This is a genomic window from Aureimonas sp. OT7 (assembly GCF_014844055.1).
Lineage (GTDB): Bacteria > Pseudomonadota > Alphaproteobacteria > Rhizobiales > Rhizobiaceae > Aureimonas > Aureimonas altamirensis_A.
The window spans coordinates 3,307,909-3,365,434 of record NZ_CP062167.1; the positions used below are offsets into that span (position 1 = coordinate 3,307,909).

At 64.4% G+C, this 57,526-nt stretch carries 50 protein-coding genes and 1 tRNA gene (1 of these 51 cut by a window edge); 23 read left to right on the plus strand and 28 right to left on the minus strand.

Translation table 11 applies throughout. The features are described from left to right. Positions 1-719 carry the 3' portion of a hypothetical protein gene (locus IGS74_RS15875; protein ID WP_192387384.1) on the plus strand. The gene continues 67 nt to the left of window position 1, outside the view, so the window shows 719 of its 786 coding nt (coding positions 68-786); the start codon falls outside the window, past its left edge; the stop codon is at positions 717-719. Here the strand turns inward: IGS74_RS15875 and IGS74_RS15880 are convergent. The 3 genes from IGS74_RS15880 to IGS74_RS15890 are packed head-to-tail and all read right to left on the minus strand — an operon-like array spanning position 697 to position 3,162. Next, a complete protein-coding gene (locus IGS74_RS15880) occupies positions 697-1,032 on the minus strand; it encodes a DUF1491 family protein (protein WP_039192112.1) in 336 nt (111 codons plus the stop codon). The genes IGS74_RS15875 and IGS74_RS15880 overlap by 23 nt on opposite strands. After that, positions 1,032-1,766, minus strand: coding sequence for a peptidoglycan-binding protein (locus IGS74_RS15885; protein WP_039192108.1), 735 nt, complete (start codon positions 1,764-1,766; stop codon positions 1,032-1,034). Before IGS74_RS15885 ends, IGS74_RS15880 begins: the two co-directional genes overlap by 1 nt. Positions 1,767-1,788: 22 nt before the next feature. Next, positions 1,789-3,162 carry a HAMP domain-containing sensor histidine kinase gene (locus tag IGS74_RS15890; protein ID WP_192387386.1) on the minus strand — a complete coding sequence of 458 codons (1,374 nt, stop codon included), beginning with the start codon at positions 3,160-3,162 and terminating at the stop codon, positions 1,789-1,791. A gap of 344 nt (positions 3,163-3,506) precedes the next feature. Here IGS74_RS15890 and IGS74_RS15895 point away from each other — a divergent pair, with 344 nt between their 5' ends. Together IGS74_RS15895 and IGS74_RS15900 are read left to right on the plus strand one after the other, a co-directional pair. After that, positions 3,507-3,884: a DUF5330 domain-containing protein gene (locus IGS74_RS15895; RefSeq protein ID WP_192387388.1), complete on the plus strand. Its 378-nt coding sequence runs from the start codon at positions 3,507-3,509 to the stop codon at positions 3,882-3,884. Positions 3,885-3,968: 84 nt separating this feature from the next. Then, complete coding sequence (locus tag IGS74_RS15900; RefSeq protein ID WP_192387390.1) at positions 3,969-4,394, plus strand: SufE family protein; 426 nt, start codon at positions 3,969-3,971, stop codon at positions 4,392-4,394. Here the strand turns inward: IGS74_RS15900 and IGS74_RS15905 are convergent. From IGS74_RS15905 to IGS74_RS15915, 3 genes are all read right to left on the minus strand, one after another. Next, on the minus strand, positions 4,354-4,869 hold the full coding sequence (locus tag IGS74_RS15905; protein WP_192387392.1) for a DUF6456 domain-containing protein: 516 nt from the start codon (positions 4,867-4,869) through the stop codon (positions 4,354-4,356). The genes IGS74_RS15900 and IGS74_RS15905 overlap by 41 nt on opposite strands. Continuing rightward, positions 4,866-5,207: a helix-turn-helix domain-containing protein gene (locus IGS74_RS15910; RefSeq protein WP_192387394.1), complete on the minus strand. Its 342-nt coding sequence runs from the start codon at positions 5,205-5,207 to the stop codon at positions 4,866-4,868. The genes IGS74_RS15905 and IGS74_RS15910 overlap by 4 nt, the downstream gene beginning before the upstream one ends. Positions 5,208-5,810: 603 nt before the next feature. After that, entirely contained in the window at positions 5,811-6,443 is a 633-nt protein-coding gene (locus IGS74_RS15915) for a TetR family transcriptional regulator (protein ID WP_192387396.1), read from the minus strand. 108 nt (positions 6,444-6,551) lie between these two features. Here IGS74_RS15915 and IGS74_RS20490 point away from each other — a divergent pair, with 108 nt between their 5' ends. Both IGS74_RS20490 and IGS74_RS15925 read left to right on the plus strand, forming a co-directional pair. Further along, a complete protein-coding gene (locus tag IGS74_RS20490; protein WP_348641876.1) occupies positions 6,552-6,758 on the plus strand; it encodes a hypothetical protein in 207 nt (68 codons plus the stop codon). 165 nt (positions 6,759-6,923) lie between these two features. After that, positions 6,924-7,700 (plus strand): carbohydrate kinase family protein, encoded by a 777-nt coding sequence (locus IGS74_RS15925; protein ID WP_192387398.1) that lies wholly within the window; start codon positions 6,924-6,926, stop codon positions 7,698-7,700. Here IGS74_RS15925 and IGS74_RS15930 read toward each other — a convergent pair. The 4 genes from IGS74_RS15930 to IGS74_RS15945 all read right to left on the minus strand — a co-directional run bounded on the left by IGS74_RS15930 (position 7,646) and on the right by IGS74_RS15945 (position 12,575). Continuing rightward, entirely contained in the window at positions 7,646-9,883 is a 2,238-nt protein-coding gene (locus tag IGS74_RS15930; RefSeq protein ID WP_192387400.1) for a xanthine dehydrogenase family protein molybdopterin-binding subunit, read from the minus strand. The genes IGS74_RS15925 and IGS74_RS15930 overlap by 55 nt on opposite strands. After that, on the minus strand, positions 9,880-10,869 hold the full coding sequence (locus IGS74_RS15935; protein WP_192387402.1) for a xanthine dehydrogenase family protein subunit M: 990 nt from the start codon (positions 10,867-10,869) through the stop codon (positions 9,880-9,882). The genes IGS74_RS15930 and IGS74_RS15935 overlap by 4 nt, the downstream gene beginning before the upstream one ends. Beyond that, on the minus strand, positions 10,866-11,369 hold the full coding sequence (locus IGS74_RS15940) for a 2Fe-2S iron-sulfur cluster-binding protein (protein WP_192387404.1): 504 nt from the start codon (positions 11,367-11,369) through the stop codon (positions 10,866-10,868). Before IGS74_RS15940 ends, IGS74_RS15935 begins: the two co-directional genes overlap by 4 nt. Before the next feature lie 87 nt (positions 11,370-11,456). After that, the gene (locus IGS74_RS15945; RefSeq protein ID WP_192387406.1) at positions 11,457-12,575 is read right to left on the minus strand and encodes an anhydro-N-acetylmuramic acid kinase; all 1,119 of its coding nucleotides are present in this window, start codon (positions 12,573-12,575) and stop codon (positions 11,457-11,459) included. A gap of 120 nt (positions 12,576-12,695) precedes the next feature. Here IGS74_RS15945 and IGS74_RS15950 point away from each other — a divergent pair, with 120 nt between their 5' ends. After that, positions 12,696-14,093: an MATE family efflux transporter gene (locus IGS74_RS15950; RefSeq protein WP_192387408.1), complete on the plus strand. Its 1,398-nt coding sequence runs from the start codon at positions 12,696-12,698 to the stop codon at positions 14,091-14,093. Between the two features lie 2 nt (positions 14,094-14,095). On the opposite strand, the gene IGS74_RS15955 is transcribed toward IGS74_RS15950, so the two are convergent. Both IGS74_RS15955 and IGS74_RS15960 read right to left on the minus strand, forming a co-directional pair. Continuing rightward, entirely contained in the window at positions 14,096-15,565 is a 1,470-nt protein-coding gene (locus IGS74_RS15955) for a mannitol dehydrogenase family protein (RefSeq protein ID WP_192387410.1), read from the minus strand. Between the two features lie 41 nt (positions 15,566-15,606). Continuing rightward, positions 15,607-16,647, minus strand: a complete 1,041-nt coding sequence (locus IGS74_RS15960) for an L-idonate 5-dehydrogenase (RefSeq protein ID WP_192387412.1) — start codon at positions 16,645-16,647, stop codon at positions 15,607-15,609. Between the two features lie 183 nt (positions 16,648-16,830). Here IGS74_RS15960 and IGS74_RS15965 point away from each other — a divergent pair, with 183 nt between their 5' ends. From IGS74_RS15965 to IGS74_RS15975, 3 genes are all read left to right on the plus strand, one after another. Next, the gene (locus IGS74_RS15965; protein WP_039192066.1) at positions 16,831-17,067 is read left to right on the plus strand and encodes a DUF3297 family protein; all 237 of its coding nucleotides are present in this window, start codon (positions 16,831-16,833) and stop codon (positions 17,065-17,067) included. Positions 17,068-17,171: 104 nt separating this feature from the next. Beyond that, positions 17,172-17,248: transfer RNA gene (locus tag IGS74_RS15970), tRNA-Met, on the plus strand. 197 nt (positions 17,249-17,445) lie between these two features. Continuing rightward, positions 17,446-19,137: a choline dehydrogenase gene (locus IGS74_RS15975; protein ID WP_192387414.1), complete on the plus strand. Its 1,692-nt coding sequence runs from the start codon at positions 17,446-17,448 to the stop codon at positions 19,135-19,137. Here IGS74_RS15975 and IGS74_RS15980 read toward each other — a convergent pair. The 5 genes from IGS74_RS15980 to IGS74_RS16000 form a co-directional block, all read right to left on the minus strand. Further along, positions 19,079-20,749, minus strand: a complete 1,671-nt coding sequence (locus IGS74_RS15980; RefSeq protein ID WP_192387416.1) for an ABC transporter ATP-binding protein — start codon at positions 20,747-20,749, stop codon at positions 19,079-19,081. The genes IGS74_RS15975 and IGS74_RS15980 overlap by 59 nt on opposite strands. A gap of 4 nt (positions 20,750-20,753) precedes the next feature. Further along, a complete protein-coding gene (locus tag IGS74_RS15985) occupies positions 20,754-21,632 on the minus strand; it encodes an ABC transporter permease (protein WP_192387418.1) in 879 nt (292 codons plus the stop codon). An 8-nt stretch (positions 21,633-21,640) separates the two neighbouring features. Beyond that, positions 21,641-22,606: an ABC transporter permease gene (locus IGS74_RS15990; protein ID WP_192387420.1), complete on the minus strand. Its 966-nt coding sequence runs from the start codon at positions 22,604-22,606 to the stop codon at positions 21,641-21,643. Positions 22,607-22,675: 69 nt separating this feature from the next. After that, on the minus strand, positions 22,676-24,280 hold the full coding sequence (locus IGS74_RS15995; protein WP_192387422.1) for an ABC transporter substrate-binding protein: 1,605 nt from the start codon (positions 24,278-24,280) through the stop codon (positions 22,676-22,678). Between the two features lie 46 nt (positions 24,281-24,326). After that, the gene (locus IGS74_RS16000) at positions 24,327-25,928 is read right to left on the minus strand and encodes an ABC transporter substrate-binding protein (protein WP_192387424.1); all 1,602 of its coding nucleotides are present in this window, start codon (positions 25,926-25,928) and stop codon (positions 24,327-24,329) included. 193 nt (positions 25,929-26,121) lie between these two features. Between IGS74_RS16000 and IGS74_RS16005 the strand changes: the two genes are divergently transcribed. Together IGS74_RS16005 and IGS74_RS16010 are read left to right on the plus strand one after the other, a co-directional pair. Next, on the plus strand, positions 26,122-27,561 hold the full coding sequence (locus IGS74_RS16005; RefSeq protein WP_192387426.1) for an amidase family protein: 1,440 nt from the start codon (positions 26,122-26,124) through the stop codon (positions 27,559-27,561). Between the two features lie 2 nt (positions 27,562-27,563). Then, on the plus strand, positions 27,564-28,619 hold the full coding sequence (locus IGS74_RS16010; RefSeq protein ID WP_192387428.1) for a histone deacetylase family protein: 1,056 nt from the start codon (positions 27,564-27,566) through the stop codon (positions 28,617-28,619). On the opposite strand, the gene IGS74_RS16015 is transcribed toward IGS74_RS16010, so the two are convergent. The 6 genes from IGS74_RS16015 to IGS74_RS16040 all read right to left on the minus strand — a co-directional run bounded on the left by IGS74_RS16015 (position 28,616) and on the right by IGS74_RS16040 (position 36,437). Next, positions 28,616-29,308 (minus strand): TetR family transcriptional regulator C-terminal domain-containing protein, encoded by a 693-nt coding sequence (locus tag IGS74_RS16015; RefSeq protein WP_206688177.1) that lies wholly within the window; start codon positions 29,306-29,308, stop codon positions 28,616-28,618. The genes IGS74_RS16010 and IGS74_RS16015 overlap by 4 nt on opposite strands. Positions 29,309-29,347: 39 nt before the next feature. Further along, positions 29,348-30,205, minus strand: coding sequence for an amidohydrolase family protein (locus tag IGS74_RS16020; protein WP_192387430.1), 858 nt, complete (start codon positions 30,203-30,205; stop codon positions 29,348-29,350). A 4-nt stretch (positions 30,206-30,209) separates the two neighbouring features. After that, complete coding sequence (locus tag IGS74_RS16025) at positions 30,210-31,805, minus strand: NAD(P)/FAD-dependent oxidoreductase (protein ID WP_192387432.1); 1,596 nt, start codon at positions 31,803-31,805, stop codon at positions 30,210-30,212. Continuing rightward, positions 31,802-33,460 (minus strand): class I adenylate-forming enzyme family protein, encoded by a 1,659-nt coding sequence (locus IGS74_RS16030; protein WP_192387434.1) that lies wholly within the window; start codon positions 33,458-33,460, stop codon positions 31,802-31,804. The genes IGS74_RS16025 and IGS74_RS16030 overlap by 4 nt, the downstream gene beginning before the upstream one ends. 63 nt (positions 33,461-33,523) lie before the next feature. Next, a complete protein-coding gene (locus tag IGS74_RS16035; RefSeq protein ID WP_192387436.1) occupies positions 33,524-35,011 on the minus strand; it encodes an aldehyde dehydrogenase in 1,488 nt (495 codons plus the stop codon). Between the two features lie 34 nt (positions 35,012-35,045). Further along, complete coding sequence (locus tag IGS74_RS16040; RefSeq protein ID WP_192387438.1) at positions 35,046-36,437, minus strand: aminotransferase; 1,392 nt, start codon at positions 36,435-36,437, stop codon at positions 35,046-35,048. 245 nt (positions 36,438-36,682) lie between these two features. Here IGS74_RS16040 and pcaF point away from each other — a divergent pair, with 245 nt between their 5' ends. The 4 genes from pcaF (at position 36,683) to IGS74_RS16060 (ending at position 41,753) form a co-directional block, all read left to right on the plus strand. Next, positions 36,683-37,897 (plus strand): 3-oxoadipyl-CoA thiolase, encoded by a 1,215-nt coding sequence (pcaF, locus tag IGS74_RS16045; RefSeq protein WP_206688178.1) that lies wholly within the window; start codon positions 36,683-36,685, stop codon positions 37,895-37,897. Further along, positions 37,894-39,852: a 3-hydroxyacyl-CoA dehydrogenase NAD-binding domain-containing protein gene (locus IGS74_RS16050; protein ID WP_192387440.1), complete on the plus strand. Its 1,959-nt coding sequence runs from the start codon at positions 37,894-37,896 to the stop codon at positions 39,850-39,852. The genes pcaF and IGS74_RS16050 overlap by 4 nt, the downstream gene beginning before the upstream one ends. A 262-nt stretch (positions 39,853-40,114) precedes the next feature. Continuing rightward, entirely contained in the window at positions 40,115-40,822 is a 708-nt protein-coding gene (locus IGS74_RS16055; RefSeq protein ID WP_192387442.1) for a GntR family transcriptional regulator, read from the plus strand. Next, positions 40,815-41,753, plus strand: coding sequence for an aminotransferase class IV (locus IGS74_RS16060; RefSeq protein ID WP_192387444.1), 939 nt, complete (start codon positions 40,815-40,817; stop codon positions 41,751-41,753). The genes IGS74_RS16055 and IGS74_RS16060 overlap by 8 nt, the downstream gene beginning before the upstream one ends. On the opposite strand, the gene IGS74_RS16065 is transcribed toward IGS74_RS16060, so the two are convergent. The 4 genes from IGS74_RS16065 to IGS74_RS16080 are packed head-to-tail and all read right to left on the minus strand — an operon-like array spanning position 41,722 to position 48,299. Then, a complete protein-coding gene (locus IGS74_RS16065) occupies positions 41,722-42,606 on the minus strand; it encodes a DMT family transporter (protein WP_192387446.1) in 885 nt (294 codons plus the stop codon). The two genes, IGS74_RS16060 and IGS74_RS16065, sit on opposite strands and share 32 nt — an antisense overlap. A 9-nt stretch (positions 42,607-42,615) precedes the next feature. Further along, positions 42,616-44,427: a hydantoinase B/oxoprolinase family protein gene (locus IGS74_RS16070; RefSeq protein WP_246722595.1), complete on the minus strand. Its 1,812-nt coding sequence runs from the start codon at positions 44,425-44,427 to the stop codon at positions 42,616-42,618. Further along, positions 44,424-46,235 (minus strand): hydantoinase B/oxoprolinase family protein, encoded by a 1,812-nt coding sequence (locus IGS74_RS16075; protein ID WP_246722598.1) that lies wholly within the window; start codon positions 46,233-46,235, stop codon positions 44,424-44,426. Before IGS74_RS16075 ends, IGS74_RS16070 begins: the two co-directional genes overlap by 4 nt. A gap of 6 nt (positions 46,236-46,241) precedes the next feature. Next, positions 46,242-48,299, minus strand: a complete 2,058-nt coding sequence (locus IGS74_RS16080; protein WP_192387448.1) for a hydantoinase/oxoprolinase family protein — start codon at positions 48,297-48,299, stop codon at positions 46,242-46,244. Between the two features lie 123 nt (positions 48,300-48,422). Here IGS74_RS16080 and groEL point away from each other — a divergent pair, with 123 nt between their 5' ends. From groEL to IGS74_RS16120, 8 genes are all read left to right on the plus strand, one after another. Next, positions 48,423-49,997: a chaperonin GroEL gene (gene groEL / locus IGS74_RS16085; RefSeq protein WP_192387450.1), complete on the plus strand. Its 1,575-nt coding sequence runs from the start codon at positions 48,423-48,425 to the stop codon at positions 49,995-49,997. Positions 49,998-50,216: 219 nt separating this feature from the next. After that, positions 50,217-51,332: an ABC transporter ATP-binding protein gene (locus IGS74_RS16090; protein ID WP_192387452.1), complete on the plus strand. Its 1,116-nt coding sequence runs from the start codon at positions 50,217-50,219 to the stop codon at positions 51,330-51,332. A 73-nt stretch (positions 51,333-51,405) separates the two neighbouring features. After that, positions 51,406-52,608, plus strand: coding sequence for a PotD/PotF family extracellular solute-binding protein (locus IGS74_RS16095; RefSeq protein WP_192387454.1), 1,203 nt, complete (start codon positions 51,406-51,408; stop codon positions 52,606-52,608). 67 nt (positions 52,609-52,675) lie between these two features. Continuing rightward, positions 52,676-53,614, plus strand: a complete 939-nt coding sequence (locus IGS74_RS16100; RefSeq protein WP_192387456.1) for an ABC transporter permease — start codon at positions 52,676-52,678, stop codon at positions 53,612-53,614. Positions 53,615-53,632: 18 nt separating this feature from the next. Beyond that, positions 53,633-54,502, plus strand: coding sequence for an ABC transporter permease subunit (locus IGS74_RS16105; protein WP_192387458.1), 870 nt, complete (start codon positions 53,633-53,635; stop codon positions 54,500-54,502). Between the two features lie 23 nt (positions 54,503-54,525). Further along, positions 54,526-55,956, plus strand: coding sequence for an aminotransferase (locus IGS74_RS16110; protein ID WP_206688179.1), 1,431 nt, complete (start codon positions 54,526-54,528; stop codon positions 55,954-55,956). Positions 55,957-55,987: 31 nt separating this feature from the next. Next, positions 55,988-56,440 (plus strand): DMT family transporter, encoded by a 453-nt coding sequence (locus IGS74_RS16115; RefSeq protein WP_192387459.1) that lies wholly within the window; start codon positions 55,988-55,990, stop codon positions 56,438-56,440. 11 nt (positions 56,441-56,451) lie between these two features. After that, positions 56,452-57,153, plus strand: coding sequence for a GntR family transcriptional regulator (locus IGS74_RS16120; RefSeq protein WP_246723159.1), 702 nt, complete (start codon positions 56,452-56,454; stop codon positions 57,151-57,153). Positions 57,154-57,222: 69 nt separating this feature from the next. Here the strand turns inward: IGS74_RS16120 and IGS74_RS20435 are convergent, their stop codons facing one another. After that, positions 57,223-57,354: a hypothetical protein gene (locus IGS74_RS20435; RefSeq protein ID WP_281413010.1), complete on the minus strand. Its 132-nt coding sequence runs from the start codon at positions 57,352-57,354 to the stop codon at positions 57,223-57,225. Positions 57,355-57,526: the final 172 nt, after the last annotated feature.

Genomic DNA, 57,526 nt, shown 5'->3' on the forward strand with positions numbered 1-57,526 from the left:
CGGTGGCGCTTGCCGCAATTTCCGCCTTCTCGGCCATAGAGCGGCCCAGCCGACGCCAGGCAGAGGATCTGACACGCCTTGTCCTGTCCAGCTGGCCGCGCCTGTCGGACCCTGCCAGGCGCGAGGTCGCCAGTGTGCTTTCGGGCCTGGATAACAGCCCGGTCAGCGTCGAGGCCCTGGCGGCAGAGCTTCCGGCGCGGCCGGAGGCCGCATCCGCACCGCTGCTCGGGCTCGTTCGCCGCACCCAACTGCGGTTGGCCGATACCGGCGCAGAGGCTTGCCCGACGGCCTCTCCCGCGGTCCAGGCTGTCGCCGAAGCCGCGCTGAAGGGTCAGTTGGACAAGGCTTTCGACCGTCTGGCGGATGCCTACGGTCTGCAACGCGGGCGACGCCCGGATTTTACCGGCGACACCGGCGGACACATGATCGCCATGGCGTTGAAGGGCCTGAAGGCCAGCCCGGGCGATGCCCTGGCGATCCTTATGATGCTACGGCCGGAGTTTTCCAGCGACATCCAGGCGTTGGACGGCTTCGCGGCGGATTACCGCAAACTCGATCCGGACGAATGCCGACGCAGGCTCAGGGCGGAATATGGACACTCCCGTGGGGAAACCTTCGGCCGCCTGCGCGAACCTTCGGCCGATGCCCCGGCCCGCAGCCATTTCGGCAAGCGGCGACAGCGGCCCGAGTGTCCGGTCACCCAGCCTCGGCAAGCATGAGGTAGCGGGAGACGTCATCCGTCTCCAGTTCGACGACCCAGAAATCGGGGTCGAAACGCGCCTCCCGCTCGAAGCGCTTCGCCAGCGCCTCCGGGTCCTTTTGGGGCTCGGTCATGAAGCGGCGCTCGCCATCCTCGTCGGCCAGGGCCTGAACCGCCGGCGCGTACAACTGCACGCTGCCGTCTCGGTGTCGCACGACTACGAAGATCGCTCCCGCCGCCTCCGCGCCCCGGCGCTCGACGGCGGCGAAGCCGCCATCGGCAAAGACCCGCCGGATCAGCTGCGCGACGAACAGGTCGGCGGTGATCCGCATCAGTGTACCGCGCCGACGTCCGTCAGCTTCTTGAGCACGTCGCCATCCGGCTCGCCCGTCACGTCCATGCCGTGGAGGGCCTGGAACGTGCGGATGGCCGCACGCGTCTGCTCTCCGGCGATGCCGTCCGCCCGCAGCTCTGCGACATTGGCCCGCGTCAGCGCGGACTGGATCTGGCGCACCAGCTCGCGGTCGTTGCCGGAAGCGGCATTCAACTCCGCGACGCGCTCTTCGAGGCTGCGGTCGTCTCCCCCGGGGGTCGGGTTGACCTGCCCGTACTGGCGCACCTGCGTCAGCAGCAGCGGCGTGATCATGCCGTCCACCTGAAGACCCTGGCTCTCCTGGAACTGCCGGACCGCAAGATCGGTCGCCTGGCCGGGCCTGCCGTCGATCTCGCTCTTGTAGAAGCCGTGCAACTGCAGCACCTGCTGCACCTCGCGCACCAGCGGCACCGACATGATGCGGGGGTCGTTGACGGGGCGCCATTCCTCGATGGCGGCCACCACCTTTTCCTGCGGGATCGCGCCCGTGATGTCGGCCGGCTCCGAGGAAACATGGACCCCGCCGCGCGTCGCCAGGATGGGACTGACGATTCCCGCCTCCTGCCGAAAGGCGTTGGCGCCGACGACGGAGCCGAGCGTCAGGAAGGCCGCCGTGCCGAGATACAGGAGCGGCCGTCTGGAGACGAGGCGATACAAACCGAGCGCGCCGGCCGAGGCCAGCGTCGCGATCAAGCGCGTCGCGCCGCCTATACGGTCAGGCTGAGCGGCGGTTCGGCGCTTGCGGGATGTTTGGGGCGAGGTCCGGGGCTTTTTTACGGGCATCTGTCAGGCTTACGATATTTTCCATTGGAGTTGCAGATCGTGCGGCGATGCGCGCTTGGCAATCGGCCGGAATGAAGCAGTCTACCACGGTGCCGATACCGGCGCGGCTGCAGGTCTGCAGCCTTCCGAGATGCATGTCGCACAGGCTGCGCGCCATCAGCAGCGCGCAATTGAGCGCCGGCTGTGCGTCGGAGCCGGCAAGGCCATCGCCGCCATCGGTCACGGTCAGGCGCAGGCCGCTTTCGTCGGTGGCCACGCGGATATCGATCTCGCCGCGCGGCGTGGCGGCAACGGCATTGGCGAAGACGATGCCGAACAGCAGCCGAAGCGCCTCGACGTCGGCGACGCACGCGCCATTGTCGGCCGTGGTCACGGCAAGCCGCAGGCCTTTGCCCGCGGCCTCCGCGCGGGCGGTCACAAGGGTGCTCTCCACAAGCGGCGCGATCGGCAGGCTCGTCGGCTCCAACCGGCAGGCGCCGCCATCGATGCGGGACAGGTAGCATAGGGCGCTGGCCAGAAGGTCGACGGGCAAGGAGCCGGCGCCATGGCCCGCAACGGCGAGCTCGTGCCCGAGAGCCGTCAACAGGCTCGTCTTGCCGGCGCTGGCGCGTACGGCACTGTGCAGCGCCGACTCGACCGACCCCGCGTCAATCGGGCGGACCTCGTCATTCGGTTCGCCGACCGCCAGCACGGCCCCGGCCGCGTCGGCCCCGTCCATCGCCACCAGCTTGAGGCGCATGCCGCTTGTGCCGATCCCATCGGCGGCGCGAAGCTGCAGATCGGCGCGGGCGCCCCCGTCCCTCAGGGAGGCCAGGGCGGAAAGAACGGCGATGCGGTCGCGAAGATGGACGAGGTCGGCCAGGCCGCCCCCCGGCTCGGGCCCGCGTACGGACTGCAGGATGCGCCCCTGCCGGTCGAGAATCAGGATCAGCGAAATCGTCTCATCGGCCAGGAGGGCCTTTGCAAAAGCCGGCAGCACGGCGCAGGGCGTCCGTGCCGCTGCGGCGGACACGCGCCAGGACACGGTCACCGCCGCGCCCGCCATGCACGCGATCGAGGCAAGCAGCAATTCGCGGCTGACGGCGCCCATGGCGACACCTGCCCACACCGCCAGCATCGCGCACCCCATGCCGACCGCCAGAAGCACCAGCAGCACGCGCAGTCGCGCCACCCGCGCCCGCCCCTCGAACTGGGCCGGCAGAAGCCCGTCCAGACCATCGCGCAGCCAGCCGCCAAGGCGGGCGCCGCGCCGGCCGGCGTGCCCTTCCTTCTGGTGCGCGGTGTTTGCGGGAGTCTCTTTCGCCATCGAATATGTGTGTCGCAGCCTCTGTCCAATCGGCGGGATCGTGCCCGCCAACCCTTTAATGAAGCCATAAGTCAGCCTGCCCGCAGGGCCGCGGGGCATGCCGAATGGCGCCTTTCACCATGGATTCGGAAGGGCATCGCTCAACATGGTTAATCGTCGGCATCCAAGCGTAAATCATGATTTTACAAGGAGTTGAGCGCATCCTCCATCGTATTGCGACGGGTCGGGAGCACCGCGCCCGACGGATTTCAAGGAAGCGGAAACCCTGATGCGATACAGGAGAGCAACCGAAACGCCAGGGATGGGCCCGCCGTTTGATCCGCTTCGTCATCAGGATGGCATTCTTGCTGGGGCTGATCGCCTTTTTCCTGCCGGGCGCCGACCGCGCCCGCGAGGGAGAGGACATCAATTACTTTCTTGCCTTTGCGGGCTTCCAACAAGCGGTCAGTGACCTCGGGGGCTTCTGCGAACGGGCGCCCGCCGCCTGCGGGGCCGGCTCGCAGATTGCCGGCTTCGTGCTCAATCGCATCGGCGACGGGCTCGAATATGGATATGCGCTTGTGCGCGGAGGAACGGCGGCGACAGGCCCGGCAGCGCAGCCGGCCGCGCAGGCGGCGGCCACACAGCCCGCACAGGCCCTTGTCGGTCCGGTCCGGCCCGAGGCCGCCGGCAATCCGGTCGGCAAGCCGGTGCCGCATCCCCAGCCACGCCCGGCAGGGTGACGGCCGGGGTTTAACCTTGCCCCTTGCATGCCCTATATCGTGCGCACACGCTAAAATTCGCGCGGCCCAACGAAACGAGACATCATGCGCAAGATCGAGGATATCCTCTCCGACTTCGAGTTTCTGGACGATTGGGAAGACAAGTACCGCTACGTCATCGAGCTTGGGCGGGAACTGCCCCCCATGGCGCCGGAAGACATGAACGAGGCGACCAAGGTGCGCGGCTGCGTCAGTCAGGTCTGGTTGAAACAGACCCTTGAGGACGGCGCGGTGCCGCGCCTTCATTATGCGGGGGAATCCGACGCGCATATCGTGCGCGGTCTCGTCGCCATCACGCTTGCCCTGTATTCCGGCCGCACCGCACCGGAGATCCTGGACGCCGACGCCGAAGCCATATTCGAACGGCTCGGCCTGAAGGAACACCTTACGCCCCAGCGATCCAACGGGCTCCGCTCCATGGTCGCTCGCATCAAGGACGATGCCCGGCGGGTGGTGCAGCCGGCCGGATAGAAGGCCGGGCACCCTCGGCCATCCAGCCGCGCGTCCGTGCACCCGGCTGCGTCGGGCCGATGGCGGCTTCGCTATAGCCGTAATGGCGTGCAAGCGCCCCCAGCGCCAGCTTGAAGACCAGCTTTCCGGAGCGCACCGGCCAGCCACGCTGCCGCTCCACCTCTTCGAGGCCGATCTGCAGGCCGCATATATCCATCACGATGCCCGAAAGTTCCGGTCCAACCGCGGCGAGGGCCTTGCCCACGCGCGTTCGCGCGTCGATCGCGGTATCGGCGCCCCTGTCGTCCGGGCCGCCGCGCTGCCCTTTCGGCGTCGGGTCGTAGCTCTGGCTCGTCGAAGGCTGGAGACCCGCAAACTCGAAGTCGCGCGAGAACCTCTCTCCCGCGTCCCGCTCGGCCCCGCTCAGGAAAGCCTTGCCGCCGCGCTCGGCCCTGCCGAGCCGTACAAGCACATCCTCCGTCCGGGCGCGCTTCACCGGGCAACCTCCCACGGCGATGCCATCATATCCCGACAACTTTCGGCAAAGCGTTCCATCCGCGCCAGGAACGTATCGAAGGCCGGATCGTCGCGGCGGTCCTCCACGCGGCGAAGGGCATACCCGATGCTTGTGCGGTCGCGGCGGAAGGCGTCCGCGATCTGGCGGGCCGGGCACTGGAATACGACATGGGCAAGATACATGGCGATATGGCGGGCGTCGCATACGGACGCGGCGGATCGTGTCGGCGCAGCGATCTCGCTTTCCTGCTGGTTGCAGAAGACGGCGGCTATCGCGATCGCCATGCCGCATGGGCCGGATACGCGTCCGGCGGCCATCGGGGCTGGCGCCCGCTGATACGCCGACGGCACGGAATGCATAGTCATCATAACTCAACCCCGGAACTACCTCGACGCGCCGATTGAACGACATCGGCGGGACATGTGAATAAATTCACACACATTCGAACCGGCGGCCCGGGCCAAAGCCTTCGATAGCGGCGTTTTCCACCGCAATTCACGATATTAATCTAGAGTATTTATCCCCACCCTAAGGCGTAGCCTCACTTTTCTCCTCCTGGCATTGCGAAAGGAAGAGAGCATGAAAGAGGCATCGGATATGGAAATGGCGCTGGCGCGCGCTGCACGCGCCTTCGTTGCACACGCCGCCCACGCCCGGACGAAGGCGGAAGCCAATCTGGAACTTATGGGAGTTCTGCTGCATCTCGGCTACACCAGGAGCGAGGTGCAGGTGTTGGAGGCGCCCGACGGGCGATTGCCGCGCACGCTTGCGGCCGCAGCCTTGCAACTGCTTCAAACCCGCATCGAGTACCTGTCCCGGCAGGCGCGCAGCGGCAGGCCGGGCTATGACGTATCGCGGCATATGCTGCTGCATCGGACGCGCAAGCGGCTCCTGGCGATGGAGTGTCCCGAGGCCGACCCTCAGCCCTGTGCAGCCGAAGGGCAGGTCGCCATGCTGCCGAAGAGGCTGTCCATGGTCAGGCGGCCGACACGCCCCAGGTCGAACTCACAACTGTTCTTAAGCCATTCGCCGAACAGGCCGACGAGCATGCATAGGTAAGCGTTGGTGGCCGCCTCGGGCGTCCAGGCCGGGCCGAGCTGGCCGGAGGCCGCCGCCCGCTCGAAGATCGCCTCCACATTGGCACGCATGACCTCCCGGCCCTGCCTGTGGTCCCATAGCGCCTCTTCCATCTCGCCGACATACTCGCAGCGCAGGAGGATGATAGTGAAAACCCGCTTGGCCCGCTCATCTTCCTGGAAGCGCTTGAACGTCTCGACGGTAAAGTCCCGAAGGTGCGTCAATGGCGAGGGAGACTCCATCAATGCCTGTGCCCGGAAGAATTCCTCCTGCGGCAGATGGGCGCGGTCGCACATCGCGCGAAACAGATCGGATTTGTTCGAGAAATGCCAGTAGATCGCACCCCGCGTAACACCGGCGGCGGCCGCGATCTGGTTGAGGCTCGTCTGGCTGACGCCCCTCTTGAAGAATACCGCTTCCGCGGCGTCGAGGATCGTCTCGCGGGTTTCCGCCGCTTCCTGTTTGGTACGTCTCATCCGGGCTCCAATAATTACATTCATATATGAATGTAAAAATGGTGCATTGCAAGAGATTTCGTGCCCTTGGCGCCTCTCGATCACCCTGTCGTGCATCGCATGCCAGCCATGCGCGATGCTGCATTGCAGCAAGAGCCTGTGGCCCATACCTTCCATCGACAGCATAAGGAGAAAGCCATGAAATTGCGTCATCATCTGCGCCGCCTGGTCGTGCGTACCGGCGACATCGAAGAAAGCTACCTGAACGAAGCGACGTCCCTTGCCGACCTGGAGATTCGCCAGCGCGAGATCGACCGCGGCCGTTTCCGGCGCTGATCCGGCGCCAATCCGTCGATAGTTTCCTTGCGACATAAACAACGCAACTTAAAATTATTGTAACCGAAGTCGTCTCAATGCGTTCTCCGAACTTGACGGATCGCGGTTAACGGCAATTCTCCTCCAAAAGGGCTGCTGTTCAATCAGCCTGTTGAGTGAGGGAACATGCTGATCTTTTTCGGAACTGCGGGCGATGTCGAAGGCCTGGGTGCCGGCATGTCGGGAAGCGCGGTCAGCGAGCAGATCAGGGCCGCGGCCGGTGGGGGCAACCGCGTGCGGCTGGTCGTCCTGGATGAATCGCGCGCCAGGCCGACCGTCGATGGCCTCCCCGCATCCATCGAGCTTCTGTCCGCCCATCCGGCCGAAGACGGCGACCTCGGGCTCGAATGCGGTGCCATTGTCGTCCTGAACGTCGAAATCCCCTTTGCGCATCTCATGAAGGTGGCACGGGCGGCGCGCGACGCCGGCGCCCATGTCGTCTTCAATCTGTCCTGCATGCCGGCCATCTTCGCGATGCCCGAACTGCATGCGGTGCTGGGCAGAACCGATATCCTGATCCTCCGGCAGGTCGAGCTGCAGAAGGCGGTCGGCCTTCTCGGGCAGGAGATGCTGGGCGATTGCCAGACGACGACGGAGATGGTCGGCGCGCTTGCCTATTGGGCGTCGTTTGCGGTGGTTGCAACGGACGGCCGCGAAGGCGCGCTCTATGCGGAAGGCGAATCGCCCGCGCAGCGCTTTCTGTCTCCCCGTGGCGAAGACATGAACGAGCGCTCCGTGAGCAACAATTTTGTCGGCGCCCTGACGGCGGCCCTGTCCGTTCGCAAATCGATGCCCGAGGCGATCGAGGCCGCCTTGTCGAAGGCCACCGCGCCTCAGGCCGAGACCCCTTATGAAGCAAGGGCCGGCAGCCCTTTCAAGACTTTGTCCAATGTCATTGGATAGTCCCGAACACGTATGCCGCATGCATTGTATATGGCGTTCGTCACGGCGGCTCCGACACCGCTGATCGCCAGTTCGCCGATGCCTTTGGACGCCAGCGGGCTGGCATACCGATCGAGCTCCGGCAGCAGGACGACCTCCAATTGCGGCACGTCTGCATTCACGGGGACATGGTATTCAGCTAGATCGTGGTTGACCATGAGCCCGCTGCGCGGATCGATGACGAGCTCTTCCGTGAGCGCCGTGCCGATACCGAAAATCTGGCCGCCGAAACACTGGGAGCGCGCCGTTTTTTCATTGAGGATCCGGCCGGCTGCGCCCACCGTCAGCAGGCGGCGGACGCGAGTTTCACCGGTGATCGCATTCACCGCGACTTCGCAGAAATGCGCACCGTAACTGGCCTGATGCGTTGATTTGAAAGCCTTGCCGGGCTTGAAGGTCGCTTCCACGATAAGATCCTCCAGCCCGACCAGGGCCGACAATTTCACCTGCCTGTTGGCGGCGATGGCACTGCCGTCGGCCAGTGTAATGTCTCCTGGCGCAACGCCCATGCGCTCTGCAAGCGCCGCAATCACGGCCTCGCAGGCCGTATAGACGGCGGACCCGGACGAACTTGCCCCCCATGAGCCACCCGAGCCTGGCCCCTGCGGCAGACTGGAATCGCCCAGTACGACGGTGACGTCCGACAAATCCACTCCCAGCATGTCGGCGGCAATCTGCGACAGGATCGTATAGGTGCCGGTGCCGATATCCGTCATGTCGGTTTCGATACGCACCCTGCCGTCCGTGGTCAGCGTCAACCGCGCGCTTGCGGGCATGAGCAGGTTCTTGCGCGAGGCTGCCGCCATGCCGATGCCCACGAGCCAGTCGCCCTCGCGCCGGCTGCCGGGTGTCTTCGGGCGTGCGTCCCATCCGAACAGGCGGGCGCCCTCGTCCATGCAATCCACCAGCCGCCGCGACGAGAAGGGCAGCCCATCCTGCGGATCGATCTCCGGTTCGTTGCGCTTGCGAAATTCGATCGGATCGAGGCCGAGCTTCTCGGCCATTTCGTCCATGGCGTTTTCCAGCGCCAACATGCCGACGGCTTCTCCTGGCGCCCGCATGGATGAGGCCAGTAGAACGTTTACATTCACCTTGCGATGGGTGATGCGGCGGTTTTCGCCACTGTACAGGAACACCGTCGATATGCCGGCCGGTTCGAAGAAGGAATCGCCCTCGGTATTGCCGGAGACGGTATCGTGCCCGATCGCCGTGATCCGACCGTCCCGCGTGGCGCCGATACGCATACGCTGGACCGTATCGGTGCGTCGGCTCGTCGTCTGGAAAACCTGCTGCCGCGTCAGCGCGATCTTGACCGGCCGCCCGACTTCCCTGGCGGCAAGTGCCGCGAAAACGGCTTCCGGCCCGATTCCGAGCTTGCCGCCGAATCCGCCGCCGATAAAGGGCGCTATCAAACGCACCTTGTCCTTGCCGATTCCGAGAGCCGCGGCCAACTGGCCGACATTCGTGGATACGAGCTGGTAGCATCCATGAACGGTAAGGCTGTCGCCATCCCATTCGGCGATGGCCGCGTGGGGCTCCATGGCGGCATGGCTCTGGGCGGGGGTGGTATAGGTTTCGTCCAGCGTTACCTCGGCCTGGGCGAAGGCGGCCTCGAAGTCGCCTTTCTCCACAGTTGACGGCATGGCCCCGTCGCCCGGGTCGAATGCCTCGGAGAGCCCTTCCAGAAGATCGTAGCGACCGGCTGTCGGCTCATAGTCAACCCGCACCAGTTTCGCGGCGTCCCGCGCCGCTTCGAAGGTTTCAGCCACGACGAGGCAGATGGGCTGCCCATAATAGGCCACCTTGCCGGCGATCAGCGCAGGCTTCTTGTCGTTCGGGTCGGCAGCGGCCCGGACGCCGCGCGGGTCTGTCACGACATGCAACACGTCCGGCGCAGCCATCGCCGCGTCGACATCCAAGCGCGCGATATTGCCGACGCCCCGTGTCGACAGCACGAGGAAGCCGTAGGCGAAGTCGGACGACCTGTCCTTCATCTGCTCGTAAGCGTAAGGCGCCTGACCGCTGACCTTGAGTTGGCCTTCGTATCTGTCGACCGGCTTGCCGATCACCGACACCGCGCCTTTGTCCAGCCGCGTCTCGTCTGCCGGCTCATCCATCCTGTAGCTTGTCTTGATGGCACTCATGCGGGCTTGCCCCCTGTCGTCTCCTCCAGCACGGCAACCAGTGTGCGGCGCGCCAGATCGATCTTGAAATCATTGTCGCCGTGGCCCACCGCATCCCGCAGCAGGATATCTGCGGCCGTCAGGAACAGGGCTCGCTCCGGACGCTCTCCGGCCAATGCCTCTTCCACGGCGCGGGATCGCCACGGCACCGTGCCGATGCCGCCGAATGCAAGGCGCGCAGACGTGATCCGCCCATCCTCCACGGCAACGATGGCAGCCACGGAGACGAGGGCGAAAGCGTAGGAAGCACGGTCGCGTACCTTGCGATACACGTGTCGGCCGGACGGGGGCGGCGGCAGCACGACGGCGGTAATCAGTTCGCCGGGCTCGAGGGTCGTCTCGATATGCGGCGTATCTCCGGGCTGACGATGGAACGCATGCAGCGGGATACGCCGTGTGCCGCCTTGCGCGTCCAGTGTCTCCACTTCGGCATCCAGGGCGCGCATCGCGACGGCCATATCGGACGGGTTGGCAGCGATACACCGATCCGAAGCGCCCAGAACCGCCATCATGCGGTTGAAGCCCTGCATGGCATCGCAGCCGCTGCCGGGCTCGCGCTTGTTGCAGGCGGCGCTCGTCTCGTAGAAATATCCGCACCGGGTGCGCTGCAGCAGGTTGCCCCCGGTCGTTGCCTTGTTACGCAGCTGCCCGGACGCGCCGGCCAGAAGCGCGCGCGACAAAACAGGGAAGTCGCGGCGGATCGCCGGGTGGGCGGCAAGATCGCTGTTTGGGACCAGCGCCCCGATGCGTAATCCGCCGTCCGCATCCGGCTCGATGTCCTTCAGCGGCAGGCGCGAAATGTCGACGAGCGTCTCCGGCGTCTCGACCTGAAGCTTCATCAGGTCCAGAAGATTGGTGCCCCCGGCGATGAACCGCGCGCCGGCCACAGAGGCTGCCAGCGCGGCGGCGACGGGTTCGGTTTCCCGGATGTAGTCGAAGCGCCTCATGACTCCACCTTCGCCGCTGCATCACGGATCGCATCGACGATGTTGGGGTAGCAGGAGCAGCGGCAGATATTGCCGCTCATCCGCTCGGAAATCTCGGCGTCGCTCAGTTCCGCCCCGCCGTCGAGAAACTCCGTCGCGTGGCTCGGCCAGCCATCCTTGACCTCGCCCAGCATGCCGACGGCGGAGATGATCTGGCCAGGCGTGCAGTAGCCGCACTGGAAGCCGTCATGCTTCAGGAAGCTTTCCTGCATCGGATGGAGGTCGCCGGGCATCCCCAGCCCCTCGATCGTGACGATCTCGTCGTCCTCGTGCATGACGGCGAGCGTCAGGCAGGAATTGATGCGGCGGCCGTTGACCAGCACCGTACAGGCGCCGCACTGCCCATGGTCGCACCCCTTCTTCGTACCTGTCAGCGCAAGGTGATCCCGCAGCGCATCGAGAAGAGACGTCCGTATGTCGACGTCCAGCGCATAGTCGCTGCCATTGACCGTCAGTTTCATGGCCGATGTCGTCCTTCCCTGTAACCGTTCCAGACTTTGAACGCGGAACGGGCGGGAAGGATGCCATCCAGGCCGAAAGACACTCCATCAGGGGCGGGACAGGACGCCCCCTGTCATCGGATGCGGAACACCGGTCGTGCCGGGAAAACTCAACGGAAGGCCGCGCAGGCTGCGGACGGCCAGCAGCGCGAAGCACTCCGCCTCCACGGCATCGCCGCGCAGGCCGACCGCGTCGGCATCGACTGCTTCGACGCCGCATCGCGATGCGATCTCACGCATGATGACGGGGTTCTTCCGGCCGCCGCCGGAGACGACGATCCTCTCCACCCGCCCGGGCAGGAGCTTCAGCGCGGCGGCAACGCATGCGGCGGGGAATGCCGATAGCAGGGCGGCGCCATCCGCGAGCGACAGCCCTTCCGCGAGCGCCGATGTAAAATCGTTCCTGTCGAGAGACTTCGGATAGGGCGCGGACAGATAGGGGTGGGCGGCAAGCCGCGCCAGGCGCCTTTCGTCGACGATGCCGGCGGCGGCGATGGCGCCATCCCGGTCCATCGTCTGGCCGGTATGGCCCGATATCCAGTCGTCCAGCGGGGCATTGGCCGGCCCGGTATCGAAAGCATGCAACGTCCCTTCCGGCGCACACCAGGTGATGTTGCCGACGCCTCCGAGGTTGAGCAGCGCGCTGCCCGAACCCGCCCCGATATGGCGCAGCAGCGCACGGTGGTACACCGGTGCCAGAGGGGCCCCCTGCCCGCCAGCCGCAATATCCGCGCCCCGGAAATCGTTGACGGTCGCTATGCCGGTCAACCGGGCCATCAGCATGCCATCGCCCAACTGCCGGCTCGCCCCGATCCGGGCGGACGTTGCGGCGCGATGCAGCACCGTCTGCCCGTGAAAGCCGATCACCGAGACCTTTGCCGGATCGATGCTTTCGCGCCCGAGAACGGCCATCACCGCCGCCGCCTGGGCTCGTGTCAGCGCCTCTTCCGCCTCGCGGAAGATGGCGGGCTCCGGCCCCGTGAAGTTCCAGGCCGCGGCCTCTGCCATCGCCTGTCGCAAAAGTCGGGTGACCTCGGCGGGATAAGGCTCCAGCGCCTGCGCCCCGAGCGCCAGGATGTCGTCCCCATCGGTTTTCAGAAGGGCCACGTCAACGTTGCCGTCAAGTGCCGTCCCGGTCATCAGGCCGACGGCCCACCTCTCATCCATGGTTGTTCCTTCCGACGCCTGTCGATCTTGCGAAAGGCTTGCGCAAGCCGAATCCAATGCGCTAACCACCACAGTAAAACCGCCATAATGCGGTAAAGAAAATCTGAGGAAACGCCCATCATGTCCGCCGATGCCCCGGATGCGAGCCGCACGAATGGCGGCCCGTGGGCCTTTCACCTGAAATCGACGCTTGCACTCGGCCTGCCGCTGATCGGCGCGCAGCTCGCGCAGGTCGGCATGAACGTCACCAACACGGTGATGCTCGGCTGGCTCGGCCCGCTGGAACTGGCCGCGGCCGTGCTGGGCTGGCAGATGTTTTTCGTGGTCTGGATGTTCGGCTCGGGCCTCGCCTACGCGGTGATGCCGCTGGCAGCCAACGCGGCCGGCGCGAGCGATACGCGAGGCATCCGCCGGTCTGTACGCATGGGGCTGTGGGCCATACTGGCCTATTCCGCCGTGTTCATGGTTCCCCTGTGGTTCGCCGAGCCGGTCCTGAAGGCACTCGGGCAGCAGCCCGACATCGCCGCTCTGGCCGGCCAGTACATGCGCGTGCTGCAGTGGTCGCTCGTCCTGCAACTGTTCGTCATGGTGCTGCGCTCGTTTCTCAGCGCGATCGAGCGTCCGCGCATCGTGCTCGTTGCGCTCGTTATCGGCGTCGTCGTCAACGCCATACTCAACTACGTCCTGATTTTCGGCCATTTGGGCCTGCCCGCCATGGGCATGGCCGGGTCTGGGCTTGCCACGCTGATCGCCGTCGGCGCCGTTGCGCTTTTCCTGTCGCTGTATTGCGCGCGCCATCCGCTGCTGCGCGGCTACGAGCTCTTCGTCCGGTTCCTGCGGCCGGATTGGCCGGCGTTCCGCGAGGTGCTCCGGCTTGGCTGGCCCATCGGCGCCACCATCGTTGCGGAAGTCGGCCTTTTCACCGCCACGTCGATCATGATGGGCTGGTTCGGACCGCTGCAACTGGCGGCGCACGGCATTGCACTGCAACTTGCCAGCATCGCCTTCATGGTGCCGCTGGGCCTTGCCGGCGCCGCCACCGTACGCGTGGGTCGGGCCTATGGCCGGCGCGACGCGGCCGGAATCTCCCGCGCGGCGCGCACCGCGGTCGGCGTCGGTGTGGCGGCGGCATCCCTTGCAGCCCTGACCTTCTGGACGCTGCCCTATGCTCTGATCGGGCTCTATCTCAACGAGGGGGACCCGCGCTCCGCCGAGGTGCTTGCCTATGCGGTGCCCTTCGTGGCCGTGGCAGCGGCCTTCCAGCTCGTCGATACGGTCCAGGTCTTGTCCAGCGGCGCCTTGCGCGGGCTGCGCGACACGCGGGTGCCGATGCTCATCGCCATCTTCAGCTATTGGGGCATCGGCATGCCGACGGCTTATACGCTGGCCTTCGCAGCCGGCTGGGGCGGCATCGGCATCTGGTGGGGCCTGGCCATCGGCCTGGCCGCTTCCGCCGCCTTGATGACGGGGCGCTTCCTGCGGCGCGAGCGCCGCGGCGCTCTGCTCCTGGGTACGTGAGATCAGCCGAAGCCTGCCGCCACCCTTGCCGCGCCCTCGCCCATCAGCCGCTTCAGCTGCGCGGTCAGGCTATCCACGAAACCGCTGTCCGCAGGCAGGTCGTCGCCGAAGATGCCCAGGCCGAAAAGGGCTTTTGCCACTTCGTCGGCCGACGACTTTCCGGCAAGCCCGGCCTTGATGCGCTCTGCCATCGGATCGCGGACGTCGATGGGGCGTCCCTCTTCGTCGGTGCCCGTTACGTAGCGCATCCAGGCAGCCACGCCGAGCGACAGGCGCTCATGGCCAAGGCCTGACGCACGGCAGGCGCGGATCGTGTTCAGCAGCCGCTGCGGGATCTTCTGCGATCCGTCCATCGCGATCTGCCAGGTTCGATGTTTCAGGGCCGGATTGCGGAACCGGTCGCGCAGTTCGCCGCCATAGGCGCGCATGTCGAATCCGGCGATCGGGGGAAGCGTCGGGATCGCCTCTTCCTCCATCAGTCCGCGCACCAGCGCGTCGAAACCGGGCGCCATCATCGTGGCGTGCACGGTCTCGTGCCCGGCGAGGTAGCCAAGGTAGGCAAGGGTGGAGTGACTGCCGTTCAGAAGCCGCAGCTTCATCAGTTCGAAGGGCTCGACGTCGTCGACGAAGGTCACGCCGGCGTCTTCCCAGGCCGGCCGGCCGCTGGCGAAGCGATCTTCCACGACCCATTGGCTGAACGGCTCGGTGGCGATCGGCCACGCATCCACCAGTCCGAGCGCGTCGGCCACGGTCTGGCGGTCGGCGTCGGTGGTGGCCGGAACGATCCTGTCGACCATGGTCGACGGAAATGTCACCGCCCCGCCGATATAGGCGGCCAGGTCCGGGTCGCGCATCTCGGCGAAACGCGTTACGACACGGCGCACCGTCTCGCCGTTGGACGGGAGATTGTCGCAAGACAGCACAGTGAAGGGCGCCAGCCCGGCAGCGCGCCGGCGGGCGATCGCCTCGACCAGGTAGCCGATGGCGCTTTTCGGCGTTGCGGGCGCGGCCAGGTCATGCACGATATCGGCATTGGCCTCGTCGAGTTCGCCGGTCGCCGGTTTGTGGCAGTATCCCTTTTCGGTCACCGTCAGGCTGACGATCCTTGTATCGGGCGCCGTCAGGGCGTCGAGGACGGCGGCGGGCGACTCGGGAGCGACCAGGAGCGACGTGATCGCCCCCACGACCTGCAGGCTCTCGCCGGTGGCGTCGCGCACGGCCACGGTATACAGGCCGTCCTGCGGTGTCAGCGCGTCGCGCGTATCGGGCGAGCGCAGGGATACACCGACGATGCCCCATCCGGTATCGCCGGAGTTCAGCACGGCTTCCGTATAGACGGCCTGGTGCGCGCGGTGGAACGCCCCGACGCCGAGATGCACGATCCCGTGCCGCAGCGAGCCGCGGTCGTAGGCAGGGCGCGCGATCCCCGGTTCGAGGGCCGCAAGAGTGGCGTCGGAGAGGCGTTCGGTCATGCGGGGTCGATCATCCTGTGTCGGCTGTGGGCTGCGCTGCGTCAGGCGGCGGTCAGGATCACCTTGACGCTCTGCGAGCGATCCAGTGCCAGGCGGAATGCCTCCACGACATCGGGCAAGGGGCGACGTGCCGTAATCAGCGTGGTCACGTCGATGGTACCGGAAGCGATCAGCTCGACGGCTTCCTCGAACACGTTGCCGAAGCGGAAAGACCCGAGAAGGTCGATTTCCTTGGACATGACGGAATTGGCCAGAACGGGCAGCTCGCCGGCGGCGAGGTTGCCGATCTGCACGATCGTACCGCCCCGTCGCACGGCCTTGATTGCCGCATTCAGGCCGGCCGGCGAGCCAGTCGCCTCGAATACCACGTCCGGCGGTGTGCCCAATCCCTCGGCCAGATCCTGCTTCGATACATCCACGACGGGGGAAAACCCGAGCTTCTGGCCGAAAGCCAGCGGCCCGGCGGCGATGTCAGCCATGGCCACCTGCGAAGCGCCCTTGTGCCGGGCCACCATGGCGGTCAGCAGTCCGATGGGGCCGGCGCCCATGACCAGGGCATACCGGCCGGTCATGTCGCCTGCGCGCGACACGGCATGCAGACAGACGGACAGCGGCTCGGCAAGGGCGGCCGCCTCCATGGGCAGGCTGTCCGGTATCTTCACGCATTGCGCCGGAATGGCGTCGAACTCGGTTGCAAATCCGCCCGCCATATGGGGCGTCTTGGAAGCCGAGCCCATGAAGTAGATGTTCTCGCACAGGTTCTCCCGGCCCTCGCGGCAGGGCTTGCAATGGCCGCACCAGCGCGATGGGTTCACGGCCACGCGGTCGCCGACGGCGAGGCCGGAAACCCCCTCCCCGAGCGCCGAGATCGTGCCCGCCACTTCGTGGCCGAGGGTCAACGGAGACGTCACCACGAAATCGCCCGTGCGGGCATGGCGAAAGTAGTGCATGTCGGAACCGCAGATGCCGCCGGCTCCGAAGGCAACGCGCACCATGCCGGGCGCGACAGGCTGCAACGTCTCGTCTACGAAACGCAGGTCTTCCGGTGCAAAGATCTTGGCGGCGCGTGCGGCGGTGCTCATGCTTTCCATCCCATGGCGATGTCAGACAATTGGCCTGACCAATAGCATCCCGGCTGTGTGCCGTACGGGTGGGGCTAAGTCAATGGCGGCCCGCCGCCGCACGGGTTGTGGCTCGGCGGTTTCGCAGGAGCGCCAAATGGTCTATTGGCGCGATATGCAACCGACGGAACGAAGGATTTTTCAATGTCCGATATGCCGGATCGCCTGTCCGTGGATCCCGACAGCCCCTACTACGATGAGGAGCTGCTTCAGAAGGGCATAGGGATTCGCTTCAAGGGAGAAGAGAAGACCAATGTGGAAGAGTATTGCGTCAGCGAGGGCTGGGTGCGCGTCAGCCTCGGCAAGTCGGTCGACCGGCGTGGAAAGCCGCTGACGATGAAGTTGACGGGCCCGGTCGAGCCCTATCTTCGTTCCGAGTGATATTCGCGCCGCGAACCGCTTGACAGGATCGCGGCGCTTTTCCTATATCGCGCCACCGTCGACGCAAGCGTCCGGCGGTTTGCTACGGGCCTTTGGCCCTGCGTGGCGGAGTAGCTCAGTTGGTTAGAGCAGCGGAATCATAATCCGCGTGTCGGGGGTTCAAGTCCCTCCTCCGCTACCACTTCCTGCCTTTCAATGTGGGGCTTTGGCGCAGCCAGATGCCGACCCTGCGGCGGTCAGCCAAGGCAAGCTGCGGCCGGCGTTTATTTTTGACTGTTCAATCAGTCAGTACGGATCTATGATCGATGATCTCGATTTCGCGGCCCGATGCGTCCTGATCAGAGCGCATCCACCCGCTGGAGCGCGGAAGGTTTGCTCATGCGTGCTCGAACCGAGAAGCTCGTCGGCCGCTTCGACTACATCATTGTCGGGGGTGGATCGGCCGGGTGCGTGCTGGCCGCCCGACTTACCGAGAACCTCGATACGACGGTGTTGTTGTTGGAAGCCGGACCGCCGGATAGTGGCTTGATGATGAAAATTCCGGCTGGGGTCTACAGGGTCTATCACAATCCCAAATGGACCTGGCGCTTCGAAAGCGAGCCGCAGGCCGAACTGAATCATCGAAGGATTCCCGTGCCCCGCGGTCGGACCCTTGGCGGATCGTCATCGGTCAACTCGCTGGTCTACCTGCGCGGTCATCCGGCGGATTACGATGGCTGGGCTGCAGAGGGGCTGACGGAGTGGGGCTATGCAAACTGCCTGCCGTACTTTCGCAAGTCGGAAACCAGCGACAGGGGGCCGTCACTGCATCGCGGTGGCAATGGGCCCCTCCACGTCCAGCAGGGCCGCTTGCAATCAACGATCTTCGATCGTTTCCAGGAAGCCGCGGCTTCGGCCGGCCACCGCATCGTCGACGACCTGAACGGACCGGATGCAGTCGGCTTCGGCCGCATGGATGCGACGAAGATTGGCGGACGTCGCTGCAGTGCCGCCGTCGCATATCTGCACCCGGCCATGAGCCGCGCCAACCTGACGGTCCGTACGAATTCGCTCACACACAAGGTGAACGTCGTTTCCGGTCAGGCGGTCGGCGTGACCTACCAGCGAGGCGGAGAACTGGTCACCGTCCATGCCGATCGCGAGGTGATCCTGTGCGGGGGCGCCATCCATTCCCCGCAGCTGCTGATGCTTTCCGGCATCGGCCCGGCGCAGGACCTGCGCCGCCACCGCATACCCGTCGTGGCCGACAGTCCCTTCGTGGGCCGGAACCTGCAGGACCATCTCAATCTGGGATTGTCGTTCCAGTGCACCGAAAACGTATCCCATGCCTGGATGGGAACGCCGGCCGGCAAACTTCGCGTCGGCCTGCAATGGCTGATCGATCAAAGCGGCCCGGCCGCATCGAACATCTGGGAGGTTGGCGGTTTCGCTTGCGTTACGCCGGGCGCACGGCTTCCGGGCGTTCACTATCATCTTGGACCGATGAAGATCGATACGCGCCCGGATGGACGCTTCTCCCTGTCGAACGGTTTTTCGCTGCATATGTCCCAGACACGCCAGCATAGCACCGGCAGTGTCACACTACGCAGCGGCTCGGTACAGGACGCGCCCGTCATCGACTTCAACTTCCTGTCCGACCCTCGCGACCTGATCGCGCTGCGCAATGGGGTGCGCATCACGCGCGAGATCGTAAACCAGCCCGCCATGCAGCGGCTGGGAACACAGGAAGACCTGCCCGGCGCCGGACTGTCCAGCGATCAGCAGATCGACGATGCCCTGCGGGCGCATCTTGCGACGGAATTCCACCCGAGTTGCACCTGCAGGATGGGCACTGGCGAGCAAGCCGTCGTGGATCCGGAATTACGGGTCATCGGCGTCGGCGGGCTACGCATTGTAGACGCGTCGGTCATGCCGAATATCGTCGGCGCCAACCTTAACGCTACGGTTATCATGATTGCCGAAAAGGCGGCCGACATGATCAGGGGCGTACGTCCGCTTCAGCCCGACCCGATCAGTCCGCAATCGGCCGTGGTTCTGGCCGAGCTGCGCGGTTCAACCGCGCTTGAATAAGGGAATCCAGCCAGCCGACCGACATATCCGGTACCGATGCCAGCAGTTTTTCCGTGTAGGGCGCCTGCGGCGGCGTGAATACCGCGCCCGTGGGCCCCTGCTGTACGATACGCCCTTCCTGCATCACGACGACGCGATCGGCAATCGCGCGTACCACTTCGATATCATGCGTGATGAACAGATAGGAAACGCCGAGCTTGCGCTGCAGGTCCACCAGCATCCGCAGGACATCGGCCTGGACCACCTTATCCAGAGCCGAAGTGATCTCATCGCAGACGATCAGTTCGGGGTCCGCCGCCAGCGCACGGGCGATTGCGACGCGTTGCTTTTGCCCCCCTGAAAGCTGCCCCGGCAAACGATCCAGATGGGTTTCGTTCAGCTCCACGAGTCTCAGCAGTTCCACCACCCGCGTATCGCGCTTGGCACCGGTGAGCCCATGGTACAGCTGGACGGGGCGCCCGATGATCTGACGCACGGTCGTGCGCGGGTTGAGGGCGGTATCGGCGGACTGGTAGATAAGCTGAATCCGGCGCTTGAGGCCGAGGGGCCTTCCGGCCATCGTCGGGGGCAGAATCGCACCGTCGAAGACACATCTACCGGTGGACGGTTCCTTCAGCCCCGTAACGACGCGGCCGAGTGTCGATTTGCCAGAGCCTGACTCGCCGACGATCGCGACGGTTTCCCCGCGCCGGATATCGAAGTTGATATCCGCCAGCACTTCGAATTTTCCGTAATGCGCGGTCAACGACTGGATGGACAGGATCGGCTCGGCTTGGCGTTCGTCCGGCGGCTGGCTGGCGGGGGACATTTCGTGCACCGCCCACAAGCTTCTTGTGTAGGGGTGCGCCGGCGCATCCATGATCTGCCGTATCGGCCCCTCTTCAACGACTTCGCCGAAGCGCAGCACGGCAACGCGATTAGCGATCTGCGCAACCACTGCAAGATCGTGCGTGATGTATATGGCAGCGACGTGGAACTCTTCGATGACCTTCCGGATCGAGATCAACACCTCGACCTGGGTGGTGACGTCCAGTGCGGTCGTCGGTTCGTCGAAAACGATCAATGCCGGGTTGCAGATCATCGCCATGGCAACCATTGCGCGCTGCAGCTGGCCGCCGGATACCTGGTGCGGATAGCGCGTGCCGAAGGTTTCGGGGTTCGGAAGCTGCAACGCCCTGAACAGGGCGACGGCGCGCGCCTCCGCAACGGACCGCTTCATGCCGCCGCGATCCACGGCCGCCGAGATCACCTGCTGCATGAGGCGGTGGGCGGGGTTGAACGCGGCCTGAGCGCTTTGCGCGATGTAGGCTACGGTGGTTCCCCGCAGCTTCCGCCTGGCGTCCTCGGGAATGGCAAGCAGGTCCACGCCTGCCAACCGCACCGAGCCCGACGTCACTCTTGCGCCCGGCCTAAGATAACCGAGGGCAGACAGCCCAATGGTCGACTTTCCGGCTCCGGACTCGCCGACAAGGCCCAGCACCTCGCCGGGGCAGACCCTGAAGCTCACGCCCTTGACAATCGGCAACCAAGACTCGTTCGCGCATGCCTCGATGCGCAGATCCGAAATTTCGATGACGGGCTTACGGTCCGTTTGTGGTGCTGTGTGCGTCATGGTCTCAGCTTTCCTCGGTCAGACCGCTGGCGCGATGCAGCATCCAATCCACCACGAAATTGACCGCAATCGCCAGAAGGGCGATCGCCGCTGCCGGGATGAGGGGCGTGATGTCCCCCATGTTGATGAGCGCGGCATTGTCACGAACCATCGACCCCCACTCCGCCAGGGGCGGCTGGATGCCGACCCCCAGAAAGGACAGCGCCGCAATGGAGAGGAAGATGAAGCAGAACCGCATCCCCAGCTCGGACAGAAGCAGCGGAAGGATATTGGGAACGATCTCATGGATCGATACCCAGACAAGGCTTTCGCCGCGGGCGCGCGACGCTTCGACGAAATCGAGATTGGCGACGTTCAGTGCCGCTGCTCGCGAGATCCGATAGAATCTCGTCGACGTCAGAACCGAGATGATGAGGATCAGGTTCGGAATGGAAGAACCGAAGATCGACAGGATCATCAATATGAAGATGAGGTCCGGTACCGACATGACCGCATCGACGATACGCGAGATGATCTGGTCGATCACGCCGCCCACCAGCGCCGAGAATACGCCGAGCAGGCAGCCGATCGAAAATGAAATGATGGTGGTGACCAGAGCGATCGAGATGGAGTTGCGCGCGCCGAAGATGAGGCGCGAAAGGTAGTCCCGGCCAAGCTGGTCGGTTCCGAGCCAGTGGGCGGAGCTCCACGCCTCGAACGGCACGCGAGACACGACCTCCACTTCGCCATAGGGCGCGAGCCCCGACGCGAAGATGGCCACGAAGGCATAGAGCGCGACGACCACCATGCCGAACTTGGCCGTCAGGGGTGCCGATCGAAGCAGCATCCAGGCACGAAGGCGAAGGCCGGGATGGGCGATCGATGGGGCGATGCTCTGTTCCATGACCTTCCTCATCGTGGATGCAGGAGACGCGGATTGCTGACGATCGATATGATGTCAGCAATGAGATTGAACCCGATATACGCCACCGCGAAAATGAGCGCGCATGCCTGGATGACGGGTACGTCTCGATTGCGGACCGCGTCGATCATGGCTTGTCCGACACCCGGATAGACGAAAACAACTTCGATGACGACGACACCGGAAATCAGGTACGCGAGGTTCAGCGCTACAACGCTGGCTATGGGTCCGACGGCATTTGGAAGCGCTTCACGCAGGATGACCCTGCGCTCCGGTTCCCCTTTAAGGCGCGCCATCTCGATGTATGGACTGGCCATAACCGAAAGAATGGCCGCCCGCGTGTTGCGCACCATATGCGCCAGGATGACGAGCAGGAGCGTCAGGATGGGCAGTATCATGCGATAGAGCTGCTCGCCGAAGTCCATGCCGTTCCGGATGCCCGCCATGGATGGGAACCAGTTCAGCTTCACGGCGAAGAGCATCATGACAATGTAGGCAACGAAGAACTCCGGCAGGGAGATCGAAGCCAGGGTCGTGGTCGACAGGAAGCGGTCGATGAAGCGGCCTCGGAACCTGACACAGACGATACCGAGTACGATCGCCAGGGGAACCGCTATCAAAGCGGTGATCGTTGCCAGCGTCAGGGTGTTGGCAAGGCGCGGCCCGAGCACCGCCATCACCGGGCGTCCTGCGAAGGACGTACCCATATCGCCGCTGACGGCGCCGCCGAGCCAGCCGACGTACCGCCATAGCGCGGGCTGGTCTAGGCCAAGTTTGAGTTCCATCGCCTGCACGGCGGCCGGCGTCGCGTTCTGTCCCAGGATCGCGGATGCGTAGCTTCCCGGTAGCAGGCTGACCGAAAAGAAAATGATGAGCGATACGATCAGGAGGCTCAAGGCTCCCAGGCCGATCCGGCTGACAACCATGGACAGGATCGGATGTGACGTTCGGGTCATGCGCGCGGTCTCCGGCGGCTACCGTGTGGATAGAACGTGCCACAAACTTGGCTGTCGGGGGTTTGCGGTTCAGGCGTCAATACGCCACCAGCGTTCCGAACACCGATGATTGTCCGCCGGAAGGATTCCTCCGGTCTGGCCATGCCCGATCGCGCGGCTCATCGCCAGTCGCCAGGATACGAAGGCGACCGTAATCACACCGCCGTCGTCGTGCAGGATCTGCTGCATCTCGCGGTACCGTTCGGCACGTATCGCTTCATCCTGTTCGGAATGGGCAAGGCCGTGGAGCTCGTCGAAGCGCGTATTCCTGAAGCCGGTATTGTTCCACGGGGCATTCGATGTGTAGGAGGTTGCGAAGAGCCAGTCGAGCGTTGCTCGGCCATACCAGTCCGCCGCGTTGAATGGCTTTACCAGCCAGACATTGTCCCAATACCCATCATCGGCTTCCTGGACGACGTTGATCGTGATGCCGGCCTTGGCGGCGTGCTCGCGGTAAAGGACGGCCGCGTCGATGGCCCCGGGAAAGGCTGAATCCGCCACTGACAGGTCGACGGTCAGTCCTTCGATACCCGCGTCGGCCAGAAGCTTGCGGGCAGCCTCCGGATCGTACCGGTGCTGCGGCGGGGTAGCGCTCCAGAGTTTCATGATGTCGGCGACCGGGTTGTCGTCACCGACAGCGGCCTCCCCCAGGAAGACCTTCGCAATGATGTCATCGCGATCCATGGCCAGCTTCATGGCCTGCCGGACCGCCGGATTGTCGAAGGGGGAGGTGGAAGTATTCATGTCGAAGGTCAGGTGCCGCAGGCTCGGTGTGCGATGAATGACGAACTGCGGATTACGCTCGATCAGCGCAATGTTGCGAATATCGACATCCTCTATGACATCGACCTCGCCGGTCAAAAGTGCATTGAGCCGCGCGTTCCGATCCGGAATGGCGATGAACTCCACGGCATCGAAATATGGCAGGCCGGGCTTGTGATAGTCGGAATTGCGCACCAGGCGGGCGGCCATGCCCGGCTCGAAACTTTCCAGACGGAAAGCGCCTGTCCCTATTCCACTTTCCCAGTCGATCCCGCCCCCATCCCTGGCCGGAAAGATGGACAGGTGATAGTCCGAGAGGAGATAGGGGAAGTCGGCGTTACCGTCTTTCAAGGTGACGACGAGACGGTCGTCCCCCTCCAGTTCCATTCGATCGATCTGGCCGACGATCGGGAGTGCGCCCGAGGTGCTGCCCTCGCCCATATGGTGACGAAGCGATTCCATGGCATCGACGCCGGTGAAAGGCCGTCCATCGTGGAACCGTACGTCCCGCCGCAGGGTGAATACCCATTGGCGCGCGTCGCTGCTGCTTTCCCAACTGACAGCAAGGTCTCCGGCAAGCGAGCCATCGGGAAGGATCTCGACCAGATTATTGCAAAGCGCGCCGTTGAAGGCGGCCCCGCACATGACCGTGCTCCAGCTTCCCGGCTCCAGCGTATCCTGCTGCGAACCATCGTTCACACCATACTTCAGCGACCCACCCTGGCGGGGGCCATCCTCGGCAAAGGTGAATGAAGGTAGCAGGCCAAGACCCGCGCCCGCGGCCGCCCCTACGATAAGCGCGCGACGTGTGGGCCGGAACGCGGCCGAGGCGCACAGGATCTGATCTGCAATGGTCGTATCCCGTTTACTCATATGGCAGCCTCCGGTCGCAAGAGACGGGTTTGAGTGATGTCGCGTATCAGGACTTGAGCCACCAGCGCTCGCACAGACGCATGTTGTCCAGGGGCATCAATCCGCCGACTTCGCCGAAGCCGACACGGTCAGACACGGCGTCGCGCCAGCTGACGAAGGCAACGGTGATGACGTTCCCGTCGTCCCGCAGGATCTCCTGCATCTTTCCATAATCGGCGCCGCGCTTTTCTTCGTCCGTTTCGGCCCTTGCCGCCTTGTGTAAGGCGTCGAACTCTGCATTCGACCAGCCGGAATTCCAGGGCGCACCGGTGACGTAGCTTGTCGCGAAAAGCCAGTCGACCGTTGCCCGTCCGAAATAGTCCACGGCACAGAAGGGCTTCTTCCGCCAAACATTTTCCCAGTATCCATCCGCCGCCTCGCGGACGACGTTGATGTTGATGCCAGCCTGGGCCGCGTGTTCCTGGTACAGGGTCGCCGCCTCGATCGCGCCCGCAAAGGCGTTCTCGGCAACCGACAAGTCGATCTGGAGCGTATCGACGCCGGCCTTCGCCAGATGGTCTTTTGCCTTGGCGATGCTGAACTCTCGTGCCGGCAGGTCCCGGTGATATTTCTGGATGGACGCGACGGGGTTGTCGTTGCCGATCGCCCCCTCGCCCAGGAAGACCTTGTCGATCACGTCCTGTCGGTCGAGGGCGTATTTCAGCGCCAGCCGTACGTCGGGGTTGTCGAAAGGCGCAACGCGGGTGTCCATGTCGAAGGTAAAGTGCCGCAGGCTAGGCGTGCGCACGATGGCGAAATCGCCGGATCGCTCCACCAATGACACGTTGCGAATGTCGAGGTCCTGGATGAAGTCGACCTCGCCCGTCAGAAGCGCATTCAGCCGGGCGGTCGCATCCGGAATATTGATGAACTCGACCTCGTCGAGATAGGGCTTTCCGTTCTTATGGTAGTTTGGATTGCGCTTCAGTCGCGTCGCGATGCCGGGTTCGAAGCTTTCTAGAAGGAACGCTCCCGTTCCGACACCCGATTCCATGTCGATGCCGCCGCCATCCAGGGCCGGGTAGATGGACAGGTGATAGTCCGACAGAAGGTAGGCAAGATCGGCATTCCCCTCGGTCAGAGTGATAACGACGGTCTCGGGCCCATCCGCATTGATGGTTTCGATCTGCTGGACGATCGCCCGTGCGCCAGACGTCGAATCCGGCTTCATGTGATGCAGGAGGGACTGGCGCACATCCTCTGCAACGAGGCTTTTGCCGTTATGGAAAACCACCCCCGGCCGCAGCTTGAAGCGCCAGATCTTCGCCCCGGAATCCAGTTCCCAGCTTTCCGCGAGATCGCCTGCGACAGATCCGTCGGGCAATATTTCGACAAGGTTGTTGAAAACCCCGCCATTGAACGACGCGCCCGTCCAACTGGTCGACCAGGTACCGGGATCGAGGCTGTCGTTCTGCGAGGCATTGTGCAGGCCGAGCTTCATGAAACCGCCGGAGGCCGGCTCTTCGGCGCGCGCACCGAAAGGCAGCACGGGCAGTGCGCCAGCACCGACGATGGCAGCGCTGCGGATCATGAAATCGCGGCGCGACAATCGCCCACGGCGCACGTCGTCATGCAGTTTATCGATCTGGCGCCGATACGAGTCTGTCATATGCCTGCCCTCTCGAAGTCCGCTTGGATGATGGTCGTCAACCCCTGGCAAGCGTGCCCGACATCCCGCCGAGCACCCCCTTGCAACGACAATACGCGGAAACGGAACCCTGTCAACAAACTGATTGACCGATCAATCGAGAAATGTTTACCGTGTGCTTCCTCCCCCTCTCCCAGGCAAGGATCCGGGCCCCATGACCGACACGGCGCTCTGCTATCTTGGTGCAGTCGAATTGTTGCGCTTGTACCGCAAAAGGGAGGTCTCGCCGGTCGAGGTTGTCCAGGCTTGCCTGGACCGCGTGGAAGACACCCGCAACGATATCAACGCCGTCTGCTTTACCTATCCCGAAGAGGCGCTTGCCGCAGCCCGCCTGTCGGAGGAGCGCTATATGTCCGGCTCGGGCGCGGCGGGTCCACTCGATGGAGTTCCGCTCGCCCTCAAGGACGAGAATATGATGGCGGGCAAGGTGACGACCTATGGATCGCTTCTGTTCGCGGACCACGTGGCGGACGCGAGCGCACCTGTCGTCTCGCGGCTTCTGGATGCCGGATCGGTCGTTCATGCCCGCACGACTACGCCGGAATTCTCATGCACCCCGTTCTGTCACTCGCGCCAGTGGGGGATAACGCGCAATCCCTGGAACACCGCATTCACGCCCGGGGGCTCATCCGGCGGAGCTGGCGCAGCCCTGGCCGCTGGCCTGACGCCACTTGCCACCGGGTCGGACATCGGCGGGTCTATCCGCATTCCGGCCTCGGCTTGCGGCGTGGTCGGCTTCAAGCCGCCATACGGCCGGGTACCGGCGACACCGCCTTTCAATCTGGATCACTACAATCACCCTGGGCCGATGGCACGCAGCGTGGAAGACTGCATGCTGATGCAGAACGTATTGGCAGGCCCGCACCCGCAGGACATCACGACGCTGAAGCCCAAGCTCGAGTTGATCGCCGATCGCTCGGGGATCAAAGGCTGGAAGATCGCCTACTCGCTCGATTTCGGGTTCATGCAGATCGACCCGGAGGTCCGGGCCAACACGCTGCGCGCAATCGAGGTTCTGGCGTCTCTCGGCGCCACGGTCGAGGAAGTCGACCTTTCGTGGACATGGGATGTCTACGAGGCCGCCATGACCCATCACAAGGCGCTGTTCGGCGCCTGGCTCGCCGAGTATCTCGACGATCGCGAAGATGCCTTGTGCGCATACACGCGGCGCTTCGCACGCGCCTCCCTGAACGTCGGTACAATCGACTACCTCAACTCCCTTTCAGTCGAAGGTCGCATGTGGCAGCATTTCGGGCCGATGATGGAAGGGTTCGATCTCTTCATCTGCCCCACCCTTGCGGTGCCGGCCGTGGCCGCGGATTTCGATATCGAAACGGATATCGTGATCAACGGGCAGGTTGTCGATTCACTCCTTGGCTGGACGATGGCGTGGCCGTTCAACATGCTGAGCCGCTGCCCTGTCCTGTCCGTACCTTCTGGGCGGGCGACCAGCGGCGTGCCGACCGGAATCCAGATCGTCGGACGCACCTTCGAGGACCAGTCCGTGTTTAACGCCGCGTTTGCTTACGAGGCTGCCATGGGCGGCTGGTTCCGCTCCAATGCCGACCGGCCATCCCTGCAGGGCGCAAATTGACGATGATCACGATCTACGCCGAAGACCATGCCGCACAAAGCGTCGAAACAGAGTTCTACCGTGGACAATGGGTCGAAGCCTTCGAGACCCCACTGCGCGCCGAACGCATCAGGGCTGCGATAGAGCAATCCGGCCTGGGCCCGATCGTGCCTCCACGCGCGTTCGGCGCGGATGCGATCACGGCCGTGCATGATCCGGACATGGTCCGGTTTCTGGAGATCGCGTGGGATGCATGGACGCGCGAGTTCGGACCGACGCCGGCCTATCCGAATGTGTGGCCGCCGAGGCGCACGCGACAGATCGCAACCGCGCGGCCAGGCGCCGAACTCGGCCGATACGTGGTCGACATGAGCAGCCCCATACTGGCCGGAACGTGGACCGCGGCGCGGGCGGCTGTCGACTGTGCCCTGACGGGTGCACAGCATATCATGGATGGGGAAGCCTCGGCCTTCGCGCTGTGCCGTCCGCCGGGCCATCATGCCGGGCGCGACTACTTCGGCGGCTATTGCTTTCTCAACAACGCGGCCATCGCGGCCCAGTCTTTCCTGACGCAAGGCGCGCAGCGGGTCGCCGTGCTCGATATCGACTACCATCATGGCAACGGCACGCAGGATATCTTCTACGAACGCGCCGAAGTGCTGACGGCGTCCATCCATGCCGATCCCAGACAGGACTACCCCTATTACATCGGATTTGCAGACGAGACAGGCGAAGCCGCGGGTGCGGGGACAAATCTCAATCTTCCACTTCCATGGGGCACGGGCACCGAACGATGGCTCGAGGCACTCGATACGGCGCTGGCGCGCATCGGGCAGTTCTTGCCCCATGCCGTCGTCGTGTCGCTCGGGGTCGATACTTTCAAAGGCGATCCCATCTCGCGTTTCGAACTGGCGTCGGCGGATTACATCGAGATCGGCCGGCGCATCGCGGCGCTGGGCCTGCCGACCTTGTTCGTCATGGAAGGCGGCTATGCGACGGACGCCCTCGGCGTGAATGTCGTGAACCTTCTATCCGGCTTTGACCAGAGCCGGCCGCCTTCGGCCGCCGTGCGTATCTAAGCCTGGAAATCCTCGGGGAAGTAGGCTCGCATAAAGGCCAGGCATGCGTCGTGGCCGCGCTTCTGCCCTTCGGCCCAGGACAGGGGCAGAAGCAGGTTCTCGATCCACAGGCCGGAAATCATGGCGTTCAGCGACAGCGCCATGCGCTCCGCGTCAACGGTGATGCCGCGCAGCTCGGCGAGTGCCTTTACGTCGGCGATGACCGCGTTGTTATAGTGCGTGCGCAGTTCCCCGCAGCGTTTACGGAAGCTTGGAACGCGGGCCGCTTCCGCCCAGAATGCCAGCCAGAGGGCGATGGCGTCGGTGCCTGCGGCCTTGCGGCTGAAATCCGTATCGATCATGTGCCGGATGCGCTCAGCCGGCCCTCGCTCCGAACTGTTGAGCTTGGTCAGGTAGGATTCATACTCCGCGGCGCTGTAATCGAGCGCGGCGAATATGATGCCTTCCTTCGACTGGAAGTGGAATGCGACAACGCCGTAAGAGCATTTCGCCTCCGCTGCGATGGAGTTTATCGTGACTCCGGTCAGTCCACGCTTCGAAATAACTTTGATGGCCGCCTTCAATAGCGAGCGTCGCCGGTCGATAACCTGGTCGTCGCGCGTTCGCGTCTTGCTCGAAGTAACGGTGCGCTGACGTTTCGGCTTTGTCTCGGTCATCATTTCTAACTTTATCCGGAGGGTCGCCGACACCTGAACTGGCTTATTGTAGGCGGCGACGCCTCGTCAAGTTCAGCCTTCCGGAAGGCCAAGCAAGCGTAGCGCATTGCCGCTGGTCCAAAGCCGGAAGGTTTCGTCATCCAGGCCGAGCTCCTGCAATTCCTGGAGCGCCTGGCCGATCGGCATCATGGGAAAGGCGGACCCGAAGATCATCTTCTCTCTCAGGATGGTTCGCCCATACTGCAGCAGGGCTTCGTACCCTGAATGCGGCTTGGACAGGAGCTTCGGGCGGACGGCCAGGACGCCGATGTAAAGGTTGGGATGGCGCCAGGCAACGCCGAGAAGCTCCTGCACCCATGGCCAGCCGGGGGGCGAGGCGACGGCGCGCAGTTGCGGAAAACGCACCATCACATTGTCGATATGCTCGGGCTTGCCGACACTCATCGGCGTCTGCGTGGAGAAGTTGATGCCGCAGTGAATATTGACCGGCACATCCAGCTCGACCGCCTTTTCATACAGGGCGAACAGCCGTGGATCGTCCGGCGTCATCTTCAGCTCGAAACATTGGAGGTTCAGGCCACGCAGGCCCAGGTCGCGCACGGCGTGCTCGAACGTCGCAACCGCATCGTCCTGCCACGGGTCGACGCCGGCAAAGCCGATATAGCGCGGACCATGCTGGCGGACGAAACCCGCCACGCTCTCGTTGGAAATCTTGAAACCGAAAGTCGTCGTCAGATCCCGGGCCTTCAACACGACATGCCGCGCATTGAGCCGATCGTAGGTTTCGAGCCAGCTCTTCAGGCCCTGCCCCTCGTCCGCCCCTGCCGATCGCGCCTCGCTGTTGGCGTAGACGCGCCTGTAATTCTGCAGGTGGGGTGCCGGTGGGTTGAAGTCCGGATGGGGCGGACGGCTGGAAAAATCGATCAACATGCCTTCAGTTCCATTTGCGGCGATCTTCCAGAATGACCTTCGCGGCATTGTGGCCGGGCACGCCGGTCACCCCACCGCCCGGATGAACGGAGGCGGAGGCCTGGTACAGCCACTGAACGGGGCTCCGATAATCGGCGAACCCGGCAGACGGTCGGCGGAAAAACTGCTGGTCGGCGCTGATTTCCCCATGATGAACGTGTCCCTTGGGAAGATCGAAGACCCTTTCCATATCCAGCGGCGTCAGCACCTGCCGATGCAGGATTTTCTCTTCGATGTCGGGGTAGTAGGTCTTCAGCACCGCAAGCACGCGCAGCCAGAGTTCCTCCCGGCGTTCGTCCCATGTGCCGTGCGCCAGCGTGTACGGAGCATGGCCGCCAAAGACGTTCATGACATGCTGCCCCGCAGGCGCAAGCGTCTCATCCACCAGGGTGGGTATCTTCACGATCAGGAATGGCTCACGCGCGATCTCACCGGCCTGCGCCTCGCGCCATGCCTGCTCCATCGTATCGACGGAGGGCGCGATCGTCATCTGGGGTACGATCCGCCCCTCGGTGTTGGTGCGGCCGAAGAGTGGCGCCTCCGGCAGCGCCGACAAGGCGAGGTTGACGCGGAACACCGTGCTTTCGCAGCGGATGTTTTCTATGTCCCGGTTGAAATCGTCCGGCAGCGTTGCCGGGTCGAGGAGCTTGGTGAAAACGGTGCGCGCCGTGGCATTGGCGATGACGATCCGCGAGCGGATCTCCTCGCCGGTTTCCAGGCGGACGCCGACGGCGCGACCATCTTCGACCAGGATGCGCTCGATCGGACAGCCTGTTCGCACAACCATGCCGTAAGCCTCTCCCGAGCGGCGGATCGCTTCGGAGATGGCGCCCATGCCGCCCTTCATGAAGCCGGCCGGCCCGGCCGGGGTTGTGCCGTCACGGACGATGCCCCGGGCAAGCATGAATGCGGAACCGGGCGTTTTCAGACTGGCGTTTGCACCGCCACCGCCGGCAAAGAAGCCGAGGACGAGTTTCACCTCGTCTGACGAGAACCAGCGGGACAGATAGTCCCATGCGCTGAGCGTCAGCAGATTGTAGATGTCGTAGAATTGCGGCCCGACCTTCCGGAAGCGCCAGACGAAACCTGCAAGCCGCTTCAGATCCGCCGGGCGGGAACTGGACGGATTGATCGGAATTTCCCAAAGAAGGCGCTGCATATGAGGGGCGAGCTTCTTCATGTGCGCGCGATAGGCTGCATAAGCCTCCCCGTCGACATTGGAAAAGCGCGCGATCTCCGCGGCGAAGCGGTCGGGGTCGTCCCACATGGTGAACGTCCTGTCCCCGGCCAGGGCAAAGACGATCGGCGCCGCCGGCAACACCTCGAACCCGTACTTCTGCAGTTCCAGATCCAGAATGATCTTCGGCTGCAGCAGGCCTTGATAATAGGAGGCCGTGGAGGTTCGGAAGCCGGTTGCGAATTCCTCGGTAACGGCGGCGCCGCCCACCATCTCCCGTCGCTCCAGAACGAGCACCTTGACCCCCGCACGCGCAAGATACGCGCCGCAGGTCAGGCCGTTGTGACCGCCTCCGACGATGATGGCGTCGTGTTCGGGGGTCATGCCGACGCTCCTTCGATCCAGGTTCCGGAAACGCGATCGAACGACCCGACGCGCAGATCGGCCACATCCGCCGTGATCTTCGGCTTGGCGATCTTCAGGGAGGCGGTCCGTGGGAAATCGTCCACGAAAGCGTAGAAGCGCGGCACCTTGAAGGGCGCAAGGCCGGCCTGGGCCACGGCAATGACATCGTCGATCACCTGCGCCCCGGGCGACCATCCCGCCTTGAGCTTCAGATAGGCCTTGACCTCCTGCCCCCTCAGCGCGTCCGGCACGCCCACGACGGCAACCTCGGCAACGCCGGGCGCTGCGGCCAGCACGGTTTCCACCTCCCGTGCGGCGATATTTTCCGCCGACCGCCGGATCATATCCTTCTTGCGCCCGACGATCTGGTAGAAGCCGTCATCGGTCTGCCGGAACAGGTCTCCGGTCGAGAACCAGCCATCCTTCAGCGCCTCCGCCGTCGCTTCGGGATTGTTGTAGTACCCGAGCATGATGCCGGGTCCGCGAATCTGAAGTTCGCCGATCGCGCCGTGCTCCACCGGTTCACCGTCCTCGCCAACGATACGGCACTCGCGGAACGGGCAAGGCACGCCGCAGGACCCTGAGCCGACCTTGTCGCTCCGTTCCACCGGTACGAACATCGCCGGCCCGGTCTCGGTCATGCCGAAGGCCTCGCGCGCATTGAGGTCGAAGCGATCCTCGAGCTGTCGGTGCAGGTCTTTCGGGCAGCCGTATATGTTGGCCCGGACGACCCTGTTGTCCGCATCATGGTCCTGGGCGTGCATACCGTGAAGAACCCAGGGGAGCAGACAGAACTCGATTTCATAGTCACGAAGCCAGGCCGAGAAACGGCTGGTCGATTGCCGGGCGGCGACGAACAGCGTGCCGCGCTGGAACAGCGTCATCAGCAGCAGCCATTGCGGATCCATGTAGAAGAACGGCGTCGACGCCAGCAGCCGACGATACCGGCGCCCATCGCGAAACGCGTTCACCTTGCCGGCCGAGATCCAGTAGCGTTGCGACAGCATGCAACCCTTCGGGAAACCGCTGGTCCCGGAAGTGAACTGGATGTTCAGCAGATCATAGGGCTCGACGGGCGCAGGCGGCACGAAGCTGTCGGCAGGCTCGGCGGCGAGCCGGGACCAGTCCAGAGCTTCGCCGCAATCGCCATCCCCGAAAACGATCATGCGGCCGTCCAGGGGCGCTATCAGGGTCTCGGCGACGGCCTGCTCGACAACGCCGCGGGTGGCCTCGTGCGTTACGATCCATTCGGCATCGGCGAGGTTCATCACATGCGCGACTTCTCGCGGCGTATAGGCCGGGTTGATCGGCAGCATGACGGCGCCGATCCGGCCAAGCGCCAACCAGGTCAGAGGGAAAGCCGGGATGTTCGGCAGCATGACACCGACATGCGTGCCCTTGGTGACGCCCGACCGGACTAGCTGGGAGGCGAGACCGTTCACCTGTCGGCGCATCTGCGCGTAGGTGATCGTCTCGCCGCTGTCGAAGAAGTTCCACAGCTGACGATCGCCGGCCTCCGCGGCGGCATCGTCGATAAGCTCGCCGATATTGGCGGGCAGGCGTTCCTGTTCGATCCGGCGCCGGCGCTCCGCATATGGCATGACGGGTAGATTGAGGACTTCGTCCTTCCACATGCTCTGGCTCCGATGCTCGAGGTTAGACCTGGCGACGGCGTCGCGGACGCGTCAGAGTTCGTCTCAGTGGGCGAACCAGACCGCTTTCAGGTCCGTGTACTTGTCCATGGCATGAAGGGACTTGTCGCGTCCGAAGCCCGACTGCTTGAAACCACCGAAAGGCACGGCAAGCGATCCGCGGTCGAAGCAGTTTACCCAGACGACGCCGGCCCGCATTGCCTTGGCCGCGCGGTGCGCGTTCCTGAGCGAGCCCGTCCAGACCGCGCCCGCCAGCCCGTAGACCGTATCGTTGGCAACCGTCATCGCCTCGTCCAGGCCGCGAACGGAAATGACCGAGAGCACCGGCCCGAATATCTCTTCCCTGGCGATCGTCATGTCGTTGCGAACGCCGTCGAAAATCGTCGGCGCGACATAGAAGCCGCCCGTCTCGTTGCGCACCCTGCCGCCCCCGATCAGCGCCTTGGCGCCATCCCGCTGGCCGGCATCGATGTAGCCGAGAACCCGCTCCATCTGCTCCTGGCTCACCATCGAGCCCATGCGCGTCGATGTATCGAGCGGATCGCCGGGCGCGAAATTGAGTGCCTGCGCAGCGATCCGGTCCAGAAGGCTGTCGCGCACGGCCTCGTCCACGATCAGGCGCGAACCCGCGTTACAGACCTGGCCTGTATTGGCAAAGATCCCAGCGGCGATACCGGCAGCGGCTGCGTCCAGATCGTCGCAATCCGCCAGCACGATCTGCGGAGATTTGCCGCCGAGTTCGAGGCCGATGCGCTTGATGTTCGAGCTGCCTGAATACTGCATGAAATACTTGCCTACTTCCGTCGAACCCGTGAACCCGATGCAGTCGACGTCCATGTGCAGGCCAAGCGCCTTGCCCGCGATATGACCGAGACCCGGCACGACATTCAGCACGCCGGCCGGCATACCCGCCTCGATCGCCAGCTCGCCGAATTTCAGCGCGGTGAAGGGCGACTGCTCCGCAGGCTTGAGGATGACCGAGTTACCTGTCGCAAGGGCCGGACCGAGCTTCCAGGCAGCCATCGACATCGGGTAGTTCCAGGGAACGACGGCGGCGACGACGCCGAGCGGTTCGCGCAGCACCAGGGTGGTCATGTCATGGGCCGTCGCGGCGACCTCGCCATAGACCTTGTCGATCGCCTCGGCGTACCAGGCGATGCAATTGGCGGCGCTGACGACATCTCCATTGTAGGCATTCGCTATGGGCTTGCCGACGTTGAGTGTCTCCAGAAGGGCAAGCTCTTCGCGGTTCTGCAGGATCAGTTCGGCGAAGCGCAGCAGAATCCGCCGCCGATCCGCCGGGTTCATCCGCGACCAGACACCACTTTCGAACGCGGCCCGCGCACTCTGCACGGCGCGGTCGACGTCACGCTCATTGCAGGAAGCGACGTCCGTCAGGAGGCGGCCATCGCCGGGATAGACGCAGGCGAACGTCTCGCCCGACAGGCTGTCAACGTAACGGCCATCGATAAATGGCCTGTTGGGAAGGGCAACGGCGGAGGCGCGTGCATGCCAGTCGATATCGTGCAGCATGTTGAAACCTGTGTGCTTGAGGATTTTGAACCCGCTAGACAGCGGCCGGAACTCTTGCGTGCAGGCCGTGCGCAGCGCCGACTTCGCTGATCGCCCGGCGCATGATCGCCACCATGTCGTCGATCTGTTCTCGCGTGATGATGAGCGGCGGAGACAGGACGCAAAGATCGCCGAGCGGACGAACGATGAGCCCCAGCTCGAAGCAGCGGTTGTCGATCTCCAGCGTAAAGGCCTTGTCGTCGGCATTGCCGTCCGCACGGGTCGGATCCAGAAGGCACTGAACACAGCCCATGAGCCCGACCGATCGAGTCTCGGCAACGCCGGGCAGATCGCGCAGGGACGCAAGAGCCTGTGCGAAATACGGCGCCATGGCGCGGGCGCGGACCACCACGTCCTCGCGCTCCATCAACTCGATGTTGGCGAGCGCGGCGGCGCAGGCCACTGGCTGGTTGGTGTAGGTGTAGCCGTTGGTGAAATAGCTTCCCCCGGCCTTGTCGCCTGAAACGCGCTCCAGCACCTTTTCGGATATGGCCATGCCACCCAGCGGCACGTAGCCGGAGGTCACACCCTTGGCAAAGGTGATGATGTCCGGAACGACGTCGAAAACGCTTTCGGAAGCGAACCATTCGCCGCATCGACCGAACGCCGTCACGACCTCGTCCGAAATGTAGAGGATATCGTGGGCCTCGCAGATCGCCTTGAACCTGGCATGGTAGCCCTTTGGGGGTATGATGACGCCGCCCGATGCCAGAACCGGCTCGGCAAGAAAGGCGGCGATGGTGTCGGGGCCGAGAGCCTCGATCCGGTCCTCGAACTCCTGGACGAGATCGTCGAGGAACGCCTCTTGCGTACGGTTGCCTGCGTGTCGCGGGTTGGGGCTCGACAGGAACGAGATCCGTTCGTCCGCGATATCGAAGTTCGGCCAGTTGCCCGTGCGGCCGGTGCAGGCGGCGGCCAGGGCCGTAGATCCATGATAACCGTCATAGCGCACGATGATGCGCTTCTTCTGCGGGCGCCCCTGGACGTTGTTGTAGAACTCGCTGAAGCGCAGGGCACTGTCGACCGCCGTCGAGCCGCCCGTCGTAAAGAATATCCGGTTCAGATCACCGGGAGTCAGCTCGGCGATCCTGGCGGCCAGCCGAGCCGCCGGGCTTGTCGCCATGTACCAGGGTGAAGCGTAAGGCAGCACCATTGCCTGATGCGCTATGGCGTCTACGATCTCGCGCCGGCCGTATCCCACCTGGGCACACCACATGCCGGCGGGTCCGTCGATGAGGCGGCGGCCATCATCCGCATAGACATAGATGCCGTCTGCATGAGTAAGGATCGGTTGAGATGTCTGGCCCAGCAAAGCCATGTCCTGAGCCGGAAGCATCACGTTCCGGCTCAATGCCTTTTTGATCGGTGCAGCCGAGTTTTCAGACATCACTCACTCCTCGCTCATGCGGCAGGCCCGGTGCGGTCGCCTGCCACAGCCCCTAAGCCAGTAATGACGAACAGGAATGAACATGTCAACATTCTGATTGCCCAATCAATCAGAGAACTATTGCGGCACACTGTTCCGCGTGGTTAGGATAGCGATCTGAAACGTCACGAAGGGGCCCGGGGGAAGGTGCCGACGTGGCCAGCCCCCGAGGGAACAGGATTGTCGTACATGACGCAGCCGTTCACATGCCTATGACCAGGGGCGCCTGGATCGTCGACGGAACGCGAACGCCGTTCGGAAGGTTTGGTGGAGCCTTCGCGCATATGCGCGCCGACGACCTTGCGGCGATTCCGATTGCTGAGCTTGTCCGGAGAAACACTTGGCTCGACCCCGCGCAGGTCGACGACGTCATCTATGGCTGCGTGAACCAGGCTGGAGAAGACAATCGCAACGTCGCGCGCATGGCTCTTCTTCTGGCGGGCATGCCGGACAGCGTGCCCGGCGTGACGGTCAACCGCCTCTGCGGCTCGGGTCTCGAAGCCCTGGGCCAGGCGGCCCGGGCCATTCGTTGCGGCGAAGCACGGCTTATCCTGGCCGGCGGGGTAGAGCATATGACCCGATCGCCCTATGTCATGGCGAAGGCCGATCGCGCCTTCGCGCGGCAGGTCGAGATCGCGGATACGACTATCGGCTGGCGTTTCCCGAACCCGCGCATGGAAGCGCTCTACGGCCTCGACAGCATGCCGCAGACCGCCGACAACGTGGCACGCCAGTTCGGCGTATCGCGCGCCGACCAGGATGCGTTCGCGCTTCGCAGCCAGGACCGTTGGGCAGCGGCGCAGGCTGCGGGCCGCCACTTGGACGATATCGTCCCGGTTCCCCTGCCCGTCAAGGAACCATCGGTGATCGACACGGACGAACATCCCCGGCCGACGACGACCGCCCAGCGGCTTGCCGCGCTCAAGGCCATCAACGGCGATGACGCCAGTGTGACGGCCGGCAACGCGGCCGGAATCAACGATGGCTCCGCAGCGCTTCTGCTTGCCTCCGACGAAGCCGTAGAGCAATGGAGCTTGCCGGTGCGCGTGCGGGTCAAAAGCATGGCAGTTGCAGGCGTTGCCCCCAGCATCATGGGCTACGGGCCCGTACCCGCCGTCAAGCGGCTTCTGGGCCGCGCCGGGCTGACGATCCACGACATGGACGTCATCGAGCTCAACGAGGCATTTGCCGCACAGGCCCTGGCCGTTACGCGCGGGCTCGGCCTGCCCGACGACGCGGAGCACGTCAACCCGAATGGCGGGGCGATTGCCGTTGGGCATCCCCTGGGTGCCTCCGGGGCGCGACTGGCGCTGGCAGCAGCGCGCGAGCTGGAGCGAAGAGATGGGCGATATGGCCTGTGCACCATGTGCATCGGCGTTGGCCAGGGCATCGCCCTTCTTCTGGAAAGGACACGCGCTTGACCGCATCTCTCGTCACCCGTGACGACAGGGACGGCGTAGCCGTTCTGACGATCGACAACCCGCCGGTCAACGCGCTGGGCCAGGCCGTGCGCCGGCAACTGCTTGCCGCCGTGCAGGATATCGAAGCCGATAGCACCATCGAGGTGGTTGTCCTAACCGGGCAAGGCCGCTATTTCGTTGGCGGAGCGGATATCCGGGAATTCGATCATCAGCCGGAAGAACCCCATCTTCCGGACGTCATCGATGCGATCGACCGGTCCAGCAAGCCATGGATCGCGGCCGTGAATGGATCTGCCATCGGTGGTGGGGCCGAACTGGCCCTTGGCTGTCATTACCGCGTCTTGCTTGCGGGCGCGACGATATCGCTGCCGGAAACACAGCTTGGGATCATACCGGGCGCGGGCGGAACACAGCGGTTGCCAAGATTGATCGGTGTGGAGGCCGCCGTGGACGTCGTGACGTCTGGCCGAAGCATCAAGTCCCACGAGGCGATTGCTCTCGGCCTTGTAGACCATATTGCAACGGCGGGCTTTCTGGGCGAGGTGCTCGCATTCGCTGCAGAACGCCTTGATGCGGCCTTGCCCGTCAGATCCTCCATGCGGCCCGTTTCCGATCCGGGCCCGGGCATATGGGCGGAGATCGAGAAGCGTATCGCAAAAACCTCTTCGGGCAACCGTGCCCCGGCCATGGCCATGGAGGCCATCCGCGAGGGGGTCCGCTCGGGATTCGCGGTCGGCAGCGCCCATGAACGCGACGCTTTCCTGCGCCTACGCCAATCGCCGGAGGCGGCCGCGTTGCGTCATCTATTCTTTGCCGAGCGCAGCGCGCGCCGATCACGAAAAACCGTCGATGAAGCGCGAAAGTCCCTTGGATCGATCGGTGTCGTCGGTGGCGGCACCATGGGCAGCGGCATTGCGGCTGCACTGGCGATTGCCGGTCTGCCCGTCATCCTGGCCGAAACGAACGTGGATCGTCTTGACGACGCCATGTCGCGAGTCGGGGCTGTGCTGGCGTCGGCCGCCAAACGCGAAGCTATCGATGCCGAAAAGGCAAAGGAACGCCTGGCCCGGGTGTCCGGAGCGGTTTCGGTGGCGGCGATGGCTGATTGCAATCTCGTGATCGAGGCCGTCTTCGAAGATCTGGACTTGAAGAAATCGGTCTTCTCGGCCCTTGCAGGACACTGCAAGCCGGATGCCATCCTGGCAACGAACACCTCCTATCTGAACCCGGAAGAGATTGTGGAGGGCCTGCCGGGGGCCGACCGGTTCATCGCGCTTCATTTCTTCAGCCCGGCTCATGTGATGAAACTGCTGGAGGTCATACCGCTTGAGAACAGCTCCGGGCAGACGCTGACAAGCTGCCTCGACCTTGCCGGCGTACTTGGCAAAGTGGCCATCCTGTGCGGCAATATGGAGGGCTTCATCGGCAACCGGATGCTCCGGCGCTATCGGGCCGGAGCCGAACGACTGCTGCTGGACGGCTATACGCCGGCAGAGGTGGATGGCGCCATGCGCAGCTTCGGTTTCAAGATGGGGCCGTTCGAGGCACAGGATCTTTCCGGGCTCGACATAGCCTTCAGAGCCAATCAGCTGATGCGAAACCTCGGCAGGCCGCAGCCGATGTCGTTGGCGGACAGGCTGGCATCGAAGGGGCGCTTCGGCCAGAAAAGCCGCGCCGGCTGGTACGATTACGAGGACGGCAGCCGCACGCCCCTGGCATCGGCGGATGTCGCAGAACTCATCCGGTCGCAACGGTCGGCGGCAGCCGGCCGCACTATTGGCGATGTCGTCGAGTTTCTTCTCAGTGAGATGGTGGATGAGGGGGAAAAGCTTCTGGCCAGCAAGGTCGCGGCCCGGGCATCCGATATCGATCTCGTTCAGGTGCACGGGTTTGGCTTCCCTCGCACAAAGGGTGGGCCGATGCACCATGCCACCAGCCGCGGTCGGCCCGACTGATCGATCGAAGCGGACAGGCCAGACCTGAACCTGACGGATGCACAGCGATCCGGACGATTTACTTGCAGTCTGTCGGCGACCGACCGGAAGGCCATGGCGGTCGTCGCAACATGGAAAAAAACCCGGCGCAGTAGGCATGCCGAACTCTGGGTCCTAGTCCTGGCGCGGTAGAGCAAGCGGCGCGGACGCACCCTTGACAGCCAAATCAATCTTGCCCACTGTCCACAGCTATATGATTAGAGCCAATGGGGACGGGCGGCGAATGTCAGATTGCATCGCCATGTCGGACTGGATTCCTGCAGACAATCTGTCGGGCCAGGTGCGGCATTTCCTTCTGCAGGAATTGACGGCCGGCCGCCTCAAACACGGGGACCGGATCAACGAAGCCGATCTCGCGCGCCGTCTCGGCATCAGTCGCAATCCGATCCGCGAGGCGATATCCGCATTGGCCCAGAGCGGGCTTTTGGTTGCCATGCCGCGTCGTGGCGCCTTTCTGCGCAGCTTCACCATCGAGGACGTGGACGACATCTTCTCCTTTCGTGTCTGCCTTGAATGCTTTGCCGCCCGCCAGGCCGTGGAGCGGCTGACGCCGGCCGACTGCGACGCCTTCGACAGCCTGATCACGCAGATGGAAGAGGCTGCCGGGCGAAACGACCGGGTGGCCGTCCAGCAGCTCGATCTGAGGTTCCACCGGCGCCTTTGCGAGCTGTCTGGGAACCGGCAGACATTGCGCGCCTACGACATGCTCCGCACCGAACTGCAGATGCTGATCGCGGCCGTCGACATGGCCTCCGGCTCGCTGCAGGACTCTGTTCTGTCGCACGTGCCCATCGCAAAGGCGGTGCGGGCGGGCAAGGCGGATGTCCTCGTGGCGGCGATCGAAACGCACATAGCCTGGCCGTGGCAGCTTGCCCGGCAGCACTATGCCGCCATTCCCGAAAACCCGCTCCAGGAGCATTGCAATGCGTGACGATACAGGGCCCGAACAGGCGTCGGCCGGCATGGCCTATCTGGACGGGCGCTATATGCCCGTGGCGCACGCCGCGATCCCGGTGACCGATTATGGCTACCGGCGGTCGGACGTCACCTACGACGTGGTCGGCGTGTGGGGCGGCAACTTCTTCCGCCTCGACGATCACATCCATCGCTTCCGCGCCTCCATGAACGCCCTTCGGCTACGGCCGAAGGAGACGGATGACGAGATCGCCGACATCCTCCATCGTCTGGTGGCAACGACCGGGCTGCGCAACGCCTATGTTGCGATGGACTGCCTGCGGGGTCGGCCCGAGCCGGGGCTGCCACGGCATCCGGCCAATTGCCGCAACTACCTGTCCTGTTACGCGGTGCCCTGGATGTCGCTTGCCAATGAAGAGCAGATCGAGAAGGGCCTGCACCTGATCATCCCGGAGCATCTGCGCCGTATCCCGCCGGAGAGCGTAGAGCCGACGGTGAAGAACTTCCATTGGGGCGACCTGACCGCCGCCCTGTTCCAGGCGCACGACCGGGGCGCCGACACCGCAGCCCTCCTCGACAGCCATGGCAACGTGACGGAAGGGCCCGGCTGCAACGTCTTCAGCGTCACCAATGGTGTCGTCTCGACACCCGACCGTGGTGGCCTCGACGGCATAACCCGGTTGTCCGTCCTCGAACTCTGTGCCGAACTCGGCATCCCTTGCGAGGTGCGGCCGGTGTCCGCCGAAGAGCTGCGCGATGCGGACGAGGCCTTCACCTCCACCACGGCCGGCGGCATCATGCCCGTTTCCCGCGTCGACGAGCGGATCATGGGCAATGGCCGCCCCGGGCCCGTGTCGCGCCGGCTTTACGAGGCGTTCTGGCGCAAGCGCTCCGAGGGCTGGCACGCCACGCCCGTCAGATACGAAGCCGCCCTGGAACACGCCTGAGCCGTCCCCGCCTCAGGACGATGACGAGCACGCCACCAATGGCCAGGGCTGCTCCGACGGTGAATTGCAGCGTTGGCCGATCTCCGGCGAGGGCGATGCCCATGGCGACGGTCATCAGCGGCATCAACAGCGTCAAGGGTACGACGGTGTTGGCATCGTAGGTCTGCAGCAGCCTGAAATAGGCCGTATGGGCGAAGATGGTGACGCCAACGGCGGAAAAGACCAGACATGCGGCAAGCAGCGGCAGCGACACTTCCATCCGCGCCACGCCATCCCGCTCGAGCGCGAGCGACATGATGGCCAGGACCGGAAATGACAGCGCGTTGACCCAGGCCTGAAGCCGCAGCGGCGCCATACGGGGCAATGTCTTGACCAGGATGGAGCCGATCGCAAGCGCCGCGGCCGCTATGAACACCAGAAGCAGCCCCCAGGAAACGGCAAGCTGCTGCGGGTTCCACATGACGATGACGATGCCGCAAAGCGACAGGACGATCCCCACCGTCCTCTTGATGGTCGGCCGCTCGCCCAGCCACAGGACGGACAGGATCGCCGCCATGGGAATGGCCGTCTGCAGCACGATGGCGGCGGCCGATGGCGTGGCCGTGCGGAACCCCAGGAACAGAAAGCCGAAATGCACGGCACCGAGGCAAAGCCCCGCCGCCGCAGTCCGCAAAAGCAGGGGCGGCAGCGGCCACAGAAGCCGCGCCAGAAGCAGCGTGACGAGGCCCAGTCGAAGCGCCGCATAGAGAAGTGGCGGCACCCCCATCCCACCGATGAGGATGACGCCGATGATGTTGTTGCATGCCCATAGGAAGCAGACCGCCACCATCCGGGCAAAATCGCGTGGCGACATGATAGAGGTTCAGCCGACCGTCGTGCGCAGCTTGCTCGTGGTCACATCGTCGACCGCCAGCGTGCCCGTGTCCGCGCCGCCGGTGACGGCCACTCCGTAGACATCATGAGCGCGCGCGACCGTCAGCATGCCCTCGCGGACATCCTGCAGAACCAGGGCAGGGTCCCGAGCCGTCGGGGCGCCGTAGCCCCCGCCGCCCGCCGAGTAGGAGACGACCCGCTCGCCCGGCTGCAGGGTAACGGCATGGCATCCCGGCAGCTTGGTCAGGCTGCCGTCGAGCGCACGCTTGTAGGCCTGCGACAGGCCGCCTGCCCCACCGCCGACGGCGCCCGCGGCAGGATTGATCGTGCCGTCTGCCGTGTAGATCACCGTCATGGTGCAATCGTCTATGGGGCCGAACTCGGCCCGTATGGAGGGCGAGCCGCGAAAGGCGCCCGCGCCCTCCGTGTCCGCGACAAGGCGCCGCTCCTCCACGTAAAGCGGATGGTGAAGCTCATCCACCTCGATGCTGTCCTGACGGCACAGGCCGGCATTGCCGCTGTGGATGATCGTCATGAAACCGTCCGTGCGGGGGGTTCCCGCGCCGCCCGTCACGCCAAGGAAGACCTGATTGACAAAGCTTTCTCCGCTTCGCGGATCGACGCCGGAGATGACGCCCATGGCCGGCGGCATGATCGGCCCGGTCTCGGCCATGCCGAAGCCCGGGGCGATCTCGGCGACGCAGCGCTGGACGGCGGTCGAAACGCGGTCGGCAAGATTGGTGGTGGCGACCGAGCACGAGAACGGATGCCGCGGAATGCCCACGACGCAGTTCTCGCGCAGGCGGATATCGATCCGCCGGAAGCTGCCGTCATTGGCCGGCACGCTATGATCCATGATCCCGTTGTAGATGCCGATCATCGCGGCGGTCCGCGAGCATCCCTCCGACAGGTTCAGACCGCAGGGCTGGCAGTCCATGTTGTCGGTCAGGTCGATCGTGATCCGGCCACTGTCGGCATCCACCTCCACGGTGACGGTGATGGGGATGCCGTTCGGCACGCCGGGAAACGGATCGTGCGCCGAGGCGATCGACGCCCTGCCGGACGGCAGGCGCCTGATGGCCTGGACCATCTTGTCCTCGGAATAGTCGAACCAGGATTGGGCGTACTCCTCCAGCGCATCCCAGCCAAGCTCCGCACCGAGTTCCAAAAGCTCCCGCTCGCCGATACGCACCGCGCCCAGCGTGGCAAGGTAGTCGCCCCACCACTGCTCCGACACCCGGATACGCGCGCGGCACATCCGCACCAGATCCTGATTGTCCGTGTAGTCGGACTGAATCTTGGCTGCCGAGAAGATCAGCGCGCCCTCTTCGAACACATCGGATGCGTCGCCCATATAGGTGGTGGGCTTGGAGTTGCCGCAATCGGCCTGATGCGCCTTGGCCAGAACGAAGAAACGCACCGTCCCGCCATCGTCCACCACCGGAACGATGAGGCAGTGGTCGGCCGCGTGGGAGTTGCCTTCATAGGGGCTGTTGTGCAGGAAGCAGTCGCCCTGCCTGAGCACCGGGTGATAGGCCTTCACCGCCTGGCACATCAGATCCGGCCCAATCAGCGTGTGGATGGGCAGGCTCTCGGCCGATGCAAGAAGTCGGCAATCCGCCGTCAGGATGACGCAGGAAAAGTCGTGCGCCGTGTTCAGGACGCCCGAGCGGGCCGTCCGGAACAGAGTGTTCTGCATCTTGCGGGCGATGCTTTCCATGCGATTGGACACGATGGCCATACGCACGCCCGAAGACGATGCCTTGCTGTCCATCTGTGCCGATTTTGCCAATGCGCTCATCGCCTTGCCTCCGCGTTGTCCCGCAGCGTCCGCGTGCGTGTCCAGTCGATATCGAGTGTGTCGTCGTCGGCAGAGCCCGTCGTGGCGACGCCATAGACGCTCTCTGCCCGCTCGGCCGAAATCCAGCGCTCTTTCAGGTCGTGCAGGACGCGGGCCGGATCGCGCGACAGAGGATCACCGTATCCGCCGCCGCCGGCCGAATAGGAGACGATGGTTTCACCCGTTTCCAGAACGGCGCCATAGCAGGCCGGCAGGGTCGTGATCCCGCCGTCCCGGCAGCGCTTGCCGGCCTTCACATTGCTGCCCGCGCCGCCGCCGCGGGCGCCCAGTGCCGGTGCGATGGTTCCATCGGCGGTGTAAAGCACCTTGAGCGTGCAGCCCGGGATGGGTCCGAACTCGGCCCGCATCGACGGGGCGCCACGGAAGGTGCCCGGCCCTTCGCTGTCGGTCACGATCATCCGGCCGGTGATCTCGATCGGATGGTGAAGCTCGTCGACCTCGATGCAGTCGAGATGGCACATGCCCGCATTGCCGACATGGATGATCGACAGGAAGCCGTCCGTGACGGGCGTTCCGGCCCCGCCGGAAATGCCGATATGCACCTGATTGACGAAGGGCTCGTCGTCATGGCGCGGATCGGTGCCGGAGATGACACCCATGGCCGGCGGCATGATCGGGCCCGTCTCGGCCTGTCCGAAGCCGGGAGCGATCTCGGCGATGGCGCGCTGGATCGGGTTGGCGACGCGGTCGGCCAGGTTCGTCGTGGCCACCGAGCAGGATGCCGGGTGCCGGGGTATGCCGACTGCACAATTTTCCCGCAACTGCACTTCGATGCGCCGGAAGCTGCCGGCGTTTACCGGCACGGTATGGTCGACCAATCCGTTGTAGATGGCCACCATCGCCGCGCTCATGGCCGTGCCCTCCGTCAGGTTGAGGCCGCAGGGCTGGCAGTCCGGGTTGTCGCGCAGGTCGACGCGGATCATCGCGGCCTCGCGGTCCACCTCGACGGTCGCCTTGACGGGGATGCCGTCCGGTACGCCTGGGAACGGATCGTGCCCCGACGTCACGACGGTGCGTCCGCCCGGCAGGCGTGCGATCGCATCGACCATCTTGCGTTCGGAATAGTCGAACCAGGATTCGGCATAGGCCTCCAGCACGTCCCAGCCGAAGCTCTGGCCCAGCTCCAGCATCTCACGCTCGCCGATCCGGACCGAGCCGAGGGTGGCCAGGTAGTCGCCCCACCACTGTTCCGGCACGCGAATGCGCGCCCGGCACATGCGGATGAGATCCTCGTTGTCGCGGTAGTCCGTCTGGATCCGCGCCGCCGAAAAGATGAGCGCGCCCTCCTCGAAGACATCCGCCACATCGCCGACATAGGTCGTTGGCTTGGAATTCCCGCAATCGGCCTGATGCGCCTTGGCCAGCACGAAGAAGCGCAGCACGCCGTCGTCATCGACGACCGGCACGATCAGGCAATGGTCGGCGGCGTGGGAATTGCCTTCATAGGGACTGTTGTGGAGGAAACAGTCTCCACGCCTCAGGTCCGGGTGATAGTGCTTGACGGTACGGCACATGATGTCCGGGCCGGATAGCGTATGACTGGGCAGGCTTTCGGCCGCCGCCAGAAGCCTGCAATCCGCAGTCAGGATCACGCAGGAGAAGTCATGCGCCGTGTTCAGGATGCCCGAGCGGGCAGTCCGGAACAGGGTATTCTGCATCTTGCGGGCAATGCTGTCGAGGCGGCTGGCCAGGATCGCCGTCTTGACGCCGTCGGTCCGCTGCCGTGTCTGGTATGTATCCATGTCCATGCCCTCCTAGAAGGTGATCCGAAGGCCGCCGCCCTCGGTCCGCCGCGCCTGGGTATCGGGATCGACGACGACCGTGGTGAACGAGGATTCGATGATGGCCGGACCATTGACGAGAACGTCCGATTCCATGGCCTCGAAGCGGACCACCTCGGCGTCCGTCCAGCCCGTCTGGCTGAAATAGACCGGGCGTTGGGGCTGGCCCGACAGGCCGGGGCGTGTGGGAAGCTGGCCCGTGCCGCCGCTGCGAATCCGGCACTTCACCTTGGCGCGCCAGGTGACGAACTCGATCTCCGAATGCGGATCGGAAATCTCGAAGATCGTCATATGCGTCCGGTGGAACGCGTCCTTCAGCGCCGATAGTTCCGCTTCGTCGGTGATGCGGCTGCCGGCCAGCGGCACCTCGATCTCCCAGATCTGGTGGATGTAGCGCGCCTCCACGAAATACTCGATCTCGACGTCCAGGGCGTCGGCGCCCGGCCCGTCGGCGAATGCACGGCACTTCTGCTCGAGTTCGGCCAGCACCCCGTTGACGGCCTCGAAGGCAAAACGCTTGCTGGTCGTGTATTGCATGCGCGCGTAATCGGACGAGATCTCCGACATCAGCGCGCCTGCGGCCGACAGGACTGAGCCGGCCTCGGGAATGAGGACACCGGCGCAACCGAGCCGCCGGCCGACTGCAACGGCGTTGAGCCCGGCCGCTCCGCCACCGCCGATCAGAACCGCCGTAGACGGATCGATCCCCTGGTTGACGGTGATTTCGTCGATCGCGCCCACCATCTTCTCGGTGGCCAGTGTCAGCACCGCGGAGGCGGCCTCCTCCACGCTCAGCCCCAGCTTGTCGGCAACCTTGTCGCGTAGCGCGGCGCGCGCGGCCTCGCGGTCCAGCACCATCGTGCCGCCCAAAAAGAAGTGCGGGTCGATATAGCCGAGGATGATGGAGCAGTCCGTGACGGTCGGCTCCGTACCGCCCTTGCCATAGGCCACGGGACCGGGGGTCGAGCCCGCGCTGCGCGGGCCGACACGCAGCAGGCCCCCCTCGTCCACCCAGGCGATGGACCCTCCGCCGGCGCCGATGCTTTTCACGTCGACCGAGGGAAAGCCGGTCATGTGTCCACGGAAACGCTGGCCGATCCAGGTTTCGCGCGTCCACGGAATACGGCCGTCGCGCACCAGGCTCACATCGTAGGTGGTGCCGCCCGTATCGGCGACTATGGCGGGCGCGCCGTCGAAGTCGCGGCTGGAATAGAAGCGCCCGGCGACCGGCGCCATCGCAGGCCCCGAGTTGATCGAATGGATGGGCGCACGGGCCACGGCTTCGGCGTCCATGATGCCGCCGCCCGAGGTCACCATCAGTGTCCGGCCGCTGAAGCCGGCGTCCCGCAGCCGGCGGGTCAGACTGTCCAGATAATCGAACATCAGCGGCTTCAGCGATGCGTCGATGACCGTGGCCGAGGCGCGCCGATACTCGCGCAGGGTCGGGTTGAGGGCATGGGACAGTGTGAAGGGAACACCCGGAAAATGCTCTTCCAGAAGCTCGCCGACCCGCTTCTCATGCGCGTCATTGACGATGGACCAGAGCAGGCACACCCCGACGGCTTCCACCTTCAGCGCCTTCAGCTTTTCGATGATGGCGATGACGGCCGCCTCGTCCAGTTCCTTGCGGACCGCACCGTCCGCCGCGATGCGCCCGGGAACCTCGAAGGTCAGGCGGCGGGGGACATAAGGCTCGGGATAGGAGACCGAAAAATTAAAAGGCTCGATACGGCCGCCTTCACGGATCACGAGCACGTCCGGGTGCCCTTCCGTGGTCAGGAATGCCGTCCTGGCGGTGTTGCCGGTCAATATCGCGTTGATCGCCCGCGTCGTGCCGTGGATGAATGCTTCCGCCCGGCCAAGGAAGGTTGACAGGTTTTCGCCCGCATCCTCGGCGGCAAGTGCCAATGCATTCAGCACTCCGCGCACCGGGTCATCAGGTGTCGTGGACGATTTGAACAGGCGGATAGTCTCCCCGTCCTCGACGACGAGATCCGTGAAAGTGCCACCGGTGTCGCATGCAAGCCGCATTTTGATTTCCTCGAAGACAGGGTCAGACATCAGACGATGAGACAGGAACTGTGATCACAGAATTGCCTGCGTGGACCTCTTATGCAAAACTCATGCCATTCAAGCTTCTGGAGGTGGTGCGGTATGACATCCAATCGAGTGACGGAGCAGAACGAAGCCGCCGCACGCAGGCGCATTCTGTGCGGGACTCGGCTTCTGGCCGGTATGGTCGCAACCTCCATCGGCCCGGCCGGGCGCTCGGTCGTTGCAGGCCGCCAACATGCGCGGCCGCAACTGGTCCGTGGGGGCTATACGATTGCCAAGGAGTTGGAGGGCCTGCCGGGCGGTGCGCGCACCGGCGTCACCATGCTGCGGGAGATGGCCTGGCGCATCCAGGACGATACGGGAGACGGAACCTCCACAGGCATCCTCATTGCGCATCGCATGGCCCGGGCGCTGGACCGGGCCCTGGCTAGCGGCGCCTTGCACAGCGCCATTCTGGAGCGCACGGCAAAGCATGCGGAGGACGTCACCCGCGCCTTGCGTGACGGCGCCTGGACCCTACCGAGCGCGGCGACACTACGGGACATCGCCATCCGCGCGGCCGGCGACGACGAAACGATCGGCGGACTGGTCGCGGATGCGGATCGCCAGGCGGGCGAAGGTGGGCTCGTGATCGTCGAAACGTCGAAGGCGAGCGAGGACCGCGTCGACGTTGCGAGGGGATTGCATTTCGATACGAAGCCCTTGTCCGCGCATCTGTTCGACGATCCGCTCAAGCAGACCAGCACGTTGACGCGACCCCTTATCCTTCTCCACCATGGCGGTATCGGAAGCCTGTCGGACATTGCCCCCGTCCTGGAGATGATCGCCCGCTCGGACCGCAGCCTGCTGATTGTTGCGGACGAGATCCTCGACGAAGCCATGGCCACGCTCGTCATCAACAAGCGGCGCGGCGGACTACGCGTCGCAGCCGTCAAATCCCCCGGGAACGGGCTCTGGCGCCTTCCGATGATGGAGGATATCGCCACCGCAACGGGCGGACATGTCTTGTCACCCCTGCTCGGCACCAGCCTGTCGAGCCTGTCGCCATCCATGCTGGGGCAGGCAGACTCTGCCATCGTCGGGCGCGACCGCGTCACGCTGCACGGCAGCGTGGGCGCGGCAGACGCCATCGCGCAGCGGTGCGAGGCGATCCGGCATCAGATCGAGGCAGAGCGCTCCCTTTCCCTCGATCGGGATCTGCATCGCCTGCGTCTTGCGCGCCTTGCCGGCGGCGTGGCGCGGATAGAGGTGGGCGGACGCACCGAGACCGAGCAGGAATGGCGCGAAAGGGCCGCTATCCGGGCCGCGGCAGCCATAAGGGCAGCGCGCGGCGGCGGCCTTTGCAGCGGCGGCGGAAGCGCCCTGATCCGCGCCGGCGAAGCGGCGGACGCAGCCCTGCGCAAGGATGAGGTCGGGCGCGCGGTCTCGGCCGTCTTTCGCGATGGCCTGACGGCGCCCACAATCGCCATCTGCGACAATGCCGGCCTGGACGGCAGGGCCATCGCGGATCTGGCGCGACGAAGCGACGGCAGCGCCTTCGACATCAGGGCCCGGCGCTTCGTCAGCACGGATGCGCTGGCCGAGCCTGCAAGCGTCTATGAATCCGCAGTGCGCTCCGCCGTCTCGACCGCCACCGCCATCGCCAGCATTAGCCGCAGCGTGATGCGGGCCTGAAGGGCAGTGCCCCGTACCGAATGCGACACCTGGACGCTGCATCGCATAGCACATGCCTAATATTTAGACACAACTTCTTATTGACTTAAATTTAGTCCGTTCCTGTGCTTAGCCCTGATTTGCAGGCTTCCCAGGCGCGACCCGGGTCCAGCCGAGTTGGCACGGCGATTGCAAGACTGTGATCACAGATTTCGTGCTCGACCAATGTATGAGGCACCCATGCTGGACGACTCGGCGCATGCCTTCGGCGTCAACCCCGCACACCCCCCTATCCTGGAGGTGGTCGACGCCATCCACGCCTATGACGGGTTCGTGGCGCTGGACAATGTTTCTCTGGTTGCGGGCCAAGGCGAGTTCCTGACGATCCTGGGTGAAAGCGGCTCCGGCAAGACGACCCTTCTGCGGCTCATCTCCGGCCTGGAAACACCCTACAGGATCGGGGCGCTCAGACTGGAGGGCGTCGATGTCAGCGCGGTGCCGGCCTTTCGGCGCAACTGCACGACGGTCTTCCAGAACTACGCTCTTTTCCCGCATATGTCGGTCGGCGAGAACGTGGAGTACGGGCTGAAGGTGCGCGCCGTTCCGGCCGCGGAACGGCGGCAGCGGGCCGAAGACGCGCTGAAGCTGGTTCAGCTCGACGGGACCTATGATCGCCGCGTGCACCAATTGTCCGGCGGCCAGCGGCAGCGCGTGGCGCTGGCGCGCGCGCTGGTGCCGCGTCCCTCGGTCCTGTTGCTGGACGAGCCCCTCGGCGCGCTGGACGAAAAGCTTCGGCTGGACATGCAGGTAGAGCTGATGGCGCTTCACAAGCAACTCGGCATGACCTTCATCTATATCACGCATAGCCAGGAAGAGGCGCTCACCATGAGCGACCGGATCATCCTGATGCGCAAGGGCAAGATCGAACAGTCCGGCCCTCCGGCCGAGATTTTCGATCGCCCGGTGTCGGGCTTCGCGGCGCGCTTCATGGGCGTGGACAACTGCCTCGATGCGACGCTGGTATCCGCATCCGCCGACCGTGTCGCCGCGCGGATCGGCGATACGGTGATCGAAGGCCGCTGGTCCGGTCGCAGCCAGCCGATGCCCGGCCAGAGCGTTGCGGTTGCAACCCGCGCCGAGTGGCTGCGTATCGGCGATACGCCGCCCGTCGGCGACGATGTCAACGTCCTCCCCTGCACCGCAGCCGAGGCGATCTACAAGGGCAAATATCTGGACAGGACGGTTTCGACCGCCGTCGGCGACCTGAAGGCCCGCATATGGGACGTCGCAGCCATGAGCCCGAACCCCTCCTTCGTCTGGTGGAAGAAGGACGACTGCATCTTGATGGACCCTTGAGGCCATCGTCCACCGATCCCGTTCATTGACGCAGCATCTCCGCACCCCCGCGGATCTTTTCCGGAGAAATACGATGCATGACGCGAAGGATCAGCATGGCAGCCAGCCGACACGCCGCGACTTCATGGGGACCGTGCTCAAGCTCGGCGCCCTTGGAGCCGCGGCCTCCATGTTGCCGGGCATTACGCAGCAGGCCTGGGCGGAAGGCGCGCCCGTCAACCTCTATGGCGTGACGACGGCGCAGCTTAAGGATTGGTCGCACATGACCAAGTCCATCGGCGTGGACGTCAATTACACGCCGACCAATGCCGATATCGGCATCTTCATGCGCGACGTGATGGGCAACGATCTCGGCGCGACGCAGGACCTGTTCATCTTCGACGGCGGCTCCGAGGACCTGCTTGGTCCCGAGGGCTTCTATGCCGAGATCGTCGAGGACCATCCGGAACTGAAGCTGTGGGAGCGCACGCCGGATGCCTGGAAGCGCGCGGCCTTCTACCGGTCGGACGACAAGCAGTATGCCGTCCCGGTGATCGGCAATGGCGACAGCTTCGGCTACTTCCCGGACAAGATCGACGCCAATCCCAATGGCGAGGATGAAATTCCCTGGACCACCTTCTTCGAGGGGGAGAATGTGCGCGGCCGGGTCGCCATCGACCGAAGCTGGCTCCAGTCCCTTACGGAAACCGCCAACTTCCTGAAGCACCACGGGCGTGTCGAGGTCGACGATCCGGCGGACCTTCCGCCCGAGGTCGCCAAGAAGGTCGTCGACTATCTTGTCGAGCGCAAGAAGGCGGGGCAGTTCCGCACCATCTTCACCGCGTTCGAGGAACAGGTGCAGCTTCTGTCCAACCGCGAAGTGGACATGATCAACTGCTGGGAGCCCGCCACAAAGGAAGCGAACCTCGCGCTCGGGGCCGGCAGCACGATCTACGCCTATACGGTCGAAGGCTACTACCTGTGGGGCCACGGCGCCTGCGTCGCTGCCGCCGCCATGGAGCGCGACAATGTCGACAACATCTACAAGCTGCTAAACTATTTCCTGGATGGCGAGTACCGGGCCTACCAGGCCAAGGAACGCGGCTATGCCGGGCCGAACATGGATCTGGGCGTCCAGTACGCCATCGACCATGGCTGGTCCGAGGAGGACATCGCCAATCTCAAATACACCGAGGCCAAGGTCGCCAAGAAGTTCGAGAAGCCCTTCTTCTGCAAGGTCGTACCGGAGAATGCCGGTGTGATGGAAGAAGAGTGGCAGCGTTTCCTGAACGCCTGACCGCTCATGCCGCGTGGGGCGCGCGCCCCACGTCCACAGTCCTGCCTTAAACTCAGAGAGGCGCCCCATGGCGATGATCGCTTCGAAGGATGCCGGACCCCTCCTTGCACGGCGCAGATGGGCCGGCTCGATCCTCGATACGCTGACGCCGTCCCGCATCGCGGTGCCGGCCTTCCTGCTCTTCTGGTCGCTGCTCGTCATCCTGCCGCTGGGCGTGATGGTGGCGTTCAGCTTCTTCGAGGTGAAGTTCTACCGCGTCGTCTACGAGCCGACGCTCGTCACCTGGCAGTCGATGATCGAATCCGGCCGCTGGCTGGTGACGCTGCGCACACTGCGGATCGCGCTGACGATGACGGTGGTGGAGTTCCTGCTTGCCTTCCCCTTCGCACTCTGGCTGGCCAAAGGCTGCCGGTCCAAGACGACCAAGGCGGTCATCATCACTCTCCTGACCATCCCCTTCTTCCTCGATGCTTCCTCGCGGATCATCGTCTGGCGCTCGATCCTCGGCACCAACGGCGCCATCAATTCGGTGCTCATGCATCTCGGCATCATCGACGCGCCGATCGAGTGGCTTCTCTATTCCGAATTCGCCGTGCATTTCGGCCTGCTCGGCACGCATTTCCCGACAATGGTCTTTCCGATCTTCATGTCGATCTCGCTGATCGACGACGATTTCCTGCAGGCGAGCCAGGATCTCGGCGCAAGCCCGGCGCAGACCCTGCTGAACGTCATCCTGCCGCTTGCCGCGCCCGGCATCATCGCCGGGATCGTCTTCACCTTCGTGCCGCTGATGGCCGCCTTTGTGGAGCCCCAATTGCTGGGCGGCGGCTTCGTCGACCTGCTCGGGAATTCGGTGGAGTCGGCGCTGGCGCAGCTGCGCTACCCGACCGCGGCGGCGTTGACGACGGTCGTCATCGTCCTGCTCGGCCTGTGCCTGTGGGTCCTGGTGCGCGTCATGCGCCGTTATGGCGACGTCGCCACCATGTTCGTCGCCATCCGTCGATAGAGAGAGAGGGGTGATATCATGTCCGCCATGTCCTCCATCGCCCTGGCCATCGCGGCCAGGCACGCAACCCGCGTCGATCCTGCACTGCCCCGCCGCGCCGACCCGACGCGTCCCTGGGCGATCCTGGCCAAGTGCCTCGGGACATTCGCCATCCTGACCATCTACGTGCCGCTCGTCTGGCTGGCTGTCATGTCCTTCACGGTCAACCCGCTGGCCGGCGTCCCCTACCCGCTGACCTTGGACAATTATGCGGCGCTCGGCACGGACGAGCGCTGGCTGCCGCCGCTCGCCACGAGCATCCTGATGAGCCTGGCGGTGGCCGTCGCCTGCATGGTGCTGGCGACGCTCGTCGCACGCAGCCTGACCCGCATGCCCAATCCGGGCGGCCCGCTGCTCTTGACCCTGCTGCCGCTCTTCGTACCGGGCCTGACCATGGGCGCTGCACTCTTTATCTTCCTGCGGACCATGCTTGGTCTGACGCTGGGTTTGTGGTCCATCTTCCTGGCGCAGCTCGTCTGGGCGCTGCCATTCTGCATGCTGCTCGTGCTCGTCGTCGCCAGCCGCTTCGACCTGCGCCTGCTCGACGCGGCGGAGGATCTCGGCGCTTCGCCCTGGCGGCGCTTCCGCGACATCGAGATGCCCATCCTTCGACCGGGCATCTACGGCGCCGGCGTCTTCGGCTTCCTTCTGTCCTTCAACGAGCTGCCGCGCTCTCTCTTCGTTCGTGGCCTCGACACGACGATGCCCATCTACAACTGGGCAATGGCGGCCTCGCAGCAGTCGCAGGTGCCGATCATCTTCTCGCTCACTACGATCCTGCTGGCCATCACCCTGCCGGTGATGGGCGGCTTCTTCTGGTTCCTCTTCGTCAAACTCGATCGCGACTGACCTACGGGCAAAGGACAATCTTCATGCTGGACAAACAGGCTGGCGGCGAGCGCGCCAACTATTCCCTCGAGGATATGGACCGCAACAGCGTCGTGCACCCCCTGACGTCGATCGCCGACTTGCGCACGGCAGATGCCAAGATCATGCAATCGGCGGCGGGCATGACCCTGACCGACAGCAAAGGTCTGCAGATGCTGGATTGCTCCGGCGGCATGTGGTGCGTCAACATCGGCTACGGCCGGACCGAGATCGCCGAAGCGGCGCGCGAGGCCATCGAGAAGCTGAACTACTGGCACTTGTTCGGCGGTGCCTCCAACGAGGCCACCATCCGCTTGTCGGATCGGATCCTCGGCCTGTTCCATGATCATGCCAACGCGCCGCAGATGGCACGCGTCTTTTACGGAACATCCGGCTCCGACGGCAACGATACGAACTACAAGCTCGTGCGCTATTATGCGACGCTCCGCGGCAAGCCGGACAAGAAGAAGATAATCTCGCGGCGCGGCGGTTACCACGGGCTGACGGTTGCCGCGGCCACGTTGACGGGCATCGAATCCTACCACAAGGCGTGGAACCTGCCCTTGACGGACGTTGTCCATACCGAGTGCCCCCATTACTACCGCTTCGCCCGGCCGGGCGAAAGCGAAGCCGACTTCTGCGACCGCCTGATCGGCGAGCTGGAGGACATCATCGCGCGCGAGGGCGCCGATACGATCGGTGCCTTCATCGCCGAGCCGATCATGGGCACCGGCGGCGTCCTGGTGCCACCGGCCGGCTATTTCGAGCGCGTGCAGGCGATCCTCGACGCGCATGACATCCTACTGATCGTCGACGAGGTCATCACCGGCTTCGGGCGGACGGGCCACTGGTTCGGGACTGGCCTGTTCCACCTCAAGCCCGATCTCGTCACCCTGGCCAAGGGCATCACGAGCGCGTATTTCCCCATGTCCGCCAGCGTCATTTCTGGGCGCGTATGGCAGGTGCTGGAAGAGACGTCGCCGCAGGTCGGACCCTTCATGCACGGCTTCACCTATTCCGGCCATCCCGTAGGCGCGGCGGTCGCCATGGCCAATCTGGACATCATGGAGCGCGAGGGCCTGGTCGCCAACGCGCAGGCCGCCGGCAGCCATTTGATCGCCGGTCTGCGCAAGCGGCTGGCCAACCACCCCTTCGTCGGCGAGGTCCGTGGCCATGGCCTGATGATCGGCGTGGAACTGACTGCCGACCGGGCCACCCGCCGGCCCTTCCCGCCGGCCTCCGGCGTGCACCGCCTGGTCGTGGCGCGGGCCCAGCAGATGGGGCTCATGGTGCGTGCGTCGCCCTTTATCGAAGTCGTCGCCTTCTCGCCGCCATTGTGCATATCGATGGCGCAGTGCGACTTGGCGATAGAACGATTCGGAGCCACGATGGACGCCATGATCGGCGAACTCGCGGGCCACGCGAACGCCGCCTGACATCAGTCTGGCGCATGGGAGGGCATGACGAATGGTCGGGGATAACCTGACGGCGCTGCTGGCGATCATGGTCGCAGGCATTCTGCTGGCCATCCAGGCGCCGGTGAATGCGGGTCTTTCACGGGGCGTGGGAGATCCGTTCTTGGCGGCAGCCATCTCCTTCGCCGTCGGGCTGGTGGTGCTTGCGGCGATGGTCAGCCTTCGCCAGGCCTGGCCCTCAGGCCTCGGCGTACTCGGCCAGCTTCCCTGGTGGTCATGGACGGGTGGCCTGCTCGGTGCATTCTACATGGCCATCGTCATCTGGTTCGTTCCGCGCGTGGGGGTCCTGTCCATGGTCGGCGCCCTGGCGCTGGGTCAGATCCTGGCCGCACTCTTGATTGACGCTAACGGCGCCTTCGGGCTTCCGATGCGGGAGCTGTCGATGCAGCGCATCGGCGCGGCGCTGCTGATACTTCTCGGAATCGTTCTGTCGCGGGCGGGATGAGCAAAGTGAAGATGGCGACCATCGATCCGGATTTTGATGAAACCGATCTGCAGTCGAGTAACAACCCTACTCTTGCGCAGCAGATCTACGCGTCACTGGAAGAGGATATCCTCCTCGGCAAATGGCTGCCAGGGTCGCAGCGCAGCCTTCGAAAGCTTGCCTCTCAGTTCGACACCAGCATGCAGCCCGTCCGGGAGGCGGTCGGCAAGCTGGTTGGCGCTTCGGCGCTGGAGATCGAGCCCGGCCGAAGCGTCCGGGTGCGCCGGCTGGAGCGCGGCGAGGCCGACGAAGTCTGGGCAATGCGCATGCTTCTGGAAGGGGAATCCGCGGCGCGCTTTGCCCAGCGCAACGTGCCGGAGCAGGCTCGCCAACTGTACCGGTTTACCGATCAGCTCCGCGAAGCCTACGACGAGAGGGATGTGCTGGCCTCCATGCGCTCAATCCTCGACTGGAACCTCGCTTTGACCAACGGCGCGGACTCTCCGTTGTTGGCCGAAACGATTCTTCAGCTTCGGCTTCGCTACGTTCCCTTCATCGCGCAGACCCTGGCGCTCGATATCCCCTTCGATCACGATTTCATGCAGTTTACCCTGCATATCCAGGACGAACTCGTCTATGCCATCGAAACGGGGGATTCCGCATCCGCCCGCCATCTGCGCGCATCGGACCTGCGTTCGTTTCAACGATACCTCTATTCCCGACGCGGATGGTGACGCCGCTCGCTACAGCAGCCGGATCGGCATGGCCACGCTCAGTCTCTCGGCCATCGTAAATCCGTACCACTACCGCACGTCGACGGCGCCGAGGCTGGCTGTGACCGTCAGCCGGTGCATCTCGATGCACAGCGCCGTCGGTGGCTTGGCCATCCGCGTCCGCATGACGAGGGCCCGCACGGCCGCCAGATCCATGACCATATCGCCGATCCGACCGGTCGGCGAAAAATTCGTGCGCGGACACCCTGTCAGGCTTTGATGAGCATCAACGTCCGTGCGCCGCCGGCGCTGTACGCGAGGGCGGTCAGGAAGCCCATGCGGAACCATCAGGCCGAGCTTGATGAAAGCGCCACACCACAGGCCGTCATAATCC

Bases quoted from the DNA above. Each gene is read 5' to 3' on its own strand.
- IGS74_RS15880 (WP_039192112.1), bottom strand. From the start codon at position 1,032: ATGCGGATCACCGCCGACCTGTTCGTCGCGCAGCTGATCCGGCGGGTC.
- IGS74_RS15890 (WP_192387386.1), bottom strand. From the start codon at position 3,162: ATGGCGAAAGAGACTCCCGCAAACACCGCGCACCAGAAGGAAGGGCAC.
- IGS74_RS15900 (WP_192387390.1), top strand. From the start codon at position 3,969: ATGCGCAAGATCGAGGATATCCTCTCCGACTTCGAGTTTCTGGACGAT.
- IGS74_RS15910 (WP_192387394.1), bottom strand. From the start codon at position 5,207: ATGGCCGCCGGACGCGTATCCGGCCCATGCGGCATGGCGATCGCGATA.
- IGS74_RS15915 (WP_192387396.1), bottom strand. From the start codon at position 6,443: ATGAGACGTACCAAACAGGAAGCGGCGGAAACCCGCGAGACGATCCTC.
- IGS74_RS20490 (WP_348641876.1), top strand. From the start codon at position 6,552: ATGCGCGATGCTGCATTGCAGCAAGAGCCTGTGGCCCATACCTTCCAT.
- IGS74_RS15925 (WP_192387398.1), top strand. From the start codon at position 6,924: ATGCTGATCTTTTTCGGAACTGCGGGCGATGTCGAAGGCCTGGGTGCC.
- IGS74_RS15930 (WP_192387400.1), bottom strand. From the start codon at position 9,883: ATGAGTGCCATCAAGACAAGCTACAGGATGGATGAGCCGGCAGACGAG.
- IGS74_RS15935 (WP_192387402.1), bottom strand. From the start codon at position 10,869: ATGAGGCGCTTCGACTACATCCGGGAAACCGAACCCGTCGCCGCCGCG.
- IGS74_RS15940 (WP_192387404.1), bottom strand. From the start codon at position 11,369: ATGAAACTGACGGTCAATGGCAGCGACTATGCGCTGGACGTCGACATA.
- IGS74_RS15945 (WP_192387406.1), bottom strand. From the start codon at position 12,575: ATGGATGAGAGGTGGGCCGTCGGCCTGATGACCGGGACGGCACTTGAC.
- IGS74_RS15950 (WP_192387408.1), top strand. From the start codon at position 12,696: ATGTCCGCCGATGCCCCGGATGCGAGCCGCACGAATGGCGGCCCGTGG.
- IGS74_RS15955 (WP_192387410.1), bottom strand. From the start codon at position 15,565: ATGACCGAACGCCTCTCCGACGCCACTCTTGCGGCCCTCGAACCGGGG.
- IGS74_RS15960 (WP_192387412.1), bottom strand. From the start codon at position 16,647: ATGAGCACCGCCGCACGCGCCGCCAAGATCTTTGCACCGGAAGACCTG.
- IGS74_RS15965 (WP_039192066.1), top strand. From the start codon at position 16,831: ATGTCCGATATGCCGGATCGCCTGTCCGTGGATCCCGACAGCCCCTAC.
- IGS74_RS15975 (WP_192387414.1), top strand. From the start codon at position 17,446: ATGCGTGCTCGAACCGAGAAGCTCGTCGGCCGCTTCGACTACATCATT.
- IGS74_RS15980 (WP_192387416.1), bottom strand. From the start codon at position 20,749: ATGACGCACACAGCACCACAAACGGACCGTAAGCCCGTCATCGAAATT.
- IGS74_RS15985 (WP_192387418.1), bottom strand. From the start codon at position 21,632: ATGGAACAGAGCATCGCCCCATCGATCGCCCATCCCGGCCTTCGCCTT.
- IGS74_RS15990 (WP_192387420.1), bottom strand. From the start codon at position 22,606: ATGACCCGAACGTCACATCCGATCCTGTCCATGGTTGTCAGCCGGATC.
- IGS74_RS15995 (WP_192387422.1), bottom strand. From the start codon at position 24,280: ATGAGTAAACGGGATACGACCATTGCAGATCAGATCCTGTGCGCCTCG.
- IGS74_RS16000 (WP_192387424.1), bottom strand. From the start codon at position 25,928: ATGACAGACTCGTATCGGCGCCAGATCGATAAACTGCATGACGACGTG.
- IGS74_RS16005 (WP_192387426.1), top strand. From the start codon at position 26,122: ATGACCGACACGGCGCTCTGCTATCTTGGTGCAGTCGAATTGTTGCGC.
- IGS74_RS16010 (WP_192387428.1), top strand. From the start codon at position 27,564: ATGATCACGATCTACGCCGAAGACCATGCCGCACAAAGCGTCGAAACA.
- IGS74_RS16020 (WP_192387430.1), bottom strand. From the start codon at position 30,205: ATGTTGATCGATTTTTCCAGCCGTCCGCCCCATCCGGACTTCAACCCA.
- IGS74_RS16025 (WP_192387432.1), bottom strand. From the start codon at position 31,805: ATGACCCCCGAACACGACGCCATCATCGTCGGAGGCGGTCACAACGGC.
- IGS74_RS16030 (WP_192387434.1), bottom strand. From the start codon at position 33,460: ATGTGGAAGGACGAAGTCCTCAATCTACCCGTCATGCCATATGCGGAG.
- IGS74_RS16035 (WP_192387436.1), bottom strand. From the start codon at position 35,011: ATGCTGCACGATATCGACTGGCATGCACGCGCCTCCGCCGTTGCCCTT.
- IGS74_RS16040 (WP_192387438.1), bottom strand. From the start codon at position 36,437: ATGTCTGAAAACTCGGCTGCACCGATCAAAAAGGCATTGAGCCGGAAC.
- pcaF (WP_206688178.1), top strand. From the start codon at position 36,683: ATGCCTATGACCAGGGGCGCCTGGATCGTCGACGGAACGCGAACGCCG.
- IGS74_RS16055 (WP_192387442.1), top strand. From the start codon at position 40,115: ATGTCAGATTGCATCGCCATGTCGGACTGGATTCCTGCAGACAATCTG.
- IGS74_RS16060 (WP_192387444.1), top strand. From the start codon at position 40,815: ATGCGTGACGATACAGGGCCCGAACAGGCGTCGGCCGGCATGGCCTAT.
- IGS74_RS16065 (WP_192387446.1), bottom strand. From the start codon at position 42,606: ATGTCGCCACGCGATTTTGCCCGGATGGTGGCGGTCTGCTTCCTATGG.
- IGS74_RS16070 (WP_246722595.1), bottom strand. From the start codon at position 44,427: ATGAGCGCATTGGCAAAATCGGCACAGATGGACAGCAAGGCATCGTCT.
- IGS74_RS16075 (WP_246722598.1), bottom strand. From the start codon at position 46,235: ATGGACATGGATACATACCAGACACGGCAGCGGACCGACGGCGTCAAG.
- IGS74_RS16080 (WP_192387448.1), bottom strand. From the start codon at position 48,299: ATGCGGCTTGCATGCGACACCGGTGGCACTTTCACGGATCTCGTCGTC.
- groEL (WP_192387450.1), top strand. From the start codon at position 48,423: ATGACATCCAATCGAGTGACGGAGCAGAACGAAGCCGCCGCACGCAGG.
- IGS74_RS16090 (WP_192387452.1), top strand. From the start codon at position 50,217: ATGCTGGACGACTCGGCGCATGCCTTCGGCGTCAACCCCGCACACCCC.
- IGS74_RS16095 (WP_192387454.1), top strand. From the start codon at position 51,406: ATGCATGACGCGAAGGATCAGCATGGCAGCCAGCCGACACGCCGCGAC.
- IGS74_RS16100 (WP_192387456.1), top strand. From the start codon at position 52,676: ATGGCGATGATCGCTTCGAAGGATGCCGGACCCCTCCTTGCACGGCGC.
- IGS74_RS16105 (WP_192387458.1), top strand. From the start codon at position 53,633: ATGTCCGCCATGTCCTCCATCGCCCTGGCCATCGCGGCCAGGCACGCA.
- IGS74_RS16110 (WP_206688179.1), top strand. From the start codon at position 54,526: ATGCTGGACAAACAGGCTGGCGGCGAGCGCGCCAACTATTCCCTCGAG.
- IGS74_RS16115 (WP_192387459.1), top strand. From the start codon at position 55,988: ATGGTCGGGGATAACCTGACGGCGCTGCTGGCGATCATGGTCGCAGGC.
- IGS74_RS16120 (WP_246723159.1), top strand. From the start codon at position 56,452: ATGGCGACCATCGATCCGGATTTTGATGAAACCGATCTGCAGTCGAGT.
- IGS74_RS20435 (WP_281413010.1), bottom strand. From the start codon at position 57,354: ATGGTCATGGATCTGGCGGCCGTGCGGGCCCTCGTCATGCGGACGCGG.